The organism is Propionispora sp. 2/2-37 (assembly GCF_001298735.1).
Classification (GTDB): Bacteria; Bacillota; Negativicutes; order Propionisporales; family Propionisporaceae; genus Propionispora.
In genome coordinates this window covers 1-57,671 of sequence record NZ_CYSP01000003.1, presented here as the reverse complement: position 1 = coordinate 57,671, position 57,671 = coordinate 1, and the positions used below count along the sequence as shown (strand labels likewise).

57 protein-coding genes, 3 riboswitches and 1 other annotated feature (1 of these 61 running past the window's edge) are annotated in these 57,671 nt (G+C 46.4%); of the genes, 51 read left to right on the top strand and 6 right to left on the bottom strand.

Annotated elements, in window-relative coordinates:
* The 40 genes from P22_RS03675 to aroF all read left to right on the top strand — a co-directional run.
* Positions 1-522, top strand: the 3' end of a protein-coding gene (locus P22_RS03675; protein WP_054258873.1) for a TonB-dependent receptor plug domain-containing protein. Its footprint begins 1,359 nt before the window's first position; the window shows 522 of its 1,881 coding nt (coding positions 1,360-1,881); its start codon lies off the left edge, out of view; its stop codon occupies positions 520-522.
* A gap of 102 nt (positions 523-624) precedes the next feature.
* A riboswitch (cobalamin riboswitch) is annotated at positions 625-808 on the top strand.
* A gap of 185 nt (positions 809-993) precedes the next feature.
* Positions 994-2,901 (top strand): TonB-dependent receptor plug domain-containing protein, encoded by a 1,908-nt coding sequence (locus tag P22_RS03665; RefSeq protein WP_054258871.1) that lies wholly within the window; start codon positions 994-996, stop codon positions 2,899-2,901.
* Positions 2,902-2,983: 82 nt separating this feature from the next.
* Positions 2,984-3,952 carry a TIM barrel protein gene (locus P22_RS03660; protein WP_054258870.1) on the top strand — a complete coding sequence of 323 codons (969 nt, stop codon included), beginning with the start codon at positions 2,984-2,986 and terminating at the stop codon, positions 3,950-3,952.
* Positions 3,953-3,956: 4 nt separating this feature from the next.
* Positions 3,957-4,937, top strand: coding sequence for an ABC transporter substrate-binding protein (locus P22_RS03655; protein ID WP_054258869.1), 981 nt, complete (start codon positions 3,957-3,959; stop codon positions 4,935-4,937).
* Positions 4,930-5,973 (top strand): FecCD family ABC transporter permease, encoded by a 1,044-nt coding sequence (locus P22_RS03650; protein WP_054258868.1) that lies wholly within the window; start codon positions 4,930-4,932, stop codon positions 5,971-5,973. Before P22_RS03655 ends, P22_RS03650 begins: the two co-directional genes overlap by 8 nt.
* Complete coding sequence (locus P22_RS03645; protein WP_235814544.1) at positions 5,970-7,235, top strand: ABC transporter ATP-binding protein; 1,266 nt, start codon at positions 5,970-5,972, stop codon at positions 7,233-7,235. Before P22_RS03650 ends, P22_RS03645 begins: the two co-directional genes overlap by 4 nt.
* Before the next feature lie 43 nt (positions 7,236-7,278).
* Positions 7,279-8,382: an adenosylcobinamide amidohydrolase gene (locus P22_RS03640; protein WP_054258867.1), complete on the top strand. Its 1,104-nt coding sequence runs from the start codon at positions 7,279-7,281 to the stop codon at positions 8,380-8,382.
* Positions 8,383-8,425: 43 nt separating this feature from the next.
* The gene (locus P22_RS03635) at positions 8,426-9,061 is read left to right on the top strand and encodes a MotA/TolQ/ExbB proton channel family protein (RefSeq protein ID WP_054258866.1); all 636 of its coding nucleotides are present in this window, start codon (positions 8,426-8,428) and stop codon (positions 9,059-9,061) included.
* The gene (locus tag P22_RS03630; RefSeq protein ID WP_054258865.1) at positions 9,048-9,455 is read left to right on the top strand and encodes an ExbD/TolR family protein; all 408 of its coding nucleotides are present in this window, start codon (positions 9,048-9,050) and stop codon (positions 9,453-9,455) included. Before P22_RS03635 ends, P22_RS03630 begins: the two co-directional genes overlap by 14 nt.
* Before the next feature lie 3 nt (positions 9,456-9,458).
* A complete protein-coding gene (locus P22_RS03625; protein ID WP_054258864.1) occupies positions 9,459-10,250 on the top strand; it encodes an energy transducer TonB in 792 nt (263 codons plus the stop codon).
* 101 nt (positions 10,251-10,351) lie between these two features.
* Entirely contained in the window at positions 10,352-10,885 is a 534-nt protein-coding gene (cobO, locus tag P22_RS03620) for a cob(I)yrinic acid a,c-diamide adenosyltransferase (protein ID WP_054258863.1), read from the top strand.
* A gap of 61 nt (positions 10,886-10,946) precedes the next feature.
* Positions 10,947-11,127, top strand: a riboswitch (cobalamin riboswitch).
* A gap of 108 nt (positions 11,128-11,235) precedes the next feature.
* Entirely contained in the window at positions 11,236-11,934 is a 699-nt protein-coding gene (gene cobI, locus P22_RS03615) for a precorrin-2 C(20)-methyltransferase (protein ID WP_054258862.1), read from the top strand.
* Between the two features lie 176 nt (positions 11,935-12,110).
* Positions 12,111-13,079, top strand: coding sequence for an ABC transporter substrate-binding protein (locus tag P22_RS03610; RefSeq protein WP_054258861.1), 969 nt, complete (start codon positions 12,111-12,113; stop codon positions 13,077-13,079).
* Complete coding sequence (locus P22_RS03605) at positions 13,069-14,079, top strand: FecCD family ABC transporter permease (protein ID WP_054258860.1); 1,011 nt, start codon at positions 13,069-13,071, stop codon at positions 14,077-14,079. Before P22_RS03610 ends, P22_RS03605 begins: the two co-directional genes overlap by 11 nt.
* A complete protein-coding gene (locus tag P22_RS03600; protein WP_054258859.1) occupies positions 14,079-14,897 on the top strand; it encodes an ABC transporter ATP-binding protein in 819 nt (272 codons plus the stop codon). The genes P22_RS03605 and P22_RS03600 overlap by 1 nt, the downstream gene beginning before the upstream one ends.
* Positions 14,894-15,736, top strand: a complete 843-nt coding sequence (locus P22_RS03595; RefSeq protein ID WP_054258858.1) for an ABC transporter ATP-binding protein — start codon at positions 14,894-14,896, stop codon at positions 15,734-15,736. The genes P22_RS03600 and P22_RS03595 overlap by 4 nt, the downstream gene beginning before the upstream one ends.
* On the top strand, positions 15,733-16,473 hold the full coding sequence (locus tag P22_RS03590) for an ABC transporter permease (protein WP_054258857.1): 741 nt from the start codon (positions 15,733-15,735) through the stop codon (positions 16,471-16,473). Before P22_RS03595 ends, P22_RS03590 begins: the two co-directional genes overlap by 4 nt.
* Before the next feature lie 298 nt (positions 16,474-16,771).
* Entirely contained in the window at positions 16,772-17,365 is a 594-nt protein-coding gene (gene rpsD / locus P22_RS03585; RefSeq protein ID WP_054258856.1) for a 30S ribosomal protein S4, read from the top strand.
* Between the two features lie 36 nt (positions 17,366-17,401).
* Positions 17,402-18,052: a hypothetical protein gene (locus P22_RS03580; protein WP_054258855.1), complete on the top strand. Its 651-nt coding sequence runs from the start codon at positions 17,402-17,404 to the stop codon at positions 18,050-18,052.
* 140 nt (positions 18,053-18,192) lie between these two features.
* Entirely contained in the window at positions 18,193-18,462 is a 270-nt protein-coding gene (locus P22_RS03575; protein ID WP_054258854.1) for an STAS domain-containing protein, read from the top strand.
* Positions 18,463-18,526: 64 nt separating this feature from the next.
* Positions 18,527-18,961, top strand: coding sequence for a flavodoxin (locus P22_RS03570; RefSeq protein WP_054258853.1), 435 nt, complete (start codon positions 18,527-18,529; stop codon positions 18,959-18,961).
* A gap of 34 nt (positions 18,962-18,995) precedes the next feature.
* Positions 18,996-19,637 carry a DUF3793 family protein gene (locus P22_RS03565; RefSeq protein ID WP_054258852.1) on the top strand — a complete coding sequence of 214 codons (642 nt, stop codon included), beginning with the start codon at positions 18,996-18,998 and terminating at the stop codon, positions 19,635-19,637.
* Positions 19,638-20,093: 456 nt separating this feature from the next.
* On the top strand, positions 20,094-22,466 hold the full coding sequence (feoB, locus tag P22_RS03560; RefSeq protein WP_054259073.1) for a ferrous iron transport protein B: 2,373 nt from the start codon (positions 20,094-20,096) through the stop codon (positions 22,464-22,466).
* A gap of 19 nt (positions 22,467-22,485) precedes the next feature.
* Complete coding sequence (locus P22_RS20360; RefSeq protein ID WP_156318841.1) at positions 22,486-22,656, top strand: FeoB-associated Cys-rich membrane protein; 171 nt, start codon at positions 22,486-22,488, stop codon at positions 22,654-22,656.
* Positions 22,657-22,784: 128 nt separating this feature from the next.
* Positions 22,785-23,771 (top strand): GGDEF domain-containing protein, encoded by a 987-nt coding sequence (locus tag P22_RS03555; RefSeq protein ID WP_054258851.1) that lies wholly within the window; start codon positions 22,785-22,787, stop codon positions 23,769-23,771.
* A 20-nt stretch (positions 23,772-23,791) separates the two neighbouring features.
* Entirely contained in the window at positions 23,792-24,424 is a 633-nt protein-coding gene (locus P22_RS03550; protein ID WP_054258850.1) for an HD-GYP domain-containing protein, read from the top strand.
* A gap of 70 nt (positions 24,425-24,494) precedes the next feature.
* Positions 24,495-24,785 (top strand): DUF2325 domain-containing protein, encoded by a 291-nt coding sequence (locus P22_RS03545; protein ID WP_054258849.1) that lies wholly within the window; start codon positions 24,495-24,497, stop codon positions 24,783-24,785.
* Between the two features lie 205 nt (positions 24,786-24,990).
* Positions 24,991-25,392 carry a YkvA family protein gene (locus P22_RS03540; RefSeq protein WP_216598022.1) on the top strand — a complete coding sequence of 134 codons (402 nt, stop codon included), beginning with the start codon at positions 24,991-24,993 and terminating at the stop codon, positions 25,390-25,392.
* A 274-nt stretch (positions 25,393-25,666) separates the two neighbouring features.
* Positions 25,667-26,569: a Rossmann-like and DUF2520 domain-containing protein gene (locus tag P22_RS03535; RefSeq protein ID WP_082378387.1), complete on the top strand. Its 903-nt coding sequence runs from the start codon at positions 25,667-25,669 to the stop codon at positions 26,567-26,569.
* Positions 26,556-27,392 (top strand): 3-methyl-2-oxobutanoate hydroxymethyltransferase, encoded by an 837-nt coding sequence (gene panB / locus P22_RS03530; protein ID WP_054258847.1) that lies wholly within the window; start codon positions 26,556-26,558, stop codon positions 27,390-27,392. The genes P22_RS03535 and panB overlap by 14 nt, the downstream gene beginning before the upstream one ends.
* Positions 27,393-27,412: 20 nt before the next feature.
* Positions 27,413-28,273, top strand: a complete 861-nt coding sequence (panC, locus tag P22_RS03525) for a pantoate--beta-alanine ligase (RefSeq protein WP_054258846.1) — start codon at positions 27,413-27,415, stop codon at positions 28,271-28,273.
* Positions 28,264-28,647 (top strand): aspartate 1-decarboxylase, encoded by a 384-nt coding sequence (gene panD / locus P22_RS03520; RefSeq protein WP_054258845.1) that lies wholly within the window; start codon positions 28,264-28,266, stop codon positions 28,645-28,647. Before panC ends, panD begins: the two co-directional genes overlap by 10 nt.
* A 284-nt stretch (positions 28,648-28,931) precedes the next feature.
* Positions 28,932-29,972 carry an aliphatic sulfonate ABC transporter substrate-binding protein gene (locus P22_RS03515; RefSeq protein WP_054258844.1) on the top strand — a complete coding sequence of 347 codons (1,041 nt, stop codon included), beginning with the start codon at positions 28,932-28,934 and terminating at the stop codon, positions 29,970-29,972.
* An 85-nt stretch (positions 29,973-30,057) separates the two neighbouring features.
* Positions 30,058-30,891 carry an ABC transporter ATP-binding protein gene (locus P22_RS03510; RefSeq protein WP_235814553.1) on the top strand — a complete coding sequence of 278 codons (834 nt, stop codon included), beginning with the start codon at positions 30,058-30,060 and terminating at the stop codon, positions 30,889-30,891.
* Positions 30,869-31,597 carry an ABC transporter permease gene (locus tag P22_RS03505; RefSeq protein WP_172675803.1) on the top strand — a complete coding sequence of 243 codons (729 nt, stop codon included), beginning with the start codon at positions 30,869-30,871 and terminating at the stop codon, positions 31,595-31,597. Before P22_RS03510 ends, P22_RS03505 begins: the two co-directional genes overlap by 23 nt.
* A gap of 35 nt (positions 31,598-31,632) precedes the next feature.
* On the top strand, positions 31,633-33,324 hold the full coding sequence (locus tag P22_RS03500; protein WP_054258842.1) for an adenylyl-sulfate reductase subunit alpha: 1,692 nt from the start codon (positions 31,633-31,635) through the stop codon (positions 33,322-33,324).
* The gene (locus P22_RS03495; RefSeq protein ID WP_054258841.1) at positions 33,305-33,619 is read left to right on the top strand and encodes a 4Fe-4S dicluster domain-containing protein; all 315 of its coding nucleotides are present in this window, start codon (positions 33,305-33,307) and stop codon (positions 33,617-33,619) included. Before P22_RS03500 ends, P22_RS03495 begins: the two co-directional genes overlap by 20 nt.
* 15 nt (positions 33,620-33,634) lie before the next feature.
* Positions 33,635-34,435 carry a sulfate adenylyltransferase subunit CysD gene (gene cysD, locus P22_RS03490; RefSeq protein ID WP_054258840.1) on the top strand — a complete coding sequence of 267 codons (801 nt, stop codon included), beginning with the start codon at positions 33,635-33,637 and terminating at the stop codon, positions 34,433-34,435.
* A 20-nt stretch (positions 34,436-34,455) separates the two neighbouring features.
* Complete coding sequence (locus P22_RS03485; protein WP_054258839.1) at positions 34,456-36,177, top strand: sulfate adenylyltransferase subunit 1; 1,722 nt, start codon at positions 34,456-34,458, stop codon at positions 36,175-36,177.
* A gap of 159 nt (positions 36,178-36,336) precedes the next feature.
* Positions 36,337-36,601 (top strand) — a binding site (T-box leader).
* A 54-nt stretch (positions 36,602-36,655) separates the two neighbouring features.
* On the top strand, positions 36,656-37,675 hold the full coding sequence (gene aroF / locus P22_RS03475; protein WP_054258837.1) for a 3-deoxy-7-phosphoheptulonate synthase: 1,020 nt from the start codon (positions 36,656-36,658) through the stop codon (positions 37,673-37,675).
* Positions 37,676-37,685: 10 nt separating this feature from the next.
* Here the strand turns inward: aroF and P22_RS03470 are convergent, their stop codons facing one another.
* From P22_RS03470 to P22_RS03455, 4 genes are all read right to left on the bottom strand, one after another.
* Complete coding sequence (locus tag P22_RS03470; RefSeq protein ID WP_054258836.1) at positions 37,686-37,940, bottom strand: hypothetical protein; 255 nt, start codon at positions 37,938-37,940, stop codon at positions 37,686-37,688.
* Positions 37,941-38,082: 142 nt separating this feature from the next.
* Positions 38,083-39,327, bottom strand: a complete 1,245-nt coding sequence (locus tag P22_RS03465) for an ATP-binding protein (RefSeq protein ID WP_054258835.1) — start codon at positions 39,325-39,327, stop codon at positions 38,083-38,085.
* Positions 39,328-39,352: 25 nt separating this feature from the next.
* Complete coding sequence (locus P22_RS03460) at positions 39,353-40,588, bottom strand: LL-diaminopimelate aminotransferase (protein ID WP_054258834.1); 1,236 nt, start codon at positions 40,586-40,588, stop codon at positions 39,353-39,355.
* 153 nt (positions 40,589-40,741) lie between these two features.
* Complete coding sequence (locus tag P22_RS03455) at positions 40,742-42,145, bottom strand: FMN-binding glutamate synthase family protein (protein WP_054258833.1); 1,404 nt, start codon at positions 42,143-42,145, stop codon at positions 40,742-40,744.
* 165 nt (positions 42,146-42,310) lie between these two features.
* On the opposite strand from P22_RS03455, the gene P22_RS03450 reads away from it, so the two are divergent.
* The 3 genes from P22_RS03450 (at position 42,311) to thiC (ending at position 45,414) form a co-directional block, all read left to right on the top strand.
* A complete protein-coding gene (locus P22_RS03450; RefSeq protein ID WP_054258832.1) occupies positions 42,311-43,357 on the top strand; it encodes a type III polyketide synthase in 1,047 nt (348 codons plus the stop codon).
* Positions 43,351-43,869, top strand: coding sequence for an isoprenylcysteine carboxyl methyltransferase family protein (locus tag P22_RS03445; protein ID WP_054258831.1), 519 nt, complete (start codon positions 43,351-43,353; stop codon positions 43,867-43,869). The genes P22_RS03450 and P22_RS03445 overlap by 7 nt, the downstream gene beginning before the upstream one ends.
* A 91-nt stretch (positions 43,870-43,960) precedes the next feature.
* Positions 43,961-44,051, top strand: a riboswitch (TPP riboswitch).
* 61 nt (positions 44,052-44,112) lie between these two features.
* Positions 44,113-45,414, top strand: coding sequence for a phosphomethylpyrimidine synthase ThiC (thiC, locus tag P22_RS03440; protein WP_054258830.1), 1,302 nt, complete (start codon positions 44,113-44,115; stop codon positions 45,412-45,414).
* Positions 45,415-45,476: 62 nt separating this feature from the next.
* Here the strand turns inward: thiC and P22_RS03435 are convergent, their stop codons facing one another.
* Entirely contained in the window at positions 45,477-45,923 is a 447-nt protein-coding gene (locus P22_RS03435) for a universal stress protein (protein ID WP_054258829.1), read from the bottom strand.
* 287 nt (positions 45,924-46,210) lie between these two features.
* Between P22_RS03435 and P22_RS03430 the strand changes: the two genes are divergently transcribed.
* The 5 genes from P22_RS03430 to nifJ all read left to right on the top strand — a co-directional run bounded on the left by P22_RS03430 (position 46,211) and on the right by nifJ (position 54,025).
* On the top strand, positions 46,211-47,881 hold the full coding sequence (locus tag P22_RS03430) for a glutamine--tRNA ligase/YqeY domain fusion protein (protein ID WP_054258828.1): 1,671 nt from the start codon (positions 46,211-46,213) through the stop codon (positions 47,879-47,881).
* Positions 47,882-48,085: 204 nt separating this feature from the next.
* Entirely contained in the window at positions 48,086-48,715 is a 630-nt protein-coding gene (locus P22_RS03425; RefSeq protein ID WP_054258827.1) for a DUF47 domain-containing protein, read from the top strand.
* Positions 48,708-49,697 carry an inorganic phosphate transporter gene (locus tag P22_RS03420; protein ID WP_054258826.1) on the top strand — a complete coding sequence of 330 codons (990 nt, stop codon included), beginning with the start codon at positions 48,708-48,710 and terminating at the stop codon, positions 49,695-49,697. Before P22_RS03425 ends, P22_RS03420 begins: the two co-directional genes overlap by 8 nt.
* Positions 49,698-49,783: 86 nt before the next feature.
* Positions 49,784-50,101, top strand: a complete 318-nt coding sequence (locus tag P22_RS03415; protein ID WP_054258825.1) for a hypothetical protein — start codon at positions 49,784-49,786, stop codon at positions 50,099-50,101.
* A 417-nt stretch (positions 50,102-50,518) separates the two neighbouring features.
* Positions 50,519-54,025 carry a pyruvate:ferredoxin (flavodoxin) oxidoreductase gene (nifJ, locus tag P22_RS03410; RefSeq protein WP_054258824.1) on the top strand — a complete coding sequence of 1,169 codons (3,507 nt, stop codon included), beginning with the start codon at positions 50,519-50,521 and terminating at the stop codon, positions 54,023-54,025.
* 144 nt (positions 54,026-54,169) lie between these two features.
* Here the strand turns inward: nifJ and P22_RS03405 are convergent, their stop codons facing one another.
* Positions 54,170-54,403 carry a hypothetical protein gene (locus P22_RS03405; RefSeq protein WP_054258823.1) on the bottom strand — a complete coding sequence of 78 codons (234 nt, stop codon included), beginning with the start codon at positions 54,401-54,403 and terminating at the stop codon, positions 54,170-54,172.
* A gap of 142 nt (positions 54,404-54,545) precedes the next feature.
* On the opposite strand from P22_RS03405, the gene P22_RS03400 reads away from it, so the two are divergent.
* The 3 genes from P22_RS03400 to P22_RS03390 all read left to right on the top strand — a co-directional run bounded on the left by P22_RS03400 (position 54,546) and on the right by P22_RS03390 (position 57,548).
* On the top strand, positions 54,546-55,889 hold the full coding sequence (locus P22_RS03400; RefSeq protein ID WP_054258822.1) for an MATE family efflux transporter: 1,344 nt from the start codon (positions 54,546-54,548) through the stop codon (positions 55,887-55,889).
* Positions 55,890-55,961: 72 nt separating this feature from the next.
* On the top strand, positions 55,962-57,083 hold the full coding sequence (locus tag P22_RS03395; RefSeq protein WP_054258821.1) for a M20/M25/M40 family metallo-hydrolase: 1,122 nt from the start codon (positions 55,962-55,964) through the stop codon (positions 57,081-57,083).
* A 75-nt stretch (positions 57,084-57,158) separates the two neighbouring features.
* Positions 57,159-57,548: a secondary thiamine-phosphate synthase enzyme YjbQ gene (locus P22_RS03390; protein ID WP_054258820.1), complete on the top strand. Its 390-nt coding sequence runs from the start codon at positions 57,159-57,161 to the stop codon at positions 57,546-57,548.
* Positions 57,549-57,671: the final 123 nt, after the last annotated feature.

Sequence of the window (57,671 nt, the reverse complement as noted above, 5' to 3'; positions counted from 1 at the left end):
AGTTCCCAGGTAAAAGTAGCGTTATTTCATGTGGATATTTCCGATCAAATTGACTGGAAAGCAATTGGCGGAGGGAAAAGTCAGGCACAAAATATGGCCGGTTTCCGCAATACCGGTATTGAGGTGTCCTACGACAAAAAAGCCGGAGAACATGTATCTTATTCTTTAGGCTGCAGCTACGGCAATCCCAAGCAACAGGCGACTGCAGAGGACCCCTGGATACGCACCATGGGACGAATCCAGCTGACCGGTTCGGTCAATTATCAAAACGGCCCGGTAACGACTGCTTTAAGTGCCATGTATTACGGGGACAGAATTGCTGAAGATGATTCAGGTACCCCTGTCAGCCGGAAAGCTATGTTGCCGGTAAACCTGCATATTGGTTATGAATTGGCCAAGCATCAAACGCTTACTTTTGATGTGGACAACCTGCTTAATCGTAAAGATATCACTACGAATGGTTCTTCTGAATATTATGCAATGGAACGTTCCTATAAACTGGGATATATTTATCGCTTTTAAAAAGAGGATACAAACCGGAGTATACAGTATTTCACAACAGAAGTATTTGACATTCTTGCTATAATGTGCTATTTTTAACACGAAAGTTACAGATTGTACGAACTGAATATGCTAGAGACAGGTGCCCGTTTAGGGCTTAATAGGGAAGACCGGTTAAAAGCCGGCGCGGTCCCGCCACTGTATTGGGGAGCAAACTCAAGTGACGCCACTGGGATGAAAATCCTGGGAAGGTTTGAGCGAGCCATGATCCAGAGCCAGGAGAACTGCCTGTTTGACAGTCACCGTTTGTTTACCCACGAGCGATGGGGAGGGGATTTTGGATACGGAACAAAGCAGTATCTTATTTTCCCCGGCTATAGTATGCCGGGCTTTTTATTGGCTTTGTTTTAGCAGACATGCAAAGGCCTTCCCTGTTATGGGGAAGGTCTTTTTTGTTTAAGACAACACACGATACAGGGGGAGAAATAAAAAATGTTCAAAAGAGAACTACGGGGCAGAGTGATACTCTGTACTTTGATCGGCAGTATGTTGCTATTTGAACTTTCGGGTGCGTCCCTTGCGGAGGAACAGGAAGAGATTTTTTCCTTTGATCCGCTGGTAGTTACCGCCACAAAAACACCGGTAAGACTTTCTGAATCCAATGCTAATATGACGATTATCTCCCGTAGTGAGATTGAGGACAATCATTATTCCAACTTAACAGAAGCATTGCGGACTGTGCCCGGAGTAACGATTAATAATTTCGGTACCGGTATTGGTTATGAACAGTCGAATATGCTTCGCATTAACGGTTCTGATAAAATAGTTGTACTGGTTGATGGTGTCAGGGTTGATGCTGCTGGAGTGAATTTTGCCGCCAGTGCGTACAGCAACCTGGATAATGTTGAAAGGATTGAAATTTTAAAAGGGTCGGCCGCTGCCTTATATGGTGCAAATGCCAAGGGCGGGGTCATTCATATCATTACCCGCAAGGCAACGGAGAATAAAACTACGTTGACCTATACCGGCGGTAGTTATGGTAAAGAAAATTATTCTTTTATGAATCAAGGCAAATCCGGTGATTACAGCTGGTTTATTACCAGTCAAAAAGATATCATGGGAGACTATAAAGATGCTAACGGCACTACCGTTCCGGAACACCGCAATGCGGAAACCAACACCTTTAAATTAACCAAAATAATCAATGATAGGTCTGATATAACCTTTGATTATCAGCAGTATCAATCAGATTATATGTATTCGGGTACCAATCATTATTTGCATCAGCGTAATCCGGGAAGTATGGATAATTACGACTGGAAGCTGATTTATACGAATCAATTAACAGATAGTCTACAAAACCGGCTGACTTTTTTTAATGGTGTATATGACAATACCTTTCAGACGCAAGATCCTTATTTTGGGTACGGAATTTCTACATCCTGGACAAAAGTGAAAACTTTGCGGCTGCAAGACGAATTTACACAAAAGTATACTGAAAGACATACGATTGTCGGTGGTTTTGAATATTCCCAGGATAAGGTGGTCTCCAGTGAAAATAAGAAGCTAAGTAATTCCGCCTACTATATTCAGGATGAGTGGAATTTTGATCAACGGTGGAAATTAACTTCCGGAATGCGCTACGATGATAGTTCTCAATATGGATCGAATACATCGCCACATATGAATATAGGATATAAAGCCAATGAAGATACCAATTATTATGTTTCTTATAATAAATATTTTATAGTACCGACACCGTATCAGGTGTTTAACAATGTTTATGGAAATTATAATTTAAGGGCAGAAGAGGGCGATAACCTGGAGTTTGGTGTAAATCATAAGCTGAGCAATACGCTGAGCGCCGCATTTCATGTTTTTAAAAGAGATTCCAGCAATGCTGTAGGTTTTGATATGAATTCGTACAAATATGTTAATTTTGATGAAAAGGCCCATGGCTGGGATGTCCAGCTAAACAAACGTTTGACAGAGCGAGTGAATACCTATGTCGGCTATACGCATACGACTGTCGATTCCACTGTTGAACGATCTCGAAATGTAGATGGTTATATTCCGAAAGGGTACTGGAATGTCGGAGTGGATTATCAGCAAGACAAATATGATGTTCATTTGCAAGGGCGCGGTGTAGTTGATAAACCGGGGCCGCAAAACAGTTATACTTATGACAGTTATTTCCCTGAAAATACATACTGGGTGTGGGATTTGGCGGTCAATTACAAGATAGCCAAAAATACAAAGACCTTCTTGCGCGTTAATAATCTGTTTGATAAATTTTATGCAGAACAGTCTTATGCCAGATCCGATTATGGCGGCAGTTCAGGTGAATGGTACACCAGCCCCGGGCGCAATTATCAGATTGGAATCCAGTATCAATTTTAGTTAGGGATTTAACGGAATAAAAAAGGAGAAGCCGGAAGCTTAATGCATTTTCTTTTACAAATTTAATTTTAAGGAAATAATTATGTTACATCTTGTAAACTTATCGAATTACAGCTCGGATTTGGAGTTAATCAATCATAGCGCCACTTGCCTGCGGTTGTTTTTGGAACAGCACCGGTTGGATGGGGTGGAAATGATGTTTTGCGGACCGTGGGATGGGCGGATTCATCGCCGGGAGTGGGTCCGGGGAGTGCATCTTAAATTCTGGCCCTACTGGCTGGATTTTTGGCGCGGGGATTTTCCTGCCCTTATACAGCATTTTGGCAACGAAGAGATGATCATAAAGTCATATGGCGGACTCCGGAGGGAAGACTGGTTGCAGGTTTACCGTGAAAATATCCGTCAGGCAAAAGCGACGGGAGCGGAATATCTTGTTTTTCACGTCAGCCATGCCCGCATTCCGGAAATGTTTAGCGGAAGCTTTGGTGTGAGTGACCGGGAGGTGGTAGAGGCCGCAGCCGAAGTAGTCAACCGGCTGGCCGATGAAATACCGGACGATATGATGTTGCTGTTTGAAAATTTATGGTGGCCGGGATTAACGTTGCAGGAAAGTGAACTGGTTGCCTGGCTGCTGGAACATGTAACCCCCGCTCAGGTCGGTCTTATGCTGGATACCGGGCATCTGATGAATACCAATACGGAATTAAAGAGTGAGGAAGAAGGCGTGGATTATATTATCCAAACAGTGGAACAACTTGGCAGTTACAAACGGTATATTAAGGGAATTCATTTGCATTGTTCCCTGTCGGGACAGTATAGCAAAGAAAGCAGGCAAAAAGCAAACCGGGCCAAACGTGATTACAGTATGAAGGAGGTAATGGACCATGTTTTACGTCTTGATGAACATCGGCCGTTTTCCTCGGCGGCAGTTCGCCGGATTATTGATTGTGTACGGCCTGATTATGTGGTCCATGAATTTATGCAGCTTTCGTTGCAGGACTGGATGGACAAGGTAACCACACAGCAACTGGCGCTGGGAGTGAGACGGTAAGACGATGAAAAGATGGCTACTGTTAGAAATGATGATCTCCATACTGATTGCCATAGCAGTTGGTGGTTGTGGTGCGCCAAATGACCGGACCGATACAGCGGCAGCACATGAGATCACCGACAGCCAGGGGCATGTGGTAAGAGTGCCGTATAAACCGGGGCGTATTGTGTCTTTGACGCTGGGGACGGATGAAATGCTCATGAGCCTGGTGCCGGCGGAACGGATTCTTGCTTTAACGTATTTGGCGGACGATGCGGGTATCTCCAATATCGCTGAACAGGCAAAACAAGTTCCGCGTAAAGTGCGGGCGGAAGTGGAACCGGTAATCGGCCTTCAGCCTGATCTGGTGCTGGCCGCGGACTGGCAGCCGCCTGACCTGATACAGGTCTTGCGGGAGGCCGGGATTGCTGTTTATGTTTATAAAACACCGTCAACAATCGCTGAGATCAAAGAAACCATTTTGTTGATTGCCCAGGTGGTCGGTGAAGAACAGAAAGGGACGGAACTCGTTGCCGGCATGCAGGAGCAACTGGACGGCATAAGGGCAAGATTACAGCCGCTTACCGCTAAGGAAGAAAAGGTGGTTGTTCAGTTGACGGCGGCCGGTGGTGTTGGTGGTACGGGGAGTATTTTTGAGGATATCTGCCGGTATGCCCGTGCTTCCAGCGGTGCTGCCAATATTGGTTTAACGGTAAATGAAGTGCTGACCAAGGAACAGTTGGTAGCAGCCAATCCGGATGTGCTGCTGCTGCCGGCCTGGGATTATTCTGGAAAAACGGACTGGCAGTCCTATGCTGCGATGATTGCCTCCGATTCCGGCTTGCAAAGTGTAAAGGCGGTACGGAACGGACAAATGGTTGCGGTACCGGAACGTTACCTTAGCTGCACTTCACAATATATTGTGCAGGGAGTGGCAGCAATAGCGCGGGCCGCCCATCCGGAATATATGAACACGGAGCCGGGAAAGGCTGGCTATTATGAGTAACGATAAAAGCAGAAAACGCATGTTGTTTTTATCATTGACCCTACTCTTGCCGGCTGTTGTGTTATGGTCTCTGGCAGTAGGCCAAGTACCTGTCCCCGCGGAAACTGTGATGGCGATTATTGGGCAGAAGCTGCACATAGCCGGCCTCACCAATAGCAGTATTTCACCGGAACAGACCGCGGTTATTTGGCATATTCGCCTGCCGCGCGTTCTGGCCGGCCTTTTGGCCGGAGCGGCTTTAGCCGTGTCCGGTGCCGTACTGCAGGGTATATTCAGCAATCCCCTGGCGGATCCGGGTATTATTGGCGTTTCCAGCGGAGCTTCGCTGGGAGCTGTTATTGCCATTGCCACGGGTGTTACCGCCTACAACGTCTTATATATGCCGTTTTTTGCCCTGATCGGAGCTATGCTGGCGGTTATGTTGATTGTCGGGTTAACGATGCGGCATGGTAAAATTTCGGTCATGCTGCTGCTGCTATCCGGTGTCGCGGTGAGCATGCTGCTGGGGGCTATGACTTCGGGGATTTTGACCTTTATGAATGAGCAGCGCATCCGGGAATTTTTATTCTGGTTGGTCGGCGGTCTGGATTACCGGCGGTGGGAACATGTTTATATGACGGTTGGGCCGGTCATGGCCGGAATTATCTCCTTATGTTTTGTCGCCCGGCATCTGAATGTTCTGATTCTGGGAGAACAGGAAGCGCGTTCTGTCGGAATGCCGGTAAACACCTTGCGCTTTTTCTTGCTGCTGGCCGCCTCGCTTACTACAGCGGCAGCGGTGTGCATCACCGGTACTATCGGTTTTGTCGGATTGGTAATACCCCATATCCTGCGGTTGATTATCGGGCCGGAACACCGTGCTTTGATCCCCGCCTGTGCGTTAGCCGGCGGACTGTTTTTAGTATTTTGCGATACGTTAGGGCGTCTGATTTTACAACCGCTGGAAATACGGGTGGGCATTATGACGGCATTAATCGGTGCACCTTATTTTCTATATTTGCTGTATAAAGCGCAGAGAAAAGGAGAGCTGTCGTGATTACTGAGGATAACCGGAGAATCATAGCAGTAGAAAATCTTGCCGTGATGCTCCAGCAGCAGTTGGTTTTACGGGACATTCATTTTCAGGCTGCAGCAGGAGAGTTCATTGGTGTTATCGGGGCCAATGGGGCCGGAAAAAGTACGTTGCTGCGCAGCTTACGCGGCTTAATTCCGGCTTCGGCAGGACAAGTCGCAGTGTTTGGCAGGCCGGTGAATCAAATGAGTGAGAACGAAAAAGCCCGGCATATGGCTTATATGCAGCAGGAAGTCCGTATAGGCTTTGACTATACCGTCTTAGAACTGGTTTTGACCGGAAGGTATCCTTACTTATCGTGGTGGCAGAACGAGGGAAGCGAGGATTACCGTATTGCCCGGAAATATTTGGAGTTTACCGGAGTTGGCGCCTTGGCCGATAAAAAGGTTACTCAGGTGTCTGGCGGAGAACGCCAACGTATTTTATTGGCGAAAGTACTGGCCCAGGAAACTCCTGTAGTATTTCTTGATGAGCCGACCGCGAGCCTTGATTTGGGTTATCAGGAAGAAATTTTTCGCTATTGCCGGGCCATTTGCCGGGAAGGGAAAACCGTACTTATGGTAGTTCACGATATAAAAACTGCGGCAAAATATTGCTCCCGTTTACTGCTTATGGCAGGAGGACGGGTCGTTGCCGACGGGACGCCTGCAGCCGTTGTCACTCCGGAGCATTTATCAACGGCGTTTGGCGTGCACTCGGCTGTTTACCTAAATAAAATTACAGACTGTTTGGACATTCACATCTACAGGGGGATGGAGGATGCCGGTAAAAGGGGAACCATTCACGTTATTGGCGGCGGCGGGACAGGTGGTACCTTTATCCGGGTGTTATCCGAAAATGGTTATCAGGTGAGCTGTGGTGTGCTGCAGGAAGGAGATACCGATACGGAAACAGCCCGGGCGTTTTGTGCGACAGCGATAGTGGGACAGTCCTTTCGCGTTATCGACGAAATAGCAGACCGTGAAAACCAAGCTAAGATTATGGAGGCTGAGTGTACAGTACTGGCCAATATTTGTTACGGGAAAGAAAATATGGCTAACTTACAAGCCGCTTTTCTGGCAAAAAAATTGATTGTCATTGAGGATACTTCTGTCCAGGAACGGGATTTTACCGGTGGTGCAGCAACCAAACTATATGAACAACTGGTCATGATGCCCCAGGTAACAGTGATGACGGCAATACAGTGTCTTGATAAAATCAGCATGCGCGAAGGAAGCTTTACATAAAAGAGATGCCGCTTTTTCTGTAACGTAATGAGGGGGGGAGAACATGGAAATATATCAATTAGCTAACGGCGATTCTGTTTACCGCCGTCACAAAAGTATTGTCATTCCTTTTGCAGCGGTGCGGAAAGTTTTGAGTACATCGGTAATGAATGGCGGCTACCGTGAGGATCTTACGGCGGTGTTTAATCATGACTGCAGTCCGGAAACAGGGACAGCTTCCGGGCTGCAGGCGTCAGGTTATGAAGCATATATGTGTTCGGTGGCTGAAAATATGGGCCTTAATCCACCCCATGTCTCGGGAATGGCGACGGCGGCATTAATGGATAATGTGGCTATTCAAGCCGATGAATATAAAAATCTGAATGTGGCGGCTTTAGTTACCGGCGGTATTGAAGTAAACGGCGGACGGGTGGGAGATCCTGCAGCCTATTTTAAACCAGTGGAAAGAAGCAGCCTGCAAAAGTCCGGGACGATCAATATTATATTATCCGTGAATGCGGATATGCCGCCCGGTACGCTGGCGCGGGCACTGGTTACCTGTACGGAAGCGAAAACGGCGGCTTTACAAGAATTAATGGCCGGCAGCAAGTATTCCAGCGGTCTGGCAACCGGCTCAGGGACCGATCAGACCATGATAATCGCGAATCCTTCTTCGCCACTGTACCTGGAAAGCGCCGGCAAACACTCGAAACTTGGCGAATTGATCGGAAACGTTGTAAAAAAGGCAGTGAAGGAGGCCCTGTTTAAACAGACAGGCTTATCGCCGGAGAAACAGCATAGTTTGCTGCGGCGCTTACAGCGCTTTGGCGTTAATGAGGAGATGATCTGGGAAAAACACCGGAATTTTTGCCGGAACCCAATTGACAGGGCCAGGTTTCGGGAACTGCTGTCCTGCTTGGACCGCCAGGATGGTTTAGTTGTGTTTACCTCTTTATATGTTCATTTACTGGATCAACTGAATTGGCAATTGCTGTCACCTGAAGAAGTCTATTGGGGAGGAACGGCCTTGCTGGCTGTTGCGGCCCGGCAGTTTGGGGTAGAAGCACCCTCCATAACGGGGACGGATATGGAGGCCTATCTGGAGGCCTGGGCGAGTATGCTGGCCGGAATTGTTGAACAAACCGTTAAAAAGGAAAGCGGTGGATAGCAGATAGAGTCAGTCTAACTTAGTATAGGGGAGTGGTAAGAAAATGAATGCTATTCTGGAGGGCATGGAACTGTTTCATAAGGGCGGTCCGGTTATGTATTTGCTGTTGTGCTGCTCCCTGCTGGTGATTAGCATTGGCGTGGAACGGTATATATATTATCGTGGGGCAAAGACTGAAATGGCAGGGTTTATTGATCCGCTATCGGCTTTTTTAGCACAAGGGGAGTGGGAAAAGGCGGCTGGGTTTTGCCGGCAGAGGGGTGGCGTGGCAGCCAGACTGGCTGAAAAGGGGCTTCAGTGCCGCCAAAACGGCAGCCGGTACATGGAAAGTGTGCTGGAAGGGGAAGCGGCCTTGACAGTCGGCAAGCTGCGGCAGAACCTGCGCCATCTGGACACGATCGTAACGGTTGCACCCCTATTGGGGCTTTTGGGAACGGTTATAGGCATGATTGGTTCCTTCAGTGTATTCAATCTTAAGGCAGGCCAGCCCATGGCGATTACCGGAGGGGTGGGCGAAGCTCTTATTGCCACCGCCACCGGCCTTTGCGTAGCAACCTTGTCCATGCTGGTATATAGCTATTTTAATCATCGGCTGGATGGGATCATTACCGATATGGAACAAGTCTGCCTGCTAGTGTTAACCTGCCACCGCCGGGAGAATCACCATGAAACTGCGTAATTTGCGAAACGAGCAACAGCCCAGGCTGATGATTATCCCGATGATTGATATTATCTTTTTTTTACTCGTATTTTTTATGATGAGTACCTTATATATGGTGGAACAGCATACCATTCCTGTTAATCTGCCGCAAAGTGTGTCAGGTCAGAGCGATGTTACCGGCAAGGTTATCATAACGGTAACCCGGGAAGGAAATATCCTTTTTGGCGAGGAAGCCATACCCCCAAGTCTGGTAAAAAAAAGGGCGCAACTGGAACTGGCCAAACAAAATAATGTCGTTTTTTTGCTGGGAGCCGACAAAGAAGCGGCCTATGGTGCCATAGTTGCCGTACTGGACGGTCTTAAACAGGCCGGAGCGCAGCGAGTGGCAGTATCTACGGAAAGGAGGCCGTAGGCCATGCTGCAGTTGACGGCTGACCGGCGTTGGCGAAAAGCGTTTATGATATCTTTGATCCTGCATGCGGTTATTATCCTTGGTGTTGGCTGGTTAGCCGGAAAAAGCCCTGTTCCGAGAGACATGCCGGAGGAGTACATCGAGCTGGAATTGGCTCTTACTCCCGATGCAGGGGAATCCGGGGGACTGCAGAGGGAAGAAGACGGGCTCGCAGCAGTAGCAGAGCAATTAGCCGGCTTACCGCAGGTGCCGGTCTCTTCCGAAACTTCTCAGCAGGAGAGGGCGGTTTCTACCGCTAGCCCGGACAGTACGCCGGTTCCGGCAATTGAAACCGGGAGGATGTCGCTTGTAGCCGCTGAAACAAGTACTGATTCCGGACCAAGCGGGGTTGGCGGTTCGGGCGGTAGAGGTACCGGTGGTAACGGAAATGGCGGTACCGGTGCTGAAGGCTCCGGTTCCGGTACAGGCTCCGGTTCGGGGACGGGTAATGGCAATAATGGAGGAAAAAGCAATGACGTGATTGCCCCGGGAGTTTGGTCACAGGTCAAGCCGGCTTATTCGGAAGCAGCCAAGCGCGCCGGGCAGCAAGGCACGGTCATTCTCAAGATTCAGATTCTGCGAAACGGGCTGCCCGGACGGATTAGCATACAGGAGTCGTGCGGTTATACGGGCCTGGATGCTGCTGCAGTTGAGGCAGTGCGGCAGTGGCGTTTTATTCCGGCCAAGGAGCGCAGCACCGGGCGGGCGGTTACCTGCTATACCGTGTTACCGGTAATATTCCGGCTGGAAGAATAACCAGAGAGCCGGTCAAGGTATTGCCACCCGGTATGTTATAATAAAAAATAAACAAGCGTCTGCCAATAGACAGAGCTAATGTAGTAACAGGGAGTGATAGTATGCAGGAACGGCAAGGGTTGATTATTGTTCATACCGGAAACGGCAAGGGCAAGACAACGGCAGCCCTGGGTATGGGGCTGCGGGCCTGGGGACAGGGGATGCGGATTATGGTCATTCAGTTCATTAAAGGCGGCTGGAAATATGGTGAGTTGACGGCAATCGAAAAACTTGGGCCAAATTATGTGATACGTCCTATGGGCGAAGGGTTTGTAAAAGGGGCGGCAGAGAATGAACTGCCGGCTCATCAACTGGCCGCCCGGGAGGCTTTTCAGGCCGCAGAAGAAGAGATAAAATCCGGTAACTGGGACATGGTGATTCTGGATGAGATTAACTATGCTATCGGGATGAAGCTGGTTTCGGTGGAAGAAACGGTAAGGCTGTTGGAGCAAAAACCGGAGGAACTGCATCTGGTTCTGACCGGGCGCAATGCTGCTGCCGAAATCATCGACCGGGCCGATTTGGTTACTGAAATGAAAGAGATTAAGCATCCTTATCAGGCCGGGATAAAAGCGCAAAAAGGCATAGAGTTTTAAAGCCCTGCTCCAGTTGACCTGAGTGCGGAATATATGATAGTATTAAAATTGTATGGCATTAATTACATAACATGAAGCAGGTGCCCATTAGGGCTTAATAGGGAAGTCCGGTGATAAGCCGGCGCGGTCCCGCCACTGTATTGGGGAACAAGCTCAAGATATACCACTGGAAGAGGTTCCGGGAAGGTTTGAGTGCGTTATGATCCAGAGCCAGGAGAACTGCCTGTTTGACAGTCACCGTTTTTACTCACGAGCGATGGGGAAGGGGATTTTACATGTTAGGTGATTCCCGGCTGTTTGCAGGCCGGTTTTTTATTGATATTTTTTAGATAAGAAAGCAGGAGATGCGCATGTCAGGTATATTTTATGGAATTGGTGTAGGACCGGGAGATCCGGAATTACTAACGTTGAAAGCGGTTTCGGTTATCCGGGAAGCGGATGTGATTATTGCCCCTAAAACGGAAAAAAAAGAAGACAGCGTGGCATTATCCATTGCCAAACCATTTTTAAAAAAGGATGTTGAAATTCTAAAGCTGGTTTTCCCGATGGTGTCAAACAACGAAACTCTGACAGAAGCCTGGCAGTATAACAAGGATGTGATTGTAAGTCAGCTAGATGCCGGTAAGAAGGTAATTTTCCTGACTTTGGGTGACCCCATGTTTTATAGTACTTATATTTATGTTTTCCGCCTTTTAGAAAATTGCGGTTATCCGATTGAAACCATCCCGGGAGTACCGGCATTTTGTGCAATCGGCAGCAAACTGGGATATCCCTTGGTGGAGGGAAATGATATTTTAAGTATTATTCCCGCCACCGCTTCCGAGGAAAAAGTGGAAAGGGCACTGGCCATAACGGATAACGTAGTATTAATGAAGGTTTATAAAAATGTAAATGAAATTATAGATAAACTCGACCGGCATAATTTGTCCGGCAATGCGGTGATGATCAGCCGCTGTGGCTTGCCCGAAGAAGAGATTATCCGTGATTTTAGCGAACTGAAAGATAAAAAAGTGAATTATCTATCGACGATTTTATCCCGGCGGGTTTAGTAGCCCCGCGCAGATGCAACCTTATACAAGAGGCTGCTCTCAAATATTCAAAGGCTGAGCTTTTTCTAAACCAACGATGAGGGTTAGGGTAACGGGAAGCTGGCCAATGAAGTTTGGAGTAGCCTTTCTATCTAGGATTGCTGGTTATATATAGAAACGATAGGGGTGCGAATTTCATGGGAGTTAGCAGAAGATTAGTTCTTTTTGTAATCATCACGTTGATTGCCATTCTTCCCGGCTGTGCAAACAAGCCTTCTCAATCAGGAGACACAACGGCCGGTACGGAATACATGTCCATTACGGATGATGGCGGCCGCACAGTAAAACTGGAGCATAAGCCGGCCAGAACGGTTGTGCTGTCTCCTTCTTTTTTGGATATATTATATACTGTTGACGGCACTGCTGTCGGGCGTCCGTCCACCAAAAATCTGGATGTTCCGGCAGCTGCCCGGCAGGTTGCGGAGGTCGGCTATGTATATAATATCAATATGGAAAAGGTAGTCGCCTTAGGACCGGATTTGGTGATTGCCTTCCAGGGTATGCATGAAAAACTGGTGCCGCTGCTGGAAAGCAATCATATACCGGTTATTCTGGTAAAACTGAAAACCTATCAGGATGTGTTGGACAAGGTGAGGTTATTCAGCGCTATTGCCGGGACAAAGGATAAAGGTGAGCAAATAGCACGCCAATTAGAAGCTGAAGTCCGGGCGACTACGGACAAAATACCGGATAAACCGGTTAAAGTCGCTATTTTACATGCAACTGCCAAATCGGTGACCGTGGAACTGGAAAATAGCATAGCAGGAAATGTCGCCAAAATCCTAAAGCTTTCCAATATTGCTGAAGGCAGTCTTCCTTTGGAAGGAGACCCGGACAATACCCCCTTTAGTCTGGAAAAGCTGGTAGAATCCGATCCGGATATCATTTTTGTTACTACCATGGGCAAAGATCCGGAAATTGAAAAAAGAATGCAGACTGATGTGAAAAGTAATCCGGCCTGGGCGGGAGTGAAGGCTGTGCGTAATCAGAAGGTGTATTATCTGCCGCAGGATTTATTTCTTTTAAATCCGGGACTGAAATACCCAGAGGCTGTAGAGTATATGGCCAGTATTGCCTATCCTGAGGTTTTTGGACATGAACAGTAGGCTTGCCGGCACGGTATGGGGAACCAGAAAAATCCGACGGATGCTGCTTCTGTCGCTGTTTGCCGCAATGGCAGTAGTGACGGCTTTATTAAGTATTGCCAAAGGTGCTGTTTATATTGGGCCGGGAGCCATATGGCACATTATCTTTACCGGCGGAACCGATTCGCTTAGTCAGGTTATCTGGAATATCCGCCTGCCCCGAACCCTTGTAGGTGCTTTGGTCGGCTGGAATCTGGCTTTGTCGGGGGCTATTTTGCAGGCAGTTATGCGTAATCCGCTGGCGGATCCTCATATTATCGGTATCTCTGCCGGAGCCGGATTAGCTGGTGTTGCGGTTATGATTCTGTTTCCGCATTTGGAAGTATTAATAACGCCGGTTGCTTTTATCGGTGCCATGGCTGCCGCTGTTGCTATCTATAGTCTGGCCTGGAAAGGCGGCATTCGTCCAGTCCGGATGATTTTAGCCGGCGTAGCCGTTTCTGCCTTTTTAGGTTCCGGTATTTCGGCTTTGATGATTTTTTACAGTGACCGGGTGCATGGTGCATTAATGTGGATGGTAGGAGGCTTGTCTGCCCGCAGTTGGCCTCACGTTGAGATCATCTGGCCTTATGCACTTTTCGGAGGTATACTGGCATATTGGGGTGCTGCCCGACTGAATCTCCTTCAACTGGGTGATGATACCGCCAGAGGGCTTGGTCTGCAGGTGGAAGCAAATAGAACGTTCCTGACTGCGGTAGCTGCGCTGCTGGCCGCCAGTGCGGTCAGTGTCGCTGGATTACTAGGATTTGTGGGATTGATTGTACCCCATGCCGCCCGCCTGTTGGTAGGATCGGATTATCGCTATCTGTTGCCGGCTTCGGCACTGTTAGGCATGAGTGTGGTTATGGGCAGCGATACACTGGCCAGGACGATACTGGCTCCGGTTGAATTGCCGGTTGGCATTATCATGGCTTTTGCCGGTGCGCCGTTTTTCCTTTATTTGCTAAGGAGGGAAATGTAATGGCTATTCTGGAGGCAAAGACTGTATCCGTGCAGCTGGAACAGAAAATGGTTCTGAACCATATTGATCTTGCCATACCCTGTGGCAAGATTACCGCCATTATTGGTCCAAACGGTTCCGGGAAAAGTACTTTACTTAAGACTTTGTCAAAAAATCTGCTTCCCAGCAGGGGCAAGGTTTATTTTAACGGCAGGAATATGGCGGCAATTTCCAACAGGGAACTTGCGCGCAGGCTGGCGGTGCTGTCCCAATCCCCGCAATCTCCGCCGGATTTGACGGTAAGAGATTTGGTGGAATATGGACGGTTCCCGCACCGGAACTGGTGGCAGGGAAGTTTGTCAGAAGACGAAACCGTGGTGGAAGATGCACTGACCGCAACCGGAATGACGGTGTTTCAGGAACGGCTGTTAAGTTCGTTGTCGGGGGGCGAGCGGCAGCGCGCCTGGATTGCGATGGCATTGGCGCAAAGGCCCGAAGTTTTGCTGTTGGATGAACCTACGACTTATTTGGATATCAGCCATCAACTGGAAGTATTGGAACTGGTGGCTGATTTAAATAGAAAAAACGGCATTACGGTTGTTATGGTAGTACATGATATCAATCAGGCGGCACAGTATTCCGACTTTATTGTGGTGCTTAAGGAGGGCACTGTGTTTGCTTCCGGTACGCCAGCGGATTTGATTACCTCTGCCATGCTGCGGGACGTATTCGGTGTGGAGTCTGCTATTCTTCAGATGGACAATCACCGGCCGCTGTTTTTTGTGCGGGGGCTGTCCGGAAAACGGGAAAGGGAAAGTAAGGTGGACATGGATTCATGATAGAGTTGGAAAACTTGACTAAACAGTTTGGCAACCGTACGGCTGTTGACCAACTGACGTTAACGATTGCAAGAGGCGAAACGTTTGGTTTATTAGGTCCAAACGGGGCGGGAAAAACAACGACTATCCGTATGCTGACCATGCTCACGAAACCAACGTCCGGACATATCAGGATTGAAGGGCTGCTGTTGCCGAAGAATGAAAAGAAAGTGAAGGCCTTGATCGGTGTAGTACCGCAATTTTTTAATCTGGATAATGAACTTACCGCGAAAGAAAATCTTGAGCTTCACGGCAGGCTGCATCATATGAGCGTGGCCGACAGGAATGAAAGAATAGAAGCATTGCTGGACTACGTTGACTTGGCCGACCGCAGTTATGATCAGGTTACGACCTTTTCAGGGGGAATGAAGCGTCGTTTAATGATTGCCCGGGCCTTGCTGCACCGGCCGCAAGTATTGTTTCTTGATGAACCCACGGTAGGGCTTGATCCGCAGGTTCGCCGGCGGTTATGGGATCTGGTCCGGCGAATGAATGAAGAAGGACTGACCGTGCTGTTAACGACGCATTACATCGAAGAAGCGGAGCACCTGTGCAGCCGTGTCGCTATTTTGGACAAGGGCAGGCTGATAGCGCTGGATAGCCCGAAAGCCTTATGCCGGCGGTTAGGACGCTTTGTGGTGGAGTGGCCGGAAGGCGAGGAGACAAAGGCACGTTTTTTTGCCGCCAGAGAAGAAGCGGCCAGCTTTGCCGGTCAACTGGCAGTAGCTGCTACCATACGCCATTCCAACCTGGAAGATGTGTTTGTAGAACTTACAGGCAGAAGGGTGGCCGGGGCATGATAAACGATATATGGACAGTATTTTGGCGGGACTGGCTGGTGTTAAAAAGGCGATTAGGCCGTTATGTTTTTGCCCGGATGATATCTCCCCTGTTGTATTTAGTGGCTTTCGGCTGGGGGATAGGAAGGAATATTTCCGTCGGTCAATCCAATTATCTGGATTTTATTGTACCGGGAATTGTAGCGCTTAATTCCATGACAATCAGTTTTAATGCCGTCGGCTCACCACTTAATATGAGCCGTCTCTATCATAAAACGCTGGAAGAGTATCTGATCGCCCCCATTGGCGCCGTTTCCTTTGTAACCGGGAAAATACTGGCAGGAGTTTTGCGGGGCATGATTTCGTCCGCTGTGATCATTTGTTTATCGTTTTTATTTGGAGCGCAATTTTTAGTAAACGGCTATTTTTTACTGATTCTCGTATTAAATTGTGCATTATTTGCCGCATTGGGATTTGTGGCGGCAATGTACCTGAACTCACACGAAGATATGAGCAATTTCAGCACCTATGTACTGCTGCCGATGTCGTTTCTCTGTGCGACTTTTTTTTCGACCAGTCATTTCCCCAAAGTGGTGCGCTGGTTCATTGAATTGCTGCCACTGACTCATGCCAGCCAGGCATTGCGCAGTGTTGCCGGCGGTGGAGCGGTTTCCTTCCTGTCTGTTGCGGTTATGATAGTCTATTTCCTGTTATTTTTCGGCGTCGGAATCTGGCAAATAAAAAAAATGAGCGATTAGGTAATCCCTGTCGGATGATTTGTAACAACATAAGAAAAGCTTAAGAGAACTTCGGCCAATATCTGTCGAAGTTCTCTTTTTATTGACGACTGGCTTGCATGGAATAGCAGATGCCTGGTATTGACAAAAGGGATAGGGGATGATATTATTATCGATAATGATAATCATTATCTAACAGTTTGCTCTAATGATAAAATATTCATGGTGGAGGGCTGTTTGGTGCTTTTGGGGCAAGGCTGGCAATCATCACGCTGCCGGCATAATTTATGCAATAACAAAAAGAGAGGGATAGATCAATATGGCAACAAGAAGCGAGCCAAGGTTTAAGTTGTGTAGAAGGCTGGGGGTGAATATTTTTGGACATCCCAAAGCGATGAACCGGGCGAAGAAAGAAAATGCCAGAGCGGGCAGGAGATTATCGGAATATGGCCTGCAACTATTGGAAAAACAAAAAATTAAGGCATATTATGGATTGTTAGATAAACAATTTGTAAGATATCTGGACCGGGCCAAAAAAAGTAAAGAGATCAGTGGGGTTGCCCTGTTGAAAGCATTGGAATGCAGGCTGGATAACCTGGTATACCGGATCGGTTTTGCTAATTCCATCCGCCAGGCCAGACAGATGGTGACGCATGGGCATATAACGGTTAACGGTGGTAAAGTGGATATTCCGTCTTATGGGGTTAAGGTGGGGGACGTCATTGCTTTACGGGAAAAATCAAGGGAAAATGCCATGTTTGCTGCTAATTTTCAGGAGTTGAAATCATTTGATTTACCTTACATAGAAAAAGATTTTAACGCATTTAGCGGTAAATTGCTGCGCTTGCCCAACCGGGAGGAAATTCCGATTGAGGTCAATGAAATTTTAGTTATTGAGTTGTATTCCAAATAATTTTTGAAAGTACACTCGCTGTTAAGGAGAACTTACATGTGCAAATATGATAATTACCTGTTTTGGGAAGGAGCGCTGGCCAGAAAACAGGATCTTTGGCAGAGTACCTTTGGACCGCTTGCATCGGCTGAAGAGGCTGTTTTTGTCAATACAGCGATTGTTGATTACAGACGGAATATGCTGGATAATAACTGGGCCTGTTATGCCAACAGTAAGTCGTTGCTGGGCTTTGTTCAGTATGTTTACTTGCCGCTGGCGTTTTATTATACGATTCACCAGGACAACGAGCAACTGTTTATTCCGCTGTGTTCCAGAGCGGATTTCCTTGAGTATGTCCGGAATTCCGGTTCGGGCTATGCTCCGCTTATGGAAGCTGCGCTTAACGAACTTGATGGTTATTGGAATCTGGACGATGCTGGATGCCTGGGAAAAATGAAAATGTTTTGCATCGATTTTAATCTGTTGTGGAACCGGTCTGATTTTGTGCTGCATGTCCGTATCTATTCCGACACAATGGAAGTTGCCCAGGATATTATCGATTCCGCTGTTTTTCCGGAAGTATTGGAGGAGGATACCGGGCTGACGGTTCAGCAGCTTCGGAGCATGTGCCGGAATTTCTATGATGGTCCATTCATGCAGAAAAATTTTATCAAAATTTTAAATAACAAAGTCGGGTGTATCGTTTAGAAAAAAGTTGGTTTACTGATAGGCGTGACAATTATTTTGAGGCCTTGATAGAAATGATTTGACAAAATTATTGATAATGACTATCATTATTAATAATCGATGAAATCCTTACATCGGAATGGCAAGCGGGGAGGTTAAATATGTCAATTTGGAGCAAGCTTGATTTTCGTCAGGTTACGATTACGGTGAGTGGTGAAATGTTTGCTGAGCATGTTGATATGCTGAAACACAATTTACTGGACCGCTTACAGTATGGTTATCACCGTGTTTTGCTGGACATGAATTCCGTACGGGAGTTCCCTGTTTCTTTGATTGCCGTACTGGCAGAACTGCGTCAACGGTTTGCCAAACACGGAGGGGAACTGGTGATTGATTATCAAAACGGAATGATCCGGGAATGGGATTCATGAAACGCAGGTAGTAGGGCCTGATGTAAGCCGGGTTTACAATACATAATTTAAGGAGGCAGGACAGATGAAAAAGATAGCGGTTATTTATTGGAGCGGGACAGGGAATACGGAACAAATGGCTAAGGCGCTTGCGGCGGGAGCCGAGGGGCCGGATGCGGAGGTAAAAGTGCTTTCGGTTGATGATGCTACTGTGGACGATGCGATTCAGGCCGATGCGCTTGCCTTGGGTTGCCCGGCTATGGGAAACGAGGTTTTGGAAGAAGGGTCGATGGAGCCGTTCGTTGAATCGCTGGAAGGACAAAAAAACGGCATTCCGATCGTACTATTTGGTTCATATGATTGGGGTAGCGGGGAATGGATGAAAGAATGGGAAGAACGAATGAGGAATCAAGGGTTTACCTTACTGGAGGATGGTCTTATTATTCAAAACACTCCGGATGAAGAGGGATTGGCTGCCTGCCGGGCATTAGGGAAAAAATTAGCTGCTGCTGTTGTCTAAGCGGCATGGTAACGGGAGAAAAGAGGTGAAGGGTATGGCGGACAAGGTTGTTCTTGAACAAAAAGAATTTTTGGCAGTTAAAGCTGAAATAGATGAAGAGGAAGCTTTTTTGAAATGGTTGTCTATCGAATTGGCTCCAACCTTGTGTGGCAGTAAACCTTCTACTATTTTATCGCTGATTGATACAAAATACCGGGCAGCGCTGACAATATGGCGTAAAACGGGTAACAAGATGCTTGCGGTTTCACCGGTACGAACGTTATCTTTGAAAAGTTTGAAAGACAGGGAATGCGTCTTGTTTTACCGGAACGATAAACTAAAACAGTGCATTTGCCAGCCCTCGCATCAGCTATTTCTTGGCAAGATGGGTTATCCGGTGAACCGTGGGATAGGTGCTTGTCTGCAGGAACTCCAGGAACGTTTTCGCGTGTGCTGCCCGCATGAAATTGGCATTTTTCTGGGGATTCCGCTGAAGGACGTACAGGGGTTCATGGGGATTGGTTCTTTAACGGAAACGTGTCGCAAAGAATGGTGTATATATGGCGATATTCAGGAGTCTCTTGACGTTATGGAACGCTTTGCGGCGGATAAGAATCATGTTAACCGATTGCTGCTTAACGGAATGAATCCCGAGGAAATTTTAGCCGGTAGCAGAATATGGCGGAACACGGCATAAAAGAAATACAAGAGATTTCACTGGAGCAGCGCTGTTTTTAAATTTAACTTGCCTATTACTTTAATTGCCAATTCTTGGCCTTAACATGATGTCCGGAGGTAACTGCGTCTGTTCCGGCGGATACGGACCCGCTGGAACAGACGCTCTATAGAGTCTTCGTTCGTGACTGGTATAAATCTGCCAATATGCTTACCAGCAATAATAATCATTATCTACTAAAAATACCAACGTAAATAAGACGGCAAGCGCTAAGGCGTTACAAAGACCAGAATGGGTTTTGAAAAACATAGTAAAATCCTCCTTGCTGCAGTGTATGTATGCAGAAATAAAAAAGTTCTGGACAATGATTTTTCTTCTTGCTTTGTATTGACAGATGAAGTTTTTTTTTATATTATTTACATGAAAATGATTATCAATATCCAACTTACTATAATTGGAAGTACAGGAGGAGAAAAATTGAAAAATACGAATGTAACTGTGGCACTAGCCGGTAACCCGAACTGTGGTAAAACTACGATTTTTAACAATATTACCGGTTCACGCCAGCATATTGGAAATTATCCCGGTGTCACGGTGGAGAGACGGGAAGGCTCACGCCGTTTTCGGGATAATGATCTGGTAATAGTCGACTTGCCTGGTACGTACAGCTTGACGGCTCATGCACTGGATGAAGTTGTGGCCCGCAATGTTATTATTGATGAAAAGCCGGACATTATTCTTAATATCTTAGATGCTTCTAACCTGGAAAGAAATCTTTATCTCACTGCCCAGCTAATGGAGCTGGAGCGCCCGATGGTGTTAGGGCTCAATATGAACGATATTGCTGCCCGTATGGGATTGGAAATTAATGATCGTGCATTAGAGAAGAAACTTGGCGTGCCGGTGGCCAGAACGATTGGAAACCGCAATCAAGGCACGGAAGAATTGTTGAAAACTGTTGTTGATTCGGTGGCTGCAAAACAGGCTAAAGGTTTTAAAATTGACTATGGCGCGCAGATTGAAGAGAAAATTATGCGGCTGACAGCTCAATTAGAGCCTATCGTGGATGCCAAATATCCGGTTCGCTGGCTGGCCATTAAAATTCTGGAAAATGATGAAGATGTAATTAACACGTTAAATTCCGTGCCCGGGGGACTCGCGGTATTGGCGGCGGCAAGAATTGCCAGGGACGAATTGCAGGATGCTTTTGGTGAGGATTTGGAAATTGTAATTGCCGAGCAGCGGTATCGTTTTGCCGGCGAGTTGTACCGTTCGGTTACAAAAGTGCGCAATGCGCAAGCGAATTCTATTTCTGACCGCATTGATAAAATTGTCACACACCGTGTGTTGGGATTGCCAATCTTTTTTGGTGTTATGTGGCTGCTGTTTAACTTCGTATTCTGGGTTGGCGGTTATCCTCAAGAGTGGATTGAGAATGGCTTTGGCTGGCTGGGGGAAATGGTTGGCAGCTATCTGCCGGACGGCGATTTAAAGGCCCTGATTCAGGATGCCGTTATCGGTGGTGTTGGCGGTGTGCTTGTATTCCTGCCTAATATTATATTCCTCTTTTTGGGGATTGCCTTACTGGAAGATACCGGTTACATGACTAGGGCCGCTTTTGTTATGGACCGGGTTATGAGAGGCGTCGGCCTTCATGGCAAATCGTTTATCCCCTTATTGCTGGGATTTGGCTGCGGTGTTCCGGCTATTATGGGCGCCCGTACCCTGGAGAATCCGCGGGACAGGATGGTTACCATTCTGATTGCTCCGTTGATGAGCTGTAGTGCGCGGTTGCCGGTATATACACTGTTAATCAGTGCCTTTTTTGCCAAGGAATATGCCGGTAGTGTTTTGTTCTCTATTTATGTCCTGGGTATTGTTTTAGCTATTATTATGGGGGTTATATTCCGTAAATATCTTTTTGCCGGGGCGAAAGAACCGTTTGTTATGGAAATGCCGCCGTATCATACGCCTACTTTGCGCGGCGTTGTGGTTCATATGTGGGAGCGCAGCGTTCTTTATCTGAAAAAAGCAGGTACTATTATTTTGGCGGCTTCCATTATTGTTTGGTTTTTGACTAATTATCCTAGTGAAGTACCGTTCAGCAAAGATTATGATCAAGCCAAAACGCAAGCGGAAGAACAGGCGGATGCAGAATTAACAGCAAAAATATATCAGCCGCTAAATATTGAAAAAATGGAAGACCATCCTGATCTTGCCGAAACGGTACAAAAAATAGAAGAAATTGAGCAACAGACAGACGAAGAAACGGCCGACCTGGAAGAGGAAAGTCCGGAAATGACGGAAAAAATCCAGGAGAAGGAAAGTAAGCTGGCTGAACTGGAAGCGGAAGTGCCGGAATTTTATCCTTTAGCAGTAAAATACTATGAAATTGATCAGCAAAAGCAGGCAACCCTGGATGAACTGGATAAAGAACAAGCTGGTGAGAAGCTGTCGTTAAGCTATGCCGGGCGTTTAGGCAAGGTGGTTGAACCTCTGCTTCGGCCGCTGGGCTTTGACTGGAAAATTGGTGTTGGCCTTGTTGCCGGGTTTGCGGCAAAAGAAGTTGTTGTTAGTACGATGGGGACTATTTACAGTGTTGGTGATGCGGAAGAAGATGAAGGTGCATTAAAAACCGCCCTGGAAAACGATCCGGTACTTACTCCGCTGGTAGCCTATGCACTTATGGTCTTTGTCTTGATTTATACTCCGTGCATGGCTGCTTTAGCGGTTATTAAACGGGAAACAAATTCCTGGAAATGGATGACATTTAGCGCGCTTTACTCACTGGCGTTGGCCTGGGTCGTTACCTTTATTGTTTACCAGGCGGGGACTATACTGGGCTATTAAATTAAAGGAGGATGCTGTCATGGAAAATATTATCTTAGCGCTTATTGGTTTGTCGGCCGTAGGGTTCGCGGTACGTAAAGCCTGGCTCGTTTTCCGCGGAGCAAGCTCCTGCGGCTGTGGCAGTAGTACTTGCTCGGGAGCACGGCCTTCCAAAGAATGCTCCTGCCATTCCGAATCGTCGGTGAAATAAGGCTGTTGTTACCTGCATCGGATCGTCCGGTGCAGGCTCTCCCGGGAGAGGAGGCGTTGTTTTGGAAGGGAAACTTCGCCTGATTTTTTTTCCTTACGGCATTAATACCTCAATTTGTCTTGTTTTGGATGGCGCAAGGATCGGAATTAGCGGCGAATCGAGATTTTAGTCAGGCGCAGGCCTTTTCACTGGCTGCGGCATTGTTAACGGCCTTGCTTTTACCCAATGTTACTACGGACTGGTTGGTGGGCAGTAAGATTAGTGCTATGCGGAGCCTATGTGAGAAAGTAAAGAAAGGGAATTATACCGATTTAATTTCGGTGCCCAATGAATCTTCCGAAGGCGATGAGGGCGATGCGGTCCTTTCTTTAATGCGGGATATGAATTGGATGGCGCGCCGCATTCAGAGCCGGGAGCAGGACTTGATGAAGGCTGTGGAAGATCTGCGGTGCTCGCGCGAGCAAATTCGTGAACAAAATGTTTATTTGGTAAATTTCAATGAAGAGTTGTTAGCTGCCCAGTCGGAATTGCAAGAACGAAGTGCGGAGCTGGAAAAGGCTTATGCGCAAATGGAAAACATGGCCATGACGGACCCTTTAACCTCCATAGCCAACCGGCGCTGCTTTTTTGAACACTTAGAGCGTCATTTTGTTGAAAATCTTTGCTGCTGCAGGCCTATTTCACTAATGATTCTGGATATTGACTGGTTTAAGCGTATCAATGATACTTATGGGCATCAGTCGGGTGATTTAATTTTGAAAGAATTGGCGCTTATTATCCGCAAACAGAGCAGAGCAACCGATTTACCGGCCCGGCTGGGCGGAGAAGAGTATGCTTTGCTGTTACCGGATGCCGGCTCGCAGGAAGCAATCACAGTGGCTCGCAGGATTCAAACAACGTTAGCCGGGTATACATTTTCTGTAGAGAAAGAGAAAACGGTGACTGTAACCGTATCCATAGGAATATGTACATTAACATCACATCCCTGCTGGGACAGGGACAAGCTGTACAGTTATGCTGACCAAGCCCTTTATTATTCCAAAAACAACGGACGTAACAGTATATCAATTTATAATCCCGAATTGGAAGCATTTATTGGGATTGGGTTAAACTAGGTACCCGGAGAGGATAACATATGGTATCTCAGGTAGTTACATTAGAGGATTTACATGATGTTGTTGAGGCGTTGGCGCTAGCGTTGGAGGCTAAAAGTTCTTACACCTGCGGACATTCGGAACGGGTGGCGGATTTGTCCTTGTTATTGGCAAAAACGATGGGGTTTTCCCGGGAAGAGCAAATGAAAATCCATATCGGCGCACATCTGCATGATATCGGAAAAATCGGCATTCCTGACGTTATCCTGAATAAGCAGGGGAAGCTGGCGCCGGAGGAATTTGTGCGAATGCGGAAGCATACAGTTATTGGAGATAGTATTGTCGGACATATTCAAGCTTTTCGCGAAATTGCCGATATTGTCCGTTATCATCATGAACGCTCTGACGGCAAGGGATATCCGGATGGACTGGAAGGAGAGAAAATACCATTAGCTGCCCGTATTGTTGCGGTGGCCGATTCATTCGATGCCATGACTACGGTAAGGACATACCGGCAGGCGGTTACATTACAGGAAGCGCTTGATGAAATAGAACGCTGCCGGGGCACACAGTTTGATCCTGGGGTAGTGGACGCGCTGCAAAAGCTGGCTGCTGACGATAAATTACATAGGTTGCCATGTGAGGGATATACTAAAGTTGCAGTTAATGAATAGGGACTGCAATTTTTAAAAAAATTATATTGAGAATAATTATCAATATCGAACAAGGAGAGGGATGACAAACATGTCAATTGTAGTTATTGGTGGTGACTATTTGGGAAGTATTGAAAAAAATCTCTATGCTATGGGTGTGAAGGAGCTGGTACATATTTCCGGCCGCAAGCCTATTGACCGCAATAAAATAAAAATACCGCAGTCTACCTCATTTATTTTAGTACTGACAGATTATATCAATCACTGTACTGCACAAAATGCTAAAGCTATAGCTAAATCTAAAGATATACCCATGGTATTTGCCAAACGTTCCTGGCGTTCAGTGGAAGAAAAATTAAAGCAGTTTGTACCTGCACAATAATATCATTGTGGAAAATGAGCCTAGAACCACTGTTCGATAGAAAGGAACAGTGGTTCTTGATGTTTGTCCGTAAAAGCCTTAAACCATTGTCAGCTTATAAAAATTAACATCAGAAGTTAGCCTGTTTTCAGGGAATACCTAGTATGGTATTATAACGGAAGAAGAAGACTAAAGAGAGTCTGTACTGGTTAAGGAGATGAGCAGGATGAATTATGAAAAGGAGTATTCCGAGGAATCATTCTGGCAGAAAGTAAAAAGCGTTGCCAAAAAAGCAGGAAGCAAAACCATCTACACGGCGCTGCTACTTTATTACGCCACACGCCGCCCGGAAACTCCCAAATGGGCTAAGGCTACCATATACGGCGCCCTTGGCTATTTTATTTCCTTTATTGATGCCATCCCCGATATTACACCACTGGTTGGCTATTCTGACGATTTAGGGGTACTGGCATTAGCGCTAACTACCTGTGCCATATATATTAACGATGCGGTCAAGAGCACTGCGAGAGCCAAGCTGCGGGAATGGTTTGGGGATGATATTTTTGAAGAGATTCAGGAAGTGGAATCTTCGCTGGACAATGAGGACCGGCAGGATACACGGTGGTAAAATTTCCTTTTTTCATCTTGCATAGTTATTGTCAAGTGTGATATCATCAAGATGATTTCCTATACGGTGGATAGTTGGGTGGCATCCTATGGAGCTATACCATATAACTAACTGCCGGTAGCGTGCTGAAAGTATTTGTTGATTTAGAAGAGAACACCGCTTGGATCCGCGAGGACCGGGACGGAAGGTAATAAAGGTTAGCTATGCCTTTCGGACAGGTTCCGGAAGGCTTTTTTATGTTGTGCGGACAGTGGCAGAAAGAAGGAGAGTGCAGATGGAAAGACCGGCAATAGCTATTATTGGTGCAGGAAAGGTAGGCAGTGCATTAGCTTATGCCTGCTGGCGGTTGGGATACCGGTTAGCCGGAGTTGCCAGCCGGACGGCCGGATCGGCTGCAACACTGGCCGATCGAATAAAAACCAACTGGTCGCTGCATGCCGAAGAAATAACCCGTCAGGCAGACATCGTTTTTATTACCGTGCCTGACCGCTATGTTGAGACCGTAACTGAGCAGATTACCTTTTCCGGAGGAGTGGTACAGGGACAGTTCATATATCACGTTAGCGGTTCCCTACCGGTCAGTGTACTGGCAGGAGCAGCGTCGTGCGGGGCAAGAATCGGCTCTATGCATCCCCTGCAGTCATTTACCTTTACAGAAACGGCATGGCAACAGTTTCAGGGAGCTTACATGGCATTGGACGGTGACCGGAAGGCCGTGGCCCAGGCAAGGGAGTTGGCCCTTCAATTAGGCAGCATACCTTTTTCTGTGCCGGGTGGGCAGCGTACGCTTTATCATGCCGCTGCCTGCATGGCTTCTAATTATTTGATTGCTTTGGCGCAGTGCGCCGCTCAATTGCTGAAGCCCTGTGGGTTAAATGAACAACAGGCTGTGATGGCATTATGGCCGCTGATGAAAGGAAGTATGGATAATCTTCTAAAAGTTGGGCCGGCCAAAGCGCTAAGCGGCCCGATCAGCCGGGGTGACGGGAATACTGTACAGCGGCATGTTGCAGCATTGGCAACAACGGATCGGGATACACTACGGTTGTATACAGCACTGGGGCATTATACCCTGAATATGGCTAAAAAACAGGGTTTACTTGACGAAAGGCTAATGAATGAGCTGATAAATAGTTTGGAAACGGAAATGGGGGAGACAATCAATGAAACAAGATAAAATCACGACTGCTGTGATCCGTCAGCGCAAAATGGAGGGAAAGACTGTTTCCATGCTAACGGCTTATGATTACAGCATGGCCCGTATTCTGGATCAGGCCGGGGTGGATATGCTGTTAGTCGGAGATTCGCTGGGAAATGTGGTACTGGGCTATGAATCTACCTTGCCGGTAACCATGGAGGATATGATTCACCATGCCAAAGCAGTCTGCCGTGGTGCGCAACGGGCGCTGGTGGTTGTGGATATGCCGTTTATGTCCTATCAGGTATCGAGAAGCGATGCGGTGGCAAATGCCGGACGGCTGATAAAAGAGACAGGTGCACAGGCGGTAAAGGTGGAAGGCGGTGAAGAGATTGCTGAGACCGTGAAGGCGATCCTGCGGGCCGGAGTCCCGGTGGTTGCCCATCTTGGCCTGACACCGCAGTCGGTACATCAGCTTGGCGGTTTCAAAGTGCAGGGAAAGGATCAGCAGACGGCACAGAAGTTACTGGACGACGCCAGGGCGTTAACGGCTGCCGGCGTGTTTGCACTGGTTCTGGAATGCGTTCCGGAAGCGCTGGCCCGTAAAGTGACCCAGTCGTTAACGATACCTACCATTGGCATTGGGGCGGGGGCCGGCTGCGACGGGCAGGTTTTGGTTATCAATGACCTGCTGGGCATATATTCCGGTTTTACCCCGAAATTTGTCAAGGCATATGCCAATTTAGCAGAGCAAATCAAAGATGCAGTTCAAAATTATATTTACGAGGTGCAGGAAAGACAATTTCCGGGGCCGGAGCATTGTTTTAGCATTACGGATACCGTACTGGAAAAACTATATTGACGCGACAGGGAGAGGATATAATGAGAGTGATAGAAACGATTGCAGACATGAAAGCTTTTATAAAAATGAACAAAGAAAAGGGTAAATCGATTGGCTTGGTACCCACGATGGGAGCCTTGCATGAAGGCCATCTAACGCTTATGAGACGGGCACGGGAAAGCTGTGATGTTGTGGTGGCAACGATTTTTGTCAATCCGACCCAATTTGGCCCGGGTGAAGATTTTCAAAGTTATCCTCGTGACCTGAGCGGAGACAGTGAGAAAGCAGCAAGTGCCGGGGTGGATGTCCTTTTTCATCCACTGGCTGCCGAAATGTATCCGCCAGGGTATGCCACTTTCATTAATGTGCGGGGAATTACCGAAAAATTATGCGGGATATCCCGTCCGGGACATTTTCAGGGAGTTGCAACGATTGTTACGAAACTGCTTAACATTATTCAGCCGGACAGGGCTTTTTTTGGCCAAAAGGATGCCCAGCAAGTACTGGTGATCCGGCGCATGGTTCAGGATTTGAACCTGGATGCGGCTATCGAGATGGTTCCTATTGTGCGGGAAAGCGACGGGCTGGCTCAAAGCTCCCGGAATGTATATTTATGCCCCGAAGAACGTAATGCAGCCCTGGTGTTATTCCGTAGTCTGAAAAAGGCGGAACAGGCGGTAAGCAATGGCGAACGCAGCATCGGTAGATTAAAAGACCTGGTCAAAAAGGAAATTGCGGCAGAACGGCTGGCTTCGATTGATTACGTCGAAATGTATGGGTATCCTGATTTGCAGCCCCTCGAAGAGTTGCGGGGTCAAGTATTATTGGCTCTTGCTGTAAGGATAGGGAAAACCCGGTTAATAGATAATATGATTCTGGAGGATTCGCCGGCGTGCTGTTAACATCGCTTAAAGCTAAAATTCACTGCGCCACCGTTACGGAGGCCAATTTGCATTACATGGGCAGCATTACCATTGATGAAACACTGCTAGCTGCTGCCAACATTTTACCCAATGAGAAAGTACAAGTGGTAAATAACAACAATGGCTGCCGTCTGGAAACCTATGTCATCAAGGGGCCAAAAGATTCCGGAATCATATGCTTGAATGGAGCGGCGGCCCGGCTGGTACAGCCGGGTGATACAGTCATTATTATTGCTTACGCGCTGATGACGGAGGCAGAAGTGAGAGATTTTTCTCCCCGCGTGGTTATGGTCGACGGCAATAACCGTATTGTTGAGGTAAGGAGTGCCGAATTTCACGGAACAATAAGCTGACGCCGTATGGAGTTTTACTCGCCTTATAAAAAATGATTGACGGGAGAAAAAAAGTATATTATCATTTACTCAGACATTGTCTGGCTGTAAGCTGGTATTGTAGGTTGACCTAAGTTGAAAGGAGGCCTGCAATGAGGGTCTCGTTTCTATGAAAACCGAATTAAATGCTGGCTCATTGGATAACCAAAGGCTGGAAAATACTCGATGGGAGTATTTTTCAGCCTTTTTAGTTTATCGATTGATTACCGGTGAGCTGAACTAAATTTATTAAGGGGGGGCAACAAATGAAGAAAAAAAAGTTTGGTCTGGTTGCGGGGTTATTGCTGGGTATAGCGGTTGGAATGACCGGTTGTTCCGGCACGAATACGGGAAAAGACAATGAGAGTGTAAAGGTCCGTGTGGCGCTTTTCCCTAATATTACACATTCCCAGGCGCTTGTCGGCAAGGAAGAAGGGCGCTTTGAAAAAGCTTTGGGTCCAGCCAATCCTATCGAATGGAAGGTATTTAATGCCGGACCGTCTGAAATAGAAGCCTTGTTCGCCGGTGAAGTGGACATTGGCTACATAGGGCCTGGACCGGCCATTACCGGTTTTGTAAAATCCAAGGGAGACCTAAAGATTATAGCCGGGGCAACCGATGCCGGTTCTATTTTAGTATCCAGAAAAGATCTGGTTATCAACAATGTCAAGGAGCTTAGCGGTAAAAAAATCGCTGTACCGCAATTCGGCAATACTCAGGATTTGTCTCTTAGAAATATTTTATTGGAAAATGGCCTGCAGGATACTACCAAGGGTGGTACGGTGGAAATACGGCAGGCGGAAAATCCGGACATCAAAACTTTGCTGGACCAGGGTGAAATCGATGCTGCGCTGGTACCCGAACCCTGGGGGTCGCGTCTGATCAGGGAAATCAAAGCCAATGTGGTCTTAGATCAGAATCAGGTTTGGCGGGACGGTAAATATACTACGGCAGTGGTGATCGCAAGAACGGAGTTTATCAAAGAACATCCGGAACTAGTGGAGAAATTCCTCCGTACACATGTTGAATTAACCAGTTATATTAATGAAAATCCGGCCAAAGCACAGGAGACAGTGAATGCCCAGATTAAGGCACTTACCAATAAGCCGCTGGGAAATGATATTTTAGCAGACTCTTTCAAACGCCTGACCGTAACGTATGATCCGCAGAAAGATTCGGTCATTGGTTTTGCCAGGTTGTCTACAGCCGCCGGATTTATTAAAAGTGAACAGGATCTCACTAATTTATTTGATTTTTCCATTTTGAATAAAGTGCTTAAGGAAAAAGGGCTGCCTGAACTACAGTAATAATGGATTTGGAATAATCCAGTGCGGCCGGGGCTCGGGTATCCCAAATCCACGGTTCGTTAGAAAAGAGGTGTTGAGCTTGAGTGTGGTTGTTGCAAATGTCAGCAAGCGGTTTGTCAGCAAAAATAATAGTGTTCATACGTTGGATCAGATTAATCTGGAATTCAAACAGGGTGAGTTTGTTTGTTTATTGGGGCCATCCGGTTGTGGAAAATCAACACTCTTAAATATTATTGCGGGTTTGGAAGTTGCGACTGCGGGCAACGTGCTGCTGCATGGAAGGAAAGTCAGTGAAGCAGGCCCGGACCGGGCGGTTATGTTTCAGGAGGCTGCTTTATTTCCCTGGCTTAAAGTAATTGACAATGTGGAGTTTGGCATGAAGATGGCGGGCCTCTCCCGGCAAGAACGCCGGGAAAAAGCGTTAAAGTACTTAAAAATGGTGCATTTAACCCGCTTTCAGGATTGTTACGTCCATGAATTGTCAGGCGGGATGAAGCAGCGCGTTGCCTTAGCCCGGGCACTGACGCTGGATTCGCAGGTATTGCTTATGGATGAACCTTTTGCCGCTTTAGACAGCCAGACCAAAACTATTTTACAATCGGAATTGCAGCGAATTTGGTGGGAAACAAAAAAGACCATCTTGTTTGTTACCCACAATGTAGAAGAAGCGGTTATTCTGGCCGACAGGGTGATTGTCATGGCGGCGAATCCGGGGAAAATTAAGAAAGAATTTGCCATACAACTGGCCAGGCCCCGGCAGCCGGAAAGCAGGGATGTTTCTTATTTTGTGGCGGACATTCTTAAAGAATTGAAGGAAGAGGTGGAAAAGGTTGCCAAAGCTGAATTCGACAGTGACTGGAATATTAAAAAAGATACTATTTTATCTGATTTTGATCATGATTTGGGAAGTGGCTTATAAGGTCGGTGTGGATATACTGCGCATCTGGAAACCGTATGTCTTTCCATCCTTTTTTGACGTTACCAGGACATTGTTCGGTTTAATCAGCGACAACAGCCTAAGTATTGCCGTTTTGGCTAGTGCCAGGCGTATTTTTGCCGGATACCTTTTGTCGGTAGCTTTGGGTTTGGTTATTGGATTACTGGTGGTGCGCTTCAAATACCTGGATGAAAATCTTAGCCCTATCATATTGGGGATGCAGACGTTGCCCAGCATTTGCTGGCTGCCATTTGCCATTTTATGGTATGGATTAAATGAAAGTGCTATTATTTTTGTTATTGCGGTGGGGTCCACTTTTGCGGTGGCCATGTCCATTGAGTCGGGAATTAAGAATATCAGCCCTTTATACATAAGAGCTGCTAAAACCATGGGAGCAAGGGGAATCAAGCTTTACTGGAATGTAACTATGCCTGCCAGTCTGCCCAGCTTGATTGCCGGTTTAAAACAGGGCTGGTCATTTGCCTGGAGGGCACTGATGGCCGGGGAAATGATGTCGGCTACCAAAGGCCTTGGGCAGATATTAATGGTGGGCCGTGACTTGGCGGATATCAGTCAGGTTATGGCGGTAATGATCGTTATCATTGTACTGGGAGTAACGGTTGACAAACTGATATTTGGCCGGATAGAAAGGAATGTGCGTCAGCGGTGGGGATTAAATAAGGCATAGTAGCAAGGCATGATGGAGAAAGGAGCAGGAAGCCTATGAAACTCGAAATTAAAAAGCTCTATACCGACATTCTGGTCATTGGCGGGGGAACGGCAGGCTGTTTTGCTGCCCTGACCATTGCCGAACGATCGGCTGCTAACGTTCTTATTGTGGAGAAGGCCAGTATAAAACGCAGCGGCTGCCTGGCAGCCGGTGTGAACGCCTTAAATGCGTATATCGTCAAGGGACAGACACCGGAGAATTACCTGGAATATGTTAGGCAGGATTCGGAGGGATTGATCAGGGAAGACCTTGTTTACACTATGTCCCGGCGTTTAAATGCGGTTACTGAAAAAATCGAACAGCTTGGTTTGGTGCTGCTCAAGGATGAGAAGGGTAATTATGTGGCCAGGGGCAACCGGAATATAAAAATTAATGGTGAAAATATAAAAGTGGTTTTGGCTGATGCGGTAAAGAAAGCACCATCAATCCGCGTATTAAACAGGGTGAATGTTACCGATTATATACTGCAGGACGGAAAGGTTACCGGGGCGTATGGATTTTCTATTGAGGAGCCTGTTTTTTATGCGATTACGGCCAAAGCGGTCATTTGCGCTACCGGCGGTGCTTCCGGCCTGTATCGTCCGAACAATCCCGGATTTTCACGGCATAAGATGTGGTATTCCCCTTTTAATACCGGTGCCGGTTATGCGATGGGAATTCGGGCAGGAGCCGAGATGACTACATTTGAAATGCGTTTTATTGCCTTGCGCTGCAAAGATACCATTGCACCGACCGGTACCATTGCTCAGGGAGTACGGGCAGAACAGGTAAATGCTCTTGGACAGGAATATGAAAGAAATTACGGTATTCCCAAGACATCAATTCGTCTGTATTCCACTGTGCAGGAAAATCAACAGGGCCGTGGCCCCTGTTATTTAAAAACCAGAGGGATTGATTCCGGGCAGGAAAACGAACTGTATAAAGCCTATCTGAACATGGCGCCGTCGCAAACGCTGCGCTGGCTGGAGCATGGACGGGGACCGGCCGGAGATAATGTGGAGATTGAAGGCACAGAGCCATATATTGTCGGGGGACATACGGCCAGCGGTTATTGGGTGGATACCGCCCGGCAGACAACATTGGCCGGTTTATATGCTGCCGGTGATGTTGCCGGTGGTTGCCCGCAAAAATATGTGACCGGTTGTTTTGCGGAAGCCGAAATTGCCGCCATGTCGGCACTGACATATATCAAAAACAGGGAAAGTCCGTTGCCTAATCCGCTGGAGGCGGCTGCTAAACTGGCAGAAGTCAACCGGTTTTTTTCTGGAACGGCTGCGGTTTATTCTGTGGAAGATATTGAAGAGGCTATGCAAAAAATAATGGATGAATATGCCGGCGGTATTTCAGCCGGATATGTTTATCATGCTGAAAAACTCAAAATTGCAGCGAGGGAAATAGAGGAATTGCTGGTGTTGTCCCAAACACTGCGGGCCGGTGATTTGCACCAGTTAATGTTTATTTATGAAGTGATTGACCGTTTATATGTATGTAAGACACTCATCTGCCATTTAGCGGCGAGAAAGGAAACACGTTGGCATTCGTTTCAGGAAAATGCCGATTACCCTGACCGGGATGACGAACATTGGCTAAAATATGTAAACTCACGCTGTAAGAACGGGGAGATTGAGATAGTGCTGCGTGATTTGGTAACAAAGGATGAGGTTTATGAGCATACGAATAGATAAAACGAAGTGTGTCGGTTGTGGACAGTGCCGTATGGTCTGTCCCGGCAGCCTGTTGTATGCCGATACGGCAGGCAAGGCCGAGATCCGGTATCCCAGGGACTGTTGGGGATGTACTTCCTGCATTAAGGAATGTACTGTTCAGGCCATCCGGTTTTATTTAGGTGCCGATATAGGCGGGCGTGGCAGTTTTCTTTATACCAAAAGGGAAGGCGATTTACTGCACTGGACTATTGTTCATCCGGACGGGCGGGAACAAACCATAACCGTTGATAAAAATGAAGCCAATGCATATTGAGGAGGCAGTAATGTTATGGATCATTTAGATAGCTTGGAAGCGCAGAGTATTTATATTTTGCGGGAAGCGTATAAAAAATTCGGTAAACTGGGAATGTTGTGGTCTATCGGCAAAGATTCCACAGTACTGCTGTGGCTGGCAAAAAAGGCTTTTTTTGGTCATTGCCCTTTTCCGTTTATCCACGTGGATACCACTTATAAAATTCCTGAAATGATTGCCTATCGCGACCGAATAGCCAAAGAGTACAATCTGGATTTAATTGTTCATACCAATGAGGAAGCGCTGCGCGCCGGAATGGGACCGGGAAAAGGCCGCCTTGTTTGCTGCAAGGCTTTAAAAACGGATGGTTTGCAGCAGGTGGTGACTCAATATGAGTTTGAAGGACTGATTCTGGGCATCCGCCGTGATGAAGAGGGATCCCGGTCTAAAGAGCGGGTATTCAGCGAACGCAATAAAGATTCGGAGTGGGATTATACCAATCAGGCCCCGGAATTGTGGGATCAGTTTAAAACCGATTTTCCCAAGGGGAACCATATTCGGGTGCATCCGATTTTGCATTGGAATGAAATCGATATATGGGCTTATATTGAACGGGAAAACATTCCACTGGTAAGCCTGTACTTTGCAAAAAACGGCAAACGTTATCGCAGTCTGGGCTGTGCCCCCTGTACCGGCCAGATTGATTCCAATGCGACGACTGTGGCAGAAATCATCGAAGAATTAAAACATACTACAGTCAGTGAGCGGGCCGGACGGGCTCAGGACCAGGAGGATTCCTATGCAATGCAGAAACTCAGGAAAGACGGTTATATGTAATGGGACGGGGAGGACTTAACATGGAAACAGTTAGAGAAACACTGAAAATAGTTGTGGTTGGTCATGTCGATCATGGAAAGTCAACCGTAATCGGCAGATTGCTGTATGATACCAAGTCCTTGCCGGAAGGTGCTGTGGAACGGGTGAAACGCATATCCAAGGAGAAAGGAAAACCCTTTGAATATGCGTATTTACTGGATGCATTTGAAGAGGAACAGAAGCAGGGTATTACGATTGATACCACGCAATTGCAGTTTCATACCGAGCAGCGTGATTATGTTATCATTGATGCTCCCGGGCATAAGGAGTTTTTAAAGAATATGATTTCCGGAGCAGCCAATGCCGAAGCTGCGCTGCTGATTATTGATGCCAATGAAGGTATACAGGAGCAGTCAAAGCGTCATGGCTATATCTTATCGCTGCTGGGGATACAAAAGGTGTATGTATTAGTTAACAAAATGGATTTAATTGGCTATTCGGAGATAAAATACAATGAAATCAAGCGGGAAATGAATGAGTTTTTAAATAACCTACATGTCTATCCGCTTACTTATATACCGGTATCGGCCTTTTTAGGCGAGAATATTACGTATCATTCGGATAAAATGCCCTGGTATAAAGGCGAACCGCTGCTAAATGCCATGGATCTATTTGAAAAAGAAAAAGGTCTGGAAGATAAAGCATTGCGTTTTCCTATTCAGGATGTATATAAATTCGATCACCGCCGTATTATTGCCGGACGGATCGAATCAGGGACACTACGGGTTGGTGATAAAATCCTGGTTGTCCCCGGCAATAAAATGACAAGAATAAAAAGTATTGAATACTGGGCGGACAAAGATACAGTAAAAAGTTCAAAGGCTGGCATGTCGGTAGGGATTACTGTCGAAGATGAATTTTTTAATCAGCGCGGTCAAATCATTGTCCACAAGGATCATGTGCCGCTTATTTCCAATACCTTTAAGGCGAACATATTCTGGATGGGTAAGAAACCTTTAGAAAAACGGCAGGAGTATAAGCTGAAACTCGTTACGCAGGAGATTGAGTGCGAGATTTATGCCATTAACAAGGTGGTGGATGCGACAACCCTGTTAACCACGGAAGATGCGGAACAGGTTAATACCAATGATGTAGCGGAAGTCATTATCAAAACCAAGAAGGAAATCTGCTTTGATGAATTTAAAAATAACCCCGTCACCGGACGTTTTGTGATTGTCGATGGCTACGATGTTAGCGGTGGCGGCATTGTTTCCGGTTTAGTGCAGGGGTTGCAGACGGTTAACCGTTTTGTAAAAAATAACTTGGAAATGGTTATTGGCTGTTTTGATGAATATTATTATATTCTTTCCGAAAATAGGGTGGAGAAAACAGGCGGAAAGGCCCATACCTTTCATATTGGTGATGTGCTGCCCCAGAACGGAATGACATATGAATATCCTAAAGATATTGATGTTATTGATTGGGAACAGGGGCTGGCTGCCAAGATAAGAAACTCCAAACTGCAGGATCTAATCCCCTTAGCGGCTTATGAATACAGTGGAATACCGACGGTTGATGTCCGGGGTTTCTACATTCGTATAACCTCTGCTGCCGATTTAGCGGTGTATCGTGAAGAATTATCGCTTACGCAAGAGGCGAACAGTTACGCTGCGAAAGCTAATAAATGGCTTTCTTTTGGCAGGTACCGGGAAATCCGTTTTGTTAAAGCACTGAATTCGGCGGAAGCGGAATATCACATTTGACCGTGGCTTTCATTGAGAAAAGAAGAATTTTCCGGGCGGATTCAGGCGGCAGCGGTGGCTGTTCGCAAGGGAAACAGGATTGCAGATTTGCGGAGAAAAATTCGAATAGTCTCTTGCAAATGAAAATAATATGTGTTAAATTATATATAGTCTTATTGTTGAAAAGTAATGAAGAGGAAAAGTAGGCATATTGCGGTTGCTACAGAGAGCCGGGGTGAGATGAGAGCCTGGTGCGCAGTGTATGCTGAAGTTCGCCTCGGAGCTTCATGCTGAATTCCTTAGGTTTATAAGGATGGTAGGTGGTGACGGAGACCTTCACCGTTATAGGAAGGGGAGTATCGGCCAGTGCCCGTACTTTATTGAGCCGGTCCGTTAACTGACGGACAAAAAAGGTGGTACCGCGAGAACAGTTCTCGTCCTTTCTGGATGAGGACTTTTTATTTTGCGTAAAATAATTAAAGTTAAGGAGAGGGATAAGATGGTCATTGTAATGAACGCGAATGCGACCAAGGAACAAGTTCAACATATTATTGATCGTATTGAGGCTGCCGGTCTGCAGGCCCATTTAGTGGATGGACAGTATCGTACGATTATCGGTATTATTGGTGATAAAAAGGCGATTATGTCGTTGCCGATCGAAGCCTTTGAAGGAGTTGACAAGGCGTTACCGGTTACTTCCAGTTATAAACTGGTTAGCCGGGAATTTCATCCCGACCCGACTGTTGTCGATGTTGATGGCGTTAAGATCGGCGACGGATCTTTGGTCGTTATGGCCGGTCCCTGCGCTGTCGAAAGCCGCGAGCAACTGCTTGAAGCGGCTAAAATAGTACGGGCCGCCGGGGCACAGTTTTTGCGGGGCGGTGCTTATAAACCCCGGACATCTCCTTATGCTTTTCAGGGATTGGAGGAAGCAGGTCTGGAGTTCATGGCCGAGGCCAAGGCACTCACCGGTTTAAAAATCGTTACCGAAGTGACCAATGTCAATGCCTTGGAATTGGTCGTGAAATATGCCGATATGCTGCAGATCGGCGCTCGAAATATGCAAAATTTCCACTTGTTGAAAGAGGTTGGGCGTACCGGAAAACCGGTACTTTTAAAGCGGGGCCTTTCCGCCACCTATGATGAATGGCTGCATGCTGCGGAATATATTGTTAATGAGGGAAATCCCAATGTGGTTTTTTGTGAACGGGGTATCCGTACTTTCGAATCCTATACCAGAAATACCCTTGATCTGGGAGCGGTTAGTGTAGTCAAGCGGTTAAGCCATTTGCCCATCATTGTGGATCCCAGTCATGGTACCGGTAAATGGCATATGGTAAAACCCATGAGTATGGCAGCGGTTGCTGCCGGAGCGGACGGATTGATGATTGAGGTACATCCGGAGCCGGAACGGGCGTTATCGGATGGTCCGCAATCATTGAACCCGTTTAATTATGCGTCACTTATGGCGGACGTACGTGAACTGGCGGTGTTTTTGCGCCGCCAGGCCAATCACTAGCAGGACCGAGTTAAGGCTTTTTTTCCACCAGATGCCTTATTTGTTCGTCCAGATGATCCAATTTTCTCTGAATAAGGATACTTGCTTCAACACCGACTTCATTATTTTTCTTGTGGGAGGAGATGGCAAGAATGAGGCCGCCGATGGCAATGATCAGATTGCCTAGGGTGTCGAGTTCTTCGCAATTTTTTTTCTCGCAGATCATCAGTGTGAAAACGACAATGAGGGCAATTAGATCCATTGTTCCCAATGACCGGAAAAACATTTACACCACCTCGGATTAGTCTATGCAGCAGGAGGATGGTTGCTGCTACGGCAATTTATTTTGGTACTTACTAGTTATTATTTATTTCGGAAATCAGCAGAGGCTGTTCCCTTAGGAACAGCCTCTGCTGATTATGTTTCGCTTATTCTATCTGTTGCCCAACCAAATGGTTGATGAACTGTTGCGCGGTTCTGCCCGAGCGTCCGGTATGAGAGATTTCCCACTGTAGTGCCGCAGTCTTTAATTCTTCAGGAGATAAGGCTATAGCGTATTTGTGTGCCAGCTCGCTGACAATCGCCAGATATTCCTGCTGACTCGGGGCGATAAAACTCAATACAATGCCGAACCGGTCGGAAAGCGATATTTTTTCGTTAACAGCATCGGCACGATGCAGTTCGTCCAGGTTTTCACTGCGGTCGGCCCATGTCTCCTTAATCAAATGCCGGCGGTTGGAGGTAGCGTAGATCAAAACATTGGGGGGTTTGGTTTCCACGCCGCCCTCGATCACAGATTTTAAATACTTATATTCTACCTCGAATTCTTCAAAGGACAGGTCGTCCAGAAAAATAATGAAGTGTTGGCGGTATTGGCGCAATACCTCCATGAGTCTGGGCAGCGACTGGAGCTCACTCTTGGCTACTTCCACCAAGCGTAAACCACGGCTAAAATATTCATTTGCCAGTGCCTTAACGGAAGAGGATTTACCGGTGCCGCGTGCGCCGACAAGCAGTACATTGTTGGATGGGCGATCAGAGAGAAAAGCCTCCGTATTTTTCACCAGAGTCGTTTTCTGACGTTCGTAGCCAATAATATCGGTCAGGCGAATGGTATCGTAATGTTCAATGCCGGTAAGGCCGATAGCACCCTGCCAGCGGAAGGCAGTATAACCGGCAATATCACCATAACCGTAACGGAGGTAATACTGGACTAACATATCAATAAGTTCTTCCGGACGGCGTGAAACACCAAGAAAAGCATTCTGGAGCACAGTTAGTGCATGCTGGTCTCTACAAACCGTTGGCTCATAATTTCCCAGCAATTCCATGTCCACATATTGGCGGAAATCGGTTACAAAAAATTCCTGGAGTAAAGTGATATCCTGTACAAGGGCCTGCTGCAAACCCTTACCAAGCTTCCCGCCTGAATGTTGAAGAGTTCTACTGAAGACATTCTCGTCACGGGCAATTAAATAGAGCAGATACTGATGGAGAAGATTGCCCCGCAAAGAAAGATGCTCCGCTTTTTCCAGTAATCTGCCATACCAGTCGGAGGTTTGGGAAAGACTGGCGGAGCCGGAGATAATCGACAGCATAGACTGTACCAGACTGTCCTTTATAACATTCCGGTAGATGATTAAGCGATTTAGTTGAGAAACGGTATCTGTCATAGCTAAGAATACCTCTTTTGTTGGTTTAGACCTTCAACCGGGTTTTAATTCTTTCCACAGCTTCCAGCGTGTTTTCCTGATTGCCGAAAGCGGTTAAACGGAAATACCCTTCGCCGGCCGGACCAAAACCGGAACCCGGTGTTCCCACTAAATGCGCTTCTGTCAGCAGTTTGTCGAAGAAAGCCCAGGAATCCAGGCCATTAGGAGCTTTCAGCCAGATATAAGGAGCATTTACACCGCCATATACTTCAATGCCGATACTGGCGAGACCTTCACGAATGACTTTGGCATTGGTCATATAATACTGTATCAGGGTTTTGATCTGCTGTTGGCCTTGTACGGAATAAACGGCTTCCGCGCCCTTTTGAATGATATAGGGAGTACCATTAAATTTCGTTGTTTGGCGCCGGTTCCAAAGCTTGTTTAGCGGATAAGCTTCACCCGCGGAGGTCAAAGCGGTAACATTCTTGGGCACCACGGTGAAAGCGCAGCGTGTTCCAGTAAAACCGGCATTTTTGGAAAAAGAGCGAAATTCAATTGCGACATCCTTGGCACCTTCAATTTCATAAATGCTGTGTGGAATATCTTCATCCTGTATGTAGGCCTCATAAGCGGCATCGTATAGAATAACCGAGTGATGTTTTTTAGCGTAGTCCACCCAGACTTTTAATTCTGCCTTGGTTAATGTGGTACCGGTAGGGTTGTTGGGCATGCAAATGTAGATGAGATCAACTTTTTCGGCAGGCAATTCGGGAACAAATTTGTTTTCCGCATTACAGGTCAGATATACCACATTGCCAAATTTACCGTCTTTACCCAGAACTCCGGTCCGTCCGGCCATGACATTAGTATCCAGGTAGACCGGGTAAACCGGATCGGTAATGGCTACTTTATTGTCAATCCCAAAAATTTCCTGAATGTTCCCGACATCGCTTTTGGAGCCGTCGCTAACGAAGACTTCATCAACGTCAAGCTGAATGCCGCGCGGCGTATAATCAGTTTGAATGATTTTTTCAATTAAGAACTGATAGCCTTGTTCCGGACCGTAGCCTCGGAAGGTGCGCTCATCCGCCATTTCGTCAACGGCTTTATGTAGGTTGCCGATTACTGCCGAGGGTAAAGGACGGGTCACATCGCCAATGCCGAGACGGATTACATTCGCGCTGGGATTTTCTTCTTTGAACTGGGCAACTCTTCTTGCAATTTCAGCAAATAAATAGCTGCCAGGAAGTTTCAGATAATTTTCATTAATTATTGCCATAAAGTAACTCCTTTCCAAAATAAAGCAAGACTTAATCTATTATACTATAAAATACAGGTATTCTGCAGCTTTTCACATAAAAAAGTTGCGAATTTCAAGGCCAAAAGGCAATAAAAGTCCTGCTGGCGATTGGCCGGCAAGACTTTTGTGCAATTAGTGAAGAGGCGCAGGAGGAGCTTCTTCACGGTTTTCATAATCGTTGCTATGTTCTAATGCCGCTTTTTTTCGGCGTCTTTGTCCTGCATAGCGGATGCCAATGCATTCCGCTAGATATTTATCGACCGTTACCAGGTCGTCGAGCCCTAATTCTTTGCAGGAATGTTTTCCTAAAGCCTGTAAAGCCAGCTTCATTTCCGCAGAACAGGAACTTAAAAAATTAAATAAGCTGTGTGCTGCTTTGTCGATGTCCAGTTTATCGGTCATTTTACCGGAATAGAGAGCAAGCTGTGACGGCGGTGCCTGTGGCAGTACTTTTACCGCCTGGGCCTGCATAGCGGCCATTAATGCTATGGAACCGATATAAATGGCATCGGCTCCTAATGCCAACGCCTTCAAAAAGTGGCCGGGAGTTGTCATGCCGCCGGTAATAATGATGCTAAACCGATCACGCAGATTATTTTCTTCCAGCCAGTTAATGCAGCGGACAAGTGAGTACAGAGTAGGCAGACCGACATCATCCTGTAAAGTGGGCGGCGAAGACGAGGTTCCGCCTTCGGAACCGTCAATGACGATATAGTCGGCTTGTGTTTGGGCAAGAACAGCCAGTTCATATTCTATATAATCGGTGCCGGCAATTTTGACCCCTACCGGTACATCGTACTGGGACTTCATAGAATTTACCATGTTGATGTAGTCTTGCGTTGACTGTTTGCCAGGCATACGGGAATACACTGTGGCAAAGCCATGTTCACTGTCAAGCTTCCAGGTTTCTTGCAGATGTTCATCTTTTATATAGGTTACCGGTTCCTCGACAGCACCGCCCCAGGCACCCTGGCCAAGCTGAATTTCAATAGCATCCAGTTGACTAAGCTGTTCTTTGCCGCTGAGCCAGCCGCCGCGGTGGTATTGACCAATGAGAAATTTTGCGGCCTCACGTTCCTCGTGAGTTACGGCTGACTCACCGGTATTCGTTGCGGTATTGGCCATGGCCGCCCCTTTGGCCAGGGCAATTTTCATCGGCAGGCTTAAGGAGCCGCCGTAGGACATGCCGGTGATCATGACCGGCATATCTAAGATAAGCGGTTTTTTAGCCGTCGGACCAATGACTGTCTTTAGGCTGATTTCCTGTAAACTGTCAGTGGGCAGTGAAAATAGCTGCCGGGGATTGAGCAGAATTTGCTGCCAGGGAGAAAGAACTACCGGACTGCCAAGCGGACGGGATAACTCCTTGCCGGTTTCTGCCCGGATAGATGCTTCAATCACCGCTCTGGGGCTGAGCTTTTCGGCTGCCGTAACCAGGAGAAAGGGGTTGTCTTCATAATTTTCCGTCATCACTTTGGCCATGGTTTCGTCCAGCATGGGGTCCATCATTTTCATTGCCAGTAAACTGAGCAACATAGGTATCGCCTCCTATAGGTAAGTAGGGAATTCTAGTTATTTTATTGTGTCCCAATTTTGTGATTGTATATTGTACAGGATGATAAAAATTTGTTTTGGGAAAAATCAGGAGGGTTGATGCATATATATAGTCATATTGGAAATCTGTATTGAGGTCGTGATGACATGGGGGATGCTGCAATTCTATCGATAGGTACTGCGGTACCTGAATTTCAGGTAAGTCAGTCGGAGATAAAAGAGGTGGTCCGGGTATTGTTCCATAACAAGATACGGTATTTGGAACATATGCTGCCTATCTTTGACCATGCCTGTATTAACAGGAGGTTTCTGGCGCAGCCATTGGAATGGTATACGCAACCGCATTCCTTTGCCGAACGAAATGATCTCTACCAGATCATGGCCCTGCAGTTGGCCGAACAGGCTGCAGGACAGGCAATGGAAAAAGCAGGCATCAGTCCTAGTGATATCGGGATGGTCGTGTTTGTGTCTTCTACCGGAATAGCAACACCAACACTGGATACTAAATTGATTCAGAGTCTGGGAATGTCCAGGCATGTCCGCCGCCTCCCGGTATGGGGTCTGGGGTGCGCCGGAGGATCGGCCGGTTTGGCCAGGGCGGCGGAAGCCGTGCAGACAATACAAGACAAGGTCGTTTTGCTGGTGGTGGTAGAACTTTGTAGTTTGACATTTCAACAAAACGACTTTTCCAAATCCAATCTGGTCGGTTCAGGATTGTTTGGCGATGGCGCTGCTGCGGTACTATTGGCCAGAGAGGGAGACGGACCGTATATTATGGGCAATTACAGTACATTGTTTGATCATTCGGAGGGTGTTATGGGATGGGATATTATAGAGTCCGGTTTTAAGGTACGCTTTTCCCGTGATATACCGAGTATTATCCGGAACTACCTGCCGGATTTGGTGGCGCAGGCTTGCGCCAACTGGCAAGTGGACAAAAGCGCGATTGAAAATTTTGTAGTGCATCCTGGAGGAGTAAAAGTGTTAAAAGCCTATGCCGAAAGTTTAGCGCTGGATGATGCTGTTTTTCATGATGCTTATGATGTTTTAGCACGGTATGGCAATATGTCCAGTGCCACTATTTTTTTTGTGCTGGAAAAATTTCTGGCTGAAAATGCAGCAGCCGGACGTTTCGGATTGCTGTTATCCATGGGGCCGGGGTTTTGTGCCGAACAGGTGCTATTCCAATGGTGAACGCATTCTTTTGGGGAGTCATGCTGATTCTTATCTGTCAGCGACTGGGCGAATTAATACTGGCAAAAGTAAATTATCGGTATATGATAAACCGGGGGGCAGTTGAATTCGGTGCTAAGCATTATCCCCTGTTTATCCTTTTGCATGGAGCCTGGATGTTTTGCTGGATACTTGAAGTTCTGAACGGGAAAGCGGGGGTAAGCAGCAGCTGGGGTGTATGGGTCACTTTCATTTTGTTGGCTCAGTTTCTGCGCTACTGGTGTATTGCAAGCCTGGGACGCTGCTGGAATACCCGTGTACTTATCCTGCCCGGAGAGCCAAGAATCCGGCGTGGTCCTTACCGGTATTGGCGGCATCCGAATTATCTGGCGGTCTGCATCGAAGTGTTTTGTCTGCCGATGTTGTTTTCCGCCTGGAAAACGGCCGCGGTTTTTTCGGTCCTGAACGGCCTGCTGCTTTTATACATCCGTCTGCCGGTAGAAAATCATGCCCTTCAATCACTCAAGCAGTAAGGGGACTCCCAGGCAATACAATCAACAGCAAAACTTTTGCTTTACAAAAACCAGGTTATACAATACAATTTAACTAACTAAAATAGGGAATTTCTGTGGCTGGGGGCGCCGAAAGGCTGAGATGTTACCCTTGGAACCTGACGTGGTTAGTACCACCGTAGGGATAGCTTATATAGTAAGTAACGGGCTGTTCATACGCAGCCCGTTTTTTATTTTCAGTATACAAATAAAGGAGAGAAGGATATGCAATATACCACTCAAATGGATGCGGCCCGCAAAGGAATCGTCACTGGACAAATGCGTATCGTCGCCGGAAAAGAAAAAATGGAGGTTAACCGTCTGCGTGAACTGGTCGCAGAGGGCAAAGTCGTGATTCCGGCCAATAAAAATCATGTTAGTCTGGACCCGGAGGGAGTGGGTACCGGACTGAGAACGAAGATAAATGTAAACTTAGGTGTTTCTAAGGATTGCTGTGACCTGAATCTGGAACTGGAAAAAGCCAAAAAGGCAATAGAACTGAAAGCGGAAGCTATTATGGATTTGAGCTGCTACGGCAAGACGCAGGAATTCCGCCGTCGGTTAATCGGCTTTTCCCGGGCTATGATTGGCACGGTGCCGATGTACGATGCGGTAGGTATGCTGGATAAAGAGTTAAAAGATATCACCGTGGACGAATTCTTCAGTGTAGTGGAACAGCATGCTGCCGATGGTGTTGATTTTATCACCGTTCATTGCGGCATGAACCGAACCACTGCCGAGCGAATTAAACGCAATCCCAGACTCACCCATATTGTATCCAGAGGCGGCTCGCTTTTGTTTGCCTGGATGGAACTCAACAACCGGGAGAATCCATTTTATCAGTATTATGACCGCCTGCTGGATATTTGCGAGAAATATGATGTAACCATTAGTTTAGGTGACGCCTGCCGGCCGGGATCAATCAGCGATGCGACCGATGCTGCTCAGGTGGAAGAATTGATTACTTTAGGCGAATTGACGAAAAGAGCATGGGCCCGCAATGTGCAGGTAATGATTGAAGGGCCGGGGCATATGGCGCTGAATGAAATTGCTGCCAATATGCTGCTGGAAAAAAAGCTTTGTTATGGAGCACCTTTTTATGTACTTGGTCCCCTGGTAACCGACATTGCCCCCGGGTACGATCATATTACCAGCGCAATCGGTGGTGCCATTGCGGCAGCTAACGGGGCGGATTTTTTGTGCTATGTAACACCGGCAGAACATTTAAGACTGCCTGATTTGGAGGATATGAAAGAAGGAATTATTGCTTCCCGTATTGCCGCTCATGCGGCGGATATCGCCAAAGGAATCCCTGGTGCACGAGACTGGGATAATGCAATGAGTGCGGCCCGGGCTGAAGTGGATTTTCCGAAAATGATTGAACTTGCCATTGATCCGGAAAAAGCCGGGCGTTATCGGGCGGAATCAAAGCCGGAGTCGGAAGATACCTGTACCATGTGCGGGAAGATGTGTCCGATGAAAAATATGAAGAAAATCATGAATGGCGAAGATTTGTGTATAAAATAATAGGCTGATAACATAAAAAGCGTTATGGGAGATTGAACTGTTCCCCATAACGCTTTTCCGTTTTATTTTATGACCATGACCGGACATTTGGCATTATGCATGACATAGTGACTGACACTGCCCATAACCAGCTCTTTCAGAACGCCTAAGCCCCTGCTGCCCATGATAATCAAATCATAGTTATTATTTTTGGCAAATTTGGGAATGATGTCGGCAGGTGATCCTACTTCTAAAAAGGTAGTACTGGCTACCTTAGCGGATAGCAGCGTTGTAGCTTCTTCCAACACTTTTTTGCCAAACTCCTCTGCATTACTGAAAAAATTTTCCGGAATATAGGTAGTGCCAACCGGACTGTATACTTGTAGATCCTTATACGGGAGCAAGGCGTAAATTAATCCGATTTCCGCACCGCAGGCACAGGCAAGATAGTCGGCATGAGCAACCGCCTTGAAAGCGTTCTCGGAACCGTCAACCGGAACTAAAATTTTTTTATAGCTGACTGTACTCATCAGTTAAGCCCCCTTTATAAAATAGATGGGTATCGGAAAAAGCGGTTCCACATACCATTGTGTGGGTAAAACTTAACCTTGCATTGACGTATGTATGTAAACTATCCTTACTACATATGATAATGTAAATTTTTGTATATGTCAAAAAAATAAAAATAAGTAATGCCTTTCTTATGTATGAAAAATTTGCTATAATTTCCTCTATACTATGAAAAAACAGGATTTTTGTTCTGAATGACGAACACCAGATCAGTATTATGTCAGAATATGACAAAAGGAGTAGAAAAATGACCAATCCAGTGCAACCTTCTAATTTTATTCACGATATAATTAATGAAGATTTAAAAAACAATAAAAACAGCAGCCGGGTCCATACCCGGTTTCCACCGGAGCCTAATGGATATTTACATATTGGACATGCCAAGTCGATTTGCCTGAATTTCGGCACTGCCGCGAAATATCATGGTTTGTGCAATCTTCGCTTTGACGATACCAATCCTACTAAAGAAGATGTAGAATACGTGGATTCTATTAAAGAAGATGTTAAGTGGCTGGGGTTCGACTGGGCTGACCGGATGTACTATGCGTCCGATTATTTTGCCCGGTTTTATGAGTATGCCCTTCAATTGATCAAAGCGGGTAAGGCCTATGTTTGTGATTTAAACGCTCAGCAAATCCGGGAATATCGCGGTACACTGACTGAACCAGGAAAGGAAAGCCCTTACCGCAACCGTTCGGTGGAAGAGAACCTTGATCTTTTCCAGCGGATGAAAGCCGGTGAGTTTGCCGATGGATCCCGGGTGCTCAGGGCTAAAATAGATATGGCTTCACCCAATGTCAATATGCGTGACCCCGTTTTATACCGGATTTCCCGGGCCGTCCATCACCGTACCGGCGATACCTGGTGTATTTACCCGATGTACGATTATGCCCATCCTATTTCCGATGCCATAGAGGGAATTACACATTCTATTTGTACCCTGGAATTTGAAGATCATCGGCCTTTATATGATTGGGTTTTGCAGGCGCTGGAATTTGAACGCTGTCCGCAGCAAATCGAGTTTGCACGCTTGAATTTAACGAACACCGTGATGAGTAAACGGCATCTGAGGGCTTTAGTTGAAGAAAAGAAAGTTAACGGATGGGATGATCCCAGGATGCCAACCATTTCCGGCTTGCGGCGTCGTGGCTACACGCCGGAAGCCATCCGGGATTTCTGTGAACGTATCGGAGTGGCCAAAAGCAATAGCACGGTAGACATATCCCTTTTAGAGCATTGCATTCGTGAAGATTTGAACAGCCGTGCAGCCCGGGTTATGGCTGTGCTGAATCCTTTGAAGCTGGTTCTGCTTAATTATCCGGAAAATCAGGTAGAAGAACTCGATGCGGAAAATAATCCGGAAAATCCGGATATGGGTACGAGGAAAATTCCATTTTCCCGTGTTCTCTATATTGAAAAAGAAGATTTTATGGAAAATCCGCCGAAGAAGTTTTTCCGATTGGCGCCGGGGCAGGAAGTGCGACTAAAGCATGCCTATATTATTAAATGCGAACAGGTAGTGAAGGACGAAGCTACCGGCGAAATTATCGAACTTCGTTGCACTTATGACCCGGATACAAAAAGCGGGGGACCGGCCAGCGGACGTAAAGTTAAGGGGACGCTGCACTGGGTCTCCGCCGCTCATGCACTGGAGGCGGAAGTACGCTTGTATGATTATTTGTTTAAAGAAGAAAGCGACGACGGCAATGCGGTATTTAATCCGCATTCCCTGGAGGTTCTGACAAAATGCAGGGTGGAGCCGAGTTTAGTGAAGGCCGTTCCCGGAACACGCTATCAGTTTTTGCGGCAGGGATATTTTAATACCGATTTAGACTCCCGGGATAAAAAACTTGTCTTTAACCGGGTGGTCGGGCTGCGTGATTCCTGGGCTAAGACCCAAAATAAAAACAATGCATGAGATAGTAGCCGGATGTCAACATCCGGCTACTATTGTGCAGCACTTATTTGCAGGAATAATATGGTAATAGCGGTTTCTAATACAAAGCGAATTTGTATGCAAAATTCAACAATATACGCTGATTTTTTATTAAAGACTTAAACAATTTATTGACCTGTGGTATAATCAATAAGGTTCTAAGAAGCTATTACAGGAGGAATTTAAGTGGGATTTCGACTAAAACCCAAGGAAGAGAAGTTTTTTCAGTTGTTGTCTGAACAGGCCAAGTTAGTGCAAAAATCAGCAGATATCCTGTCCCTGGCCATGCATGAGCAGGACAAAATAGTGGAATTGATGGGTCTGATAGATTCGGTCGAAAAAGAAGCTGACAATATCGTCGATAAGGTTACTGCCAAACTGCAAAAAACTTTTATTACTCCGTTTGACCGCGAAGATATTTTTACCCTGACACAAAAACTGGATGATGTGGTTGACTCGATCAAGGGCATTATCGAAAGAATGCATCTGTATAATGTGGGGACAACAACTACGGGGGTTCAGGGATTAACTGAGCTGGTTGTAAAATCTGCCAAACAGATTGAAAAAGCGGTTTCTTATTTGGACGATGTAAAGAAATCTCATCTTAAACTTGAGGCGCGCTGTAGCCGCCTAATGGAATTGGAAGCTGAGGGAGACCGCCTGTATCGTGAAGAGATGGGCAAATTATTCCGTGATTGTAAAGATCCCATTGAAATTATTAAATGGAAAGAAATTCTGACTAATTTGGAAGATGTACTGGACCTTTCTGAAGATATTGCCGATTCGTTAAAAAAGGTAGTGCTAAAATATGCCTGATTATATGCTCGTTTATATAGTCGTGTTTCTGGCGGTGGCTTTTGACTATATTAACGGATTTCACGACACGGCCAATGCCATTGCGACTTCGGTATCGACCAGGGCACTAAAACCCCAGCATGCGATTTTTATGGCAGCCGGCCTTAATTTCCTGGGTGCACTGTTTAGCACCGGTGTGGCAAAGACCATTGGCGGTGATATTGTAAAAGCAGCTTCGCTTGTTAACCAGGAAGTTATTATTGCCGCTCTGGTGGGGGCTATTGCCTGGAATTTGCTTACCTGGTGGTACGGTATTCCCAGCAGTTCATCGCATGCGTTGATTGGCGGCATTATGGGGGCCGTAATTGTTGGTTCCGGCTGGGAGACGCTGAATTATACCGGGATTGAAAAAATAGTGCTGTCCCTGGTGCTTTCACCGATTATCGCGTTAGTTTCGGGCTATATTATTATGGTATTATTATTATGGATATTCGGCCGGTTTGCACCGATGGCTTTAAATTCCGGGTTTCGCCGGATGCAGCTTTTATCAGCCAGTTTAATGGCTTTTTCCCATGGTTCTAATGATGCGCAGAAGGCTATGGGTATTATAACCCTGGCATTGTTAAGTGCCGGACAAATACCTTCGCTGGAAGTTCCCACCTGGGTTAAGCTAATTTGCGCAACTGCGATGGGGATGGGGACGGCCGCCGGTGGCTGGAAAATTATTAAAACAATGGGTACCAAAATTTTTAAATTGGAGCCAATCAATGGTTTTGCTGCAGATTTAAATTCATCATTAATAATTTTTTCGGCTACATTTTTACATTTGCCGGTTAGTACAACCCATGTCGTGTCGGGATCGATTATGGGGGTAGGAGCGGCTAAACGGGTGAAAGCGGTTCATTGGAGCGTCGCTCAGCAGATGGTGTATGCCTGGTTTTTGACAATTCCGCTAAGCGGTCTTACCAGTGCAATTGTCTATAAATTATTGCATATATTTTAATAAACCAGATAGATGCATCCTATAAGAGCAGTATCGTACTAGTGCGATGCTGCTTTGCTTGATGATTAGAGGGTAGGTGGACACTGATGGCTAAAATAAAAAGGAATCTTAGTGATGCGGATATGCTGAAAGGCTGGCAGGAGGAAGTCTCCTTTGAAAACGATATTTATAATGAGCAGGCAAATCCCCGGAATGTCTCACGCCAGGCAAAAGAAAAGCGAGACGGTAAACCGTTTCATTCGTCCTTTTTGACACCGGAGCTTGAAGAGAAGATTGGCAGGGCATTACTGGAGCTTAAACTGGAGTTGTATAAGCAGGGCGTTGTTGATTTTAATATCAAAGTATCCCGTTCCGGCGGGCAAGTCATACTTTCGGCTGTACCGCAAAAGGCAAAGCAAGTATAATATGAGCGGTATCTGGCAAAAGGGAATAGGGTTTCAAAGTATGGATCTCTTGTTTATGGATTGTTGTACCATTGGCGGAGATTTTTTTTTGCAATACGAAATGTACAAATAAATATGCTATTCTATACAAAATTCAGTAAATTAAGAGAAAAGAAGAGTTAGGCCATGATAATTTGGGATATTTAAGTGAATTCTATCACTAAGGCTAATTATGGATATTTGTTCTTTACATATGTAAAACAAAGGTGTAATATTAATAATGTGTATTACCTATGAATAAAAACAGGGTAATATGAAAGTTCTTGATAAATTACTATATGAGGCTAGCTATATAGTGTTAACGACCAAGCAATATACAATTTGACTGCATAAATATGCAGTCTGCGAGTTATTTATAAGCAGAGAGGAGATTGATTGATGGCAAGGAAAATGAAAACAATGGATGGAAATACGGCGGCAGCCTATGTATCGTACGCGTTTACCGAAGTGGCGGCAATCTATCCGATTACCCCCTCATCACCAATGGCAGAACATGTGGATGAATGGGTTGCCCAGGGCAAGAAAAACATCTTCGGGCAGCCGGTGCGGGTAGTGGAAATGCAGTCGGAGGCCGGAGCGGCCGGTGCGATGCACGGATCGCTGCAGGCCGGAGCTTTGACCACGACCTATACGGCATCCCAGGGGTTGTTGCTGATGATCCCCAACATGTACAAAATTGCCGGAGAATTATTGCCGGGAGTTTTCCATGTCAGTGCCCGGGCGCTGGCAGCCAGCTCATTGAACATTTTTGGCGACCATCAGGACGTGATGGCGGCCCGTCAGACCGGCTTTGCCCTGTTGGCAGAAAGCAGCGTACAGGAAGTCATGGATTTGGCGCCCATTGCCCATTTGGCGGCAATAAAGGGGAAAATTCCGTTTGTGAGCTTTTTTGACGGCTTCCGGACATCCCATGAAATTCAAAAAATCGAAGTGCTGGAATACGAAGAACTGGAAAAACTGCTGGATAAAGATGCTTTGGAAGCCTTCCGCAGGAATGCCTTAAATCCAGATCACCCGGTAGTAAGAGGAACGGCGCAAAACCCGGATATTTACTTTCAGGAAAGAGAAGCCGTAAACAAATACTACGAACAAATACCGGACCTTGTCGAAGAATACATGGGCCGAATCAACAAACTGACCGGTCGTGACTATCATTTATTCAACTACTATGGTGCACCGGATGCCGAACGCATCATTATAGCTATGGGATCAATATGTGAAGCCATAGAAGAAACCGTTGACTACCTCAACCAAAAAGGCGAAAAAGTAGGACTATTGACCGTGCACCTGTACCGTCCGTTTTCCATAGATCATTTCTTCAAGTATATTCCGGAAACCGTGAAAAAAATAGCCGTATTAGACCGGACCAAAGAACCGGGTTCATTGGGCGAGCCGCTTTATTTGGATGTTAAAGCCGCCTTTTACGGAAAAGCATGGCAGCCGGTCATCGTCGGCGGCCGGTACGGCCTGGGCTCTAAAGACGTAGTGCCTGCGCATATCGTGGCGGTTTACGATAACCTAAAAGCCGAACAACCTAAGAATGGCTTTACCATGAGTATAGTCGACGACGTTACCTTCACTTCACTGACGCTTCCCGACTATGACCTGGATACCACCCCGGAAGGAACCAAAGCATGTAAATTCTGGGGTCTGGGCTCGGACGGCACAGTAGGGGCCAACAAAAGCGCCATCAAAATCATTGGCGACCATACCAATATGTATGCCCAGGGCTATTTTGCCTATGATTCCAAAAAATCAGGCGGCATCACCGTATCGCACCTGCGGTTTGGCGAAAAGCAAATCAAATCGCCGTATCTCATCAACAAGGCCGACTTCATTGCCTGCCATAACCAATCCTATGTAGACAAATATGATGTCCTGGAAGGACTCAAAAAAGGCGGCAACTTCCTGCTAAACTGTATCTGGGACAAAGACGAACTGGATGAAAAACTGCCGGGAGCCATGAAGCGCTATATAGCCAACAACGACATTCAATTCTATACCATTGACGCGGTGAAAATTGCGCAAGAGCTGGGGCTGGGCGGACGCATAAACATGATCATGCAGGCGGCTTTCTTTAAGATTGCCAATATCATTCCCCTGGAAGATGCCGTAAAATACCTGAAAGATGCGGTTGTAAAATCCTACGGCAACAAAGGGCAAAAAGTAGTGGACATGAACAATGCGGCTATTGACCGGGGAGTGGATGCCATTGTCAAAATTAATATACCGGCAGCCTGGAAAAACGCAGCCGACACAGTAACCGAAAGCAAAGAAGTACCGGCCTTCATCAAAGACATCTTAGTACCGATGAACCGTCAGGAAGGCGATAAACTGCCGGTCAGTGCCTTTGTCGGCAGAGAAGACGGGACCTTCCCGTTAGGGACGGCAGCTTATGAAAAGCGCGGCATCGCCGTCAACGTTCCCGAATGGCAAATTGATAAATGTATACAATGTAATCAATGTTCGTACGTATGTCCCCATGCCACCATCCGTCCGGTGCTGATCAGTGCCGAAGAACAGGCAGCCGCCCCGGAAGGATTTACCTCGAAACCTGCAGTAGGTGCGAAAGACCTATTATACCGAATCGCCGTAGCACCGCTAGATTGCACCGGCTGCGGCAACTGCGCTAATATCTGCCCGGCCAAAGAAAAAGCGCTTATTATGAAACCGCTGGAAACACAGCAGGAACAGATCGAATTGTGGGAATATGCAGTATCACTAAAAACAAAACCCAATCCGATGAACAAAAATACCGTAAAAGGCAGTCAATTTGAACAGCCGCTCCTGGAATTCTCCGGTGCGTGTGCCGGCTGTGGCGAAACCCCGTATGCCAAGCTGGTGACCCAATTGTTTGGCGACCGGATGATGGTGGCCAATGCCACCGGTTGTTCCTCCATCTGGGGAGCTAGCGCGCCGTCGATACCATACACCACCAATCAAAAAGGGCAAGGACCGGCCTGGGCTAACTCCTTGTTTGAAGACAATGCCGAATATGGTTTGGGTATGCATTTAGGCGTAACGCAGGTACGCAACAAACTGGCTGCTGATGTACAGGCCGCCCTGGAAGTGTCCAGTCCCGAATTAAAGGCTGCGCTGGAAGCCTGGCTGGCCGACAAAGATAACGGTGCCGAAACGCGTGAACGGGCCGAAGCCGTAATCGCCTTATTAGAAAAAGAAAAGAACAATGCGCCGATTTTAAAAGAAATCTACAACAACAAAGACTTTCTGGTGAAACGGTCCCAATGGATTTTCGGCGGCGACGGTTGGGCTTATGACATCGGCTTTGGCGGTCTGGACCATGTCCTGGCTTCCGGAGAAGACGTCAATGTGCTAGTATTTGATACCGAGATTTATTCCAATACCGGCGGACAATCATCGAAATCGACCCCGACGGCAGCGATTGCCAAATTTGCCGCCAGCGGGAAGAATGTGAAGAAAAAAGACCTGGGTATGATGGCGATGAGCTATGGCTACGTATATGTGGCGCAGATATCCATGGGAGCGGATAAAAATCAGACCCTGAAGGCCATTGCGGAAGCAGAAGCGTATCCCGGACCATCCTTGATCATAGCCTATGCGCCCTGTATCAGCCATGGAATTCGCGGGGGCATGGGAAAAAGCCAGATCGAAGCCAAGCAGGCAGTGGACTCGGGATACTGGGCAATGTACCGGTATAACCCGCAACTAAAAGACGCTGGTAAAAATCCGTTTGTGCTGGATTCGAAAGAACCGACGGCTGATTTCAGAGAGTTTCTGCTGGGTGAAGTACGGTATGCGTCACTAATGAAACAAAACCCTGAAATTGCGGAAAGTCTGTTTAAGAAAACCGAGGAAGAGGCCAGGGAACGGCTGGCTACCTACAAGCGGTTGGCTCAAAACTAGAGCAGGGTTATAAAGAATACATGCGCAATTGAGGTATTTGAAACCGCAGTGACGGTTTCAAATACCTCTTTGTACATAAAAATAGAACAGAACTACAGGTTCTGTTCTATAAAAGTCAACACAGCAGGTTGAAAAAGAATGGAGTCAACCTTTTATGAGATACTGCAATAAGAGCGAAACATCTTCCGGTTCTGAGGCAATAATTTCAATTTCATCAATTTTTGCTTCACTAAAGAGTCTGGACAGGGCAACGTACTGAGATAGCTTCGATTTCAGGTTCAATCTGTCACCTTCATTTGTGACTAGTTCCACGCGGCCTTTGCATTGGTCAAGTACTTCAAAAAAACGGTTTATATCGGTAATATTTTTTATTTTCATAGGTAACCTCCTTTCTAAATTTATTTTTATATAAATAGTTTATCATGTGGAATGAAAAAAGGGAAATTAAGTAAGACTTTTTTGAATCCCATGTTATTTATGCGGGCATAATGTTATGATAGATCTGTATTTGGAGGGATTTATGCAAGATTCTGCAGCTATGGGAACCGAAAAGATCGGGACACTGCTTTGGCGTTTTTCTGCCCCGGCTATTATTGGTATGCTCGTTAACGCATTATATAATATTGTTGACAGTATTTTTGTTGGTAATGGCGTAGGGGAAATCGCGCTGGCGGCGGTGGCCATTGCGTTTCCGGTTATGACGGTTCTTATGGGGTTTGGCATGTTGATTGGCATTGGAGCCGGTTCACTCGTTTCCATCCGGATGGGAGAAAACCGTACTGATGAGGCAGAGAAAATTTTGGGGAGTGCTTTTGTATTAACGCTCATATTAGCCGTTTGTCTCAGTCTGACTTTTTTGGTGTTTTTGGATCAATTGTTAGTGGGACTGGGAGCAGAGACAAATGTCCTGCCGTATGCCCGGGAATTTACCAGCATTATATTATGGGGCAGTGTATTCTTGTTTATTGGTTTTGGTATGAATAATATTATCCGGGCTCAGGGAGATCCTAAAACGGCTATGGCCACCATGCTGATTTCGGCCGGTATTAATATTGTGCTGAATCCATTGTTTATTTTTGTATTCCATATGGGAATCGGCGGATCGGCATTAGCCACGGTAGTTGCTCAGACTGTTTCTTCTATTTGGGTCATTGCCTACTTTTTAGGGGAAAGAAGTTTTTTGAAATTGCGACTGCAGTATTTTACTTTTGATGGTAAAATTATCATGCAAATTATTAATATCGGCCTATCACCATTCCTTGTGCAAATCGCCGCCAGTGTAGTCAGCATAGTTTTTAATTATAGCTTACTATCATACGGTGGGGAATTGGCGGTTGCTTCCATTGGTATTATCAATAGGATGGCATTACTGCTATTGATGCCGATTTTTGGTATCAGTCAGGGGGTTCAGCCAATTATTGGCTATAATTATGGAGCGAGAAATTATAAACGGGTTATTGAGGCAGTTAAGCTTGGTGTTTATGCGGCTTCTGCAATATCTTTATTTGGCTTTATCGTTGTACAACTGTTCAGTGAGAATGTGGTCGCTTTGTTTAATCAAAATCCACAACTGATTGAAATGGGGTCCGGTGGTTTGCGATTGTTTTTATGCATGCTGCCGATTATCGGTTTTCAAGTTATTAGTGCCAACTATTTCCAAGCGGTTGGTAAGGTAAAGCAGGCTATTTTTTTAAGCATGTCAAGGCAGGTGTTTTTATTGATACCTTTAATTATTATATTGCCGACAATATTTGGCTTAACTGGTGCCTGGATAGCGGCACCAATTGCCGATTTGGGTGCGGCAATCATAACAGCATTTTTTTTGTTTAAAGAACTTAGCAAGTTCAAACAGGTTATGCAGTAAAGCCGCATACTGTAATGGATAAAATAATAAGCAAAATGGATCGGTTATATTCTATGGTTAGGAGGAAGCACGATGGTAAATTGTGAACGCATGCTGCATGAGTTTCTTGAATTAGTTAAAATAGCGGCTCCATCACGACAGGAGCGTAAGGTTGCCGATCTTCTAAAAAATCGGCTAAAGCAAATGGGATTGAAGGTGGAGGAAGATGATACCGGAAGAAAAATTGGGGGTAATAGCGGGAATATCTTTGCTTTTTTGCCGGGGAATGTGCCGGGAAAACCGGCTATTTTATTCACTGCCCACATGGATTGTGTAGAACCCTGTGAAGGCATTATTCCCGTACTCAGTGACGGGGTAATCACGTCTTCAGGTAATACTATTTTAGGTTCCGACGATAAGGCCGGAGTCGTTGCCATAATGGAAGCTTTACGGGTAGTACTGGAGAAAAAAATTCCTCATGGCGATGTGCAAATCGTTTTCACCGTTTCCGAAGAGGGAGGACTTGAAGGCTCTAAACATTTGGACAAAACCAGATTACAGGCCGATTTCGGTTATGCGCTGGATTCGGGCGGAACACCAGGGAAAATTATCACCAAAGCACCTGGGCAGGATCATATTGCTGTTGTTATCCATGGCAAGACGGCACATGCCGGTGTTGCTCCGGAAGACGGAATCAATGCTATTATTGTTGCCGGGAAGGCTCTGGCACAACTTAAACACGGCCGTATTGACGATGAAACAACCGCCAATGTGGGGATTATCAGAGGCGGGCAGGCTACGAATATTGTACCGGACCGGGTCGAACTGGCCTGTGAGGCCCGAAGCCGGGATTTGAATAAACTGGCTGAACAGACCCAGCATATGAAAGGGATTTTTGAACAAACCGCCAGAGAAAATGGATGTCGTGCCGAAGTGCTTGTGGAACGTGCTTACGGGCCGTATGAATTGTCCAATGATAGCCCGGTAGTTAAATTGGCTGTTAAGGCGGCTGAACATATTGGATTACAACCGCTGCTGGAAGCTACCGGCGGAGGCAGCGATGCGAATTTTTTCAATAACTACGGCGTTCCTACTGCTGTTTTGGGAGTGGGAATGTCAAAAGTGCATACCACAGAAGAATATATCAAAGAAACGGATTTATACAAGGCGGGAGATTTGGTTATTGCTATTTTGAAAACAGCGGCTGGAAATTAGACATCTGTCCACTTTTGAAGATATTATACTCTATTCATGCACCTTTTTGATAGATAGAGAAAGAGGGGAAAAAGTATGCAGGAATTTCAGGTACAGACACCAAGAGAAGGCTTTATTGATATTACGGCTGAGGTTGCTGCCGCAGTCAGCGCAAGCCGGATGAAAGACGGCATCTGCCAAGTTTTTGTACCACATACGACAGCCGGGGTAACAATCAATGAAAATGCCGATCCGGATGTTGTTGCAGATATGTTAAAAGCCTTAAATCATATGGTACCTGAGCTTAATTATCAGCATGGGGAAGGAAATTCGCGGGCCCATGTAAAAAGTTCGCTGTTAGGATGTTCGCTTACTATTCCTTTTGCTGATGGTAAGTTGGTTATGGGCACCTGGCAGGGTATTTATTTTTGTGAATTTGACGGGCCTAGACGGCGTAAATACAGAGTGCAGGTAACCGGGCAATGATACTATCCTTAAAATCCGGATTTTCGTTAATTATAAGTGTAATTCTTATTGACGAATATCGGCGCTTTATGTTAGTATATAAAAGTCGTTGAGATCAATAGCGATAAGTGCTAACGCATTTAT

Coding starts and splice junctions, on each gene's coding strand:
- P22_RS03665 (WP_054258871.1), top strand. CDS start 994: ATGTTCAAAAGAGAACTACGGGGCAGAGTGATACTCTGTACTTTGATC.
- P22_RS03660 (WP_054258870.1), top strand. CDS start 2,984: ATGTTACATCTTGTAAACTTATCGAATTACAGCTCGGATTTGGAGTTA.
- P22_RS03655 (WP_054258869.1), top strand. CDS start 3,957: ATGAAAAGATGGCTACTGTTAGAAATGATGATCTCCATACTGATTGCC.
- P22_RS03650 (WP_054258868.1), top strand. CDS start 4,930: ATGAGTAACGATAAAAGCAGAAAACGCATGTTGTTTTTATCATTGACC.
- P22_RS03640 (WP_054258867.1), top strand. CDS start 7,279: ATGGAAATATATCAATTAGCTAACGGCGATTCTGTTTACCGCCGTCAC.
- P22_RS03635 (WP_054258866.1), top strand. CDS start 8,426: ATGAATGCTATTCTGGAGGGCATGGAACTGTTTCATAAGGGCGGTCCG.
- P22_RS03630 (WP_054258865.1), top strand. CDS start 9,048: ATGAAACTGCGTAATTTGCGAAACGAGCAACAGCCCAGGCTGATGATT.
- P22_RS03625 (WP_054258864.1), top strand. CDS start 9,459: ATGCTGCAGTTGACGGCTGACCGGCGTTGGCGAAAAGCGTTTATGATA.
- cobO (WP_054258863.1), top strand. CDS start 10,352: ATGCAGGAACGGCAAGGGTTGATTATTGTTCATACCGGAAACGGCAAG.
- cobI (WP_054258862.1), top strand. CDS start 11,236: ATGTCAGGTATATTTTATGGAATTGGTGTAGGACCGGGAGATCCGGAA.
- P22_RS03610 (WP_054258861.1), top strand. CDS start 12,111: ATGGGAGTTAGCAGAAGATTAGTTCTTTTTGTAATCATCACGTTGATT.
- P22_RS03605 (WP_054258860.1), top strand. CDS start 13,069: ATGAACAGTAGGCTTGCCGGCACGGTATGGGGAACCAGAAAAATCCGA.
- P22_RS03600 (WP_054258859.1), top strand. CDS start 14,079: ATGGCTATTCTGGAGGCAAAGACTGTATCCGTGCAGCTGGAACAGAAA.
- P22_RS03595 (WP_054258858.1), top strand. CDS start 14,894: ATGATAGAGTTGGAAAACTTGACTAAACAGTTTGGCAACCGTACGGCT.
- P22_RS03590 (WP_054258857.1), top strand. CDS start 15,733: ATGATAAACGATATATGGACAGTATTTTGGCGGGACTGGCTGGTGTTA.
- rpsD (WP_054258856.1), top strand. CDS start 16,772: ATGGCAACAAGAAGCGAGCCAAGGTTTAAGTTGTGTAGAAGGCTGGGG.
- P22_RS03580 (WP_054258855.1), top strand. CDS start 17,402: ATGTGCAAATATGATAATTACCTGTTTTGGGAAGGAGCGCTGGCCAGA.
- P22_RS03575 (WP_054258854.1), top strand. CDS start 18,193: ATGTCAATTTGGAGCAAGCTTGATTTTCGTCAGGTTACGATTACGGTG.
- P22_RS03570 (WP_054258853.1), top strand. CDS start 18,527: ATGAAAAAGATAGCGGTTATTTATTGGAGCGGGACAGGGAATACGGAA.
- P22_RS03565 (WP_054258852.1), top strand. CDS start 18,996: ATGGCGGACAAGGTTGTTCTTGAACAAAAAGAATTTTTGGCAGTTAAA.
- P22_RS20360 (WP_156318841.1), top strand. CDS start 22,486: ATGGAAAATATTATCTTAGCGCTTATTGGTTTGTCGGCCGTAGGGTTC.
- P22_RS03555 (WP_054258851.1), top strand. CDS start 22,785: ATGGCGCAAGGATCGGAATTAGCGGCGAATCGAGATTTTAGTCAGGCG.
- P22_RS03550 (WP_054258850.1), top strand. CDS start 23,792: ATGGTATCTCAGGTAGTTACATTAGAGGATTTACATGATGTTGTTGAG.
- P22_RS03545 (WP_054258849.1), top strand. CDS start 24,495: ATGTCAATTGTAGTTATTGGTGGTGACTATTTGGGAAGTATTGAAAAA.
- P22_RS03540 (WP_216598022.1), top strand. CDS start 24,991: ATGAATTATGAAAAGGAGTATTCCGAGGAATCATTCTGGCAGAAAGTA.
- P22_RS03535 (WP_082378387.1), top strand. CDS start 25,667: ATGGAAAGACCGGCAATAGCTATTATTGGTGCAGGAAAGGTAGGCAGT.
- panB (WP_054258847.1), top strand. CDS start 26,556: ATGAAACAAGATAAAATCACGACTGCTGTGATCCGTCAGCGCAAAATG.
- panC (WP_054258846.1), top strand. CDS start 27,413: ATGAGAGTGATAGAAACGATTGCAGACATGAAAGCTTTTATAAAAATG.
- P22_RS03515 (WP_054258844.1), top strand. CDS start 28,932: ATGAAGAAAAAAAAGTTTGGTCTGGTTGCGGGGTTATTGCTGGGTATA.
- P22_RS03505 (WP_172675803.1), top strand. CDS start 30,869: ATGATTTGGGAAGTGGCTTATAAGGTCGGTGTGGATATACTGCGCATC.
- P22_RS03500 (WP_054258842.1), top strand. CDS start 31,633: ATGAAACTCGAAATTAAAAAGCTCTATACCGACATTCTGGTCATTGGC.
- P22_RS03495 (WP_054258841.1), top strand. CDS start 33,305: ATGAGCATACGAATAGATAAAACGAAGTGTGTCGGTTGTGGACAGTGC.
- cysD (WP_054258840.1), top strand. CDS start 33,635: ATGGATCATTTAGATAGCTTGGAAGCGCAGAGTATTTATATTTTGCGG.
- P22_RS03485 (WP_054258839.1), top strand. CDS start 34,456: ATGGAAACAGTTAGAGAAACACTGAAAATAGTTGTGGTTGGTCATGTC.
- aroF (WP_054258837.1), top strand. CDS start 36,656: ATGGTCATTGTAATGAACGCGAATGCGACCAAGGAACAAGTTCAACAT.
- P22_RS03470 (WP_054258836.1), bottom strand. CDS start 37,940: ATGTTTTTCCGGTCATTGGGAACAATGGATCTAATTGCCCTCATTGTC.
- P22_RS03465 (WP_054258835.1), bottom strand. CDS start 39,327: ATGACAGATACCGTTTCTCAACTAAATCGCTTAATCATCTACCGGAAT.
- P22_RS03460 (WP_054258834.1), bottom strand. CDS start 40,588: ATGGCAATAATTAATGAAAATTATCTGAAACTTCCTGGCAGCTATTTA.
- P22_RS03455 (WP_054258833.1), bottom strand. CDS start 42,145: ATGTTGCTCAGTTTACTGGCAATGAAAATGATGGACCCCATGCTGGAC.
- P22_RS03450 (WP_054258832.1), top strand. CDS start 42,311: ATGGGGGATGCTGCAATTCTATCGATAGGTACTGCGGTACCTGAATTT.
- P22_RS03445 (WP_054258831.1), top strand. CDS start 43,351: ATGGTGAACGCATTCTTTTGGGGAGTCATGCTGATTCTTATCTGTCAG.
- thiC (WP_054258830.1), top strand. CDS start 44,113: ATGCAATATACCACTCAAATGGATGCGGCCCGCAAAGGAATCGTCACT.
- P22_RS03435 (WP_054258829.1), bottom strand. CDS start 45,923: ATGAGTACAGTCAGCTATAAAAAAATTTTAGTTCCGGTTGACGGTTCC.
- P22_RS03430 (WP_054258828.1), top strand. CDS start 46,211: ATGACCAATCCAGTGCAACCTTCTAATTTTATTCACGATATAATTAAT.
- P22_RS03420 (WP_054258826.1), top strand. CDS start 48,708: ATGCCTGATTATATGCTCGTTTATATAGTCGTGTTTCTGGCGGTGGCT.
- P22_RS03415 (WP_054258825.1), top strand. CDS start 49,784: ATGGCTAAAATAAAAAGGAATCTTAGTGATGCGGATATGCTGAAAGGC.
- nifJ (WP_054258824.1), top strand. CDS start 50,519: ATGGCAAGGAAAATGAAAACAATGGATGGAAATACGGCGGCAGCCTAT.
- P22_RS03405 (WP_054258823.1), bottom strand. CDS start 54,403: ATGAAAATAAAAAATATTACCGATATAAACCGTTTTTTTGAAGTACTT.
- P22_RS03400 (WP_054258822.1), top strand. CDS start 54,546: ATGCAAGATTCTGCAGCTATGGGAACCGAAAAGATCGGGACACTGCTT.
- P22_RS03395 (WP_054258821.1), top strand. CDS start 55,962: ATGGTAAATTGTGAACGCATGCTGCATGAGTTTCTTGAATTAGTTAAA.
- P22_RS03390 (WP_054258820.1), top strand. CDS start 57,159: ATGCAGGAATTTCAGGTACAGACACCAAGAGAAGGCTTTATTGATATT.